The sequence below is a fragment of the Streptomyces sp. NPDC043685 genome (genome assembly GCF_056436585.1).
Genome location: NZ_JBWKCH010000002.1, coordinates 740383 through 795893, shown reverse-complemented (window position 1 = coordinate 795893; position 55511 = coordinate 740383). Strand labels below are relative to the sequence as shown.

The window sequence follows — 55511 nt, the reverse complement described above, 5'->3', positions numbered from 1 at the left end:
CCGGCGCAGGGCCAGCACGGCGACGGCCGCGCCGAGCACCAGGAAGAGGGCGACCTCCGGGGGGCCGTTCAGGCCGAGCCGGAGCAGGGCGCCGTGCAGGGACTGGTTGGCGAGGGCGTCGGCGGGGCCGCCGAGGCCGACGCCCGCCATGTGGTGGACCCAGTAGCGGGAGGAGTCGTGCGGCATCACCGCCCCGGCCAGGCCGGTGCAGACGGTGAAGGTGACGCCGGTGCTGAGCGCGGCCCGCCTGCGGCCGGTGCACCACAGCAGGGGCGTGAACAGCAGCAGGGTGGGCTGGAGCGCCGCCGCGAGGCCGATGAGCAGGCCGCCGGCGCGCTGGCCGTGCGCGACGAAGCAGCCGAGCAGGACGAGCAGGACCGGGATGACGCTGGTCTGCCCGAGCCACAGGGTGGTGCGGACGGGCAGGGACAGCATGAGCAGGCTGATGGCGACGGGGGCGGCCAGCAGGGCGGTGCGGCGGCTGACCGGCCGGGGCAGGGCGCGGGCGGCGATCAGGCCGAGGGCGACGACGAGCAGCAGGGTGCCGAACGTCCAGCCCCAGCCGAGGGCCTGTTCGGCCGAACGGGTGAGGGGCTTGAGGACGAGGCCGCCGAAGGGGGTGCCCGTGAAGCGGGTGGAGTCGTAGAGCGAGCCGTTGACGTGCAGCACGCCGTCCGGGCCGACCCAGGTCTCCAGGTCCGTCAGCCGCTCACCGCGCGGGGTGGCGAGGACGAGGGCCGGCTGCCGGGCGGCGAGGAGGGCGGCGATCAGCCACAGGCCCAGGCGGATGACGCGCAGGCGCGTGCGGGCATCCCCGGCGGCCGTCGCTCCGAGGGCCTTCGCCGGTCGTCCGCTGTGATCCGCATTCGCCACGCCTTGTCGGCCTCCCACACCAGTTCATCCCATATATCTCGAATGTGGGAATTCTCCTGCGCACCCTATGGGGAGTGCGCGCCCTCGGGGAAGAAGGCGCGGCAACGGCGGATTCACCGCACCGTCACCTCGTGCGGAAGCGAGAAGGATCACATGAAGATCGGCGGGAACCGCCGTGTCCGGGGCAGAAGAACCAGCACAGCCACGGTTTACGTGCAGCGTGCAACGAACGGCATACCGCACGTGAGCGGAGCAAATCCGCCTATCGTCGCTTTTTCGGCCCGTACGACAGCGCCGCCGCGCGGGACCGCGTCCCTGTCCCCGTCGAAAGGTAGGCGAGCGAGTCTTGTCGACTGCCTCAGTCGTCGCCCCCGCGTCCCTCGGCAAGAGCCGCACCGCGAAGACCCCCGACCCCACCGTCACCGACCCCGCGCTGGTCAAGCGCGCCGTGAAGGCGGCCGCGCTCGGCAACGCGATGGAATGGTTCGACTTCGGCGTCTACAGCTACATCGCGGTCACCCTGGGCAAGGTCTTCTTCCCCTCCGGCAACCCCACCGCCCAGCTGCTGTCCACCTTCGGCGCCTTCGCCGCGGCCTTCCTGGTCCGCCCCCTCGGCGGCATGGTCTTCGGCCCGCTCGGCGACCGCGTCGGCCGCCAGAAGGTCCTCGCCCTCACCATGATCATGATGGCGGCGGGCACCTTCGCGATCGGCCTGATCCCGTCGTACGCGACGATCGGGGTCGGCGCGCCGATCCTGCTGCTGGTGGCCCGGCTCGTGCAGGGCTTCTCCACCGGCGGCGAGTACGCGGGCGCCTCCACGTTCATCGCCGAGTACTCCCCCGACAAGCGGCGCGGCTTCCTCGGCAGCTGGCTGGAGTTCGGCACGCTCGCCGGTTACATCGGCGGCGCGGGCCTGGTCACGATCATGACCACCCTGCTCTCCGCCGACGACCTGACCTCCTGGGGCTGGCGCATCCCGTTCCTGATCGCGGGCCCGATGGGCCTCATCGGCCTCTACCTGCGGCTGCGCCTGGAGGAGACCCCGGCGTTCGCGGCGGAGGCGGAGAAGGCCGAGAACAACCGTCCGAAGACGCCGCTGCGCGAGATGGTCACCGGCCAGTGGCGCGCGCTGCTGCTCTGCGTCGGCCTGGTGCTGGTCTTCAACGTCACCGACTACATGCTGCTGTCGTACATGCCGAGCTACCTGACCGGTCAGCTCCACTACGACGAGACGCACGGTCTGCTGGTGGTGCTCGGCGTGATGGCCGTGATGATGGTCGTCCAGCCGTTCGCCGGTGCGCTGACCGACCGCGTCGGCCGCCGCCCGGTGATCGCCGCCGGCTGCGCGGGCTTCCTGCTGCTGTCCGTCCCGGCCCTGCTGCTGATCCGCCAGGGCAGCCTGCTCGCCGTCGCGCTCGGCATGGGCGCTCTCGGAATGCTGCTGGTCTGCTTCACCTCGGCGATGCCCTCCGCGCTGCCGGCGCTGTTCCCGACGAAGGTCCGCTACGGCTCGCTGTCGATCGGCTTCAACGTCTCCGTGTCCCTGTTCGGCGGCACGACCCCGCTGGTGGTCACGGCCCTGATCGGCGCGACCGGGAACATGATGATGCCCGCGTACTACATGATGGGCGCGGCCGTGATCGGCGGTTTCGCGGTGTGGCGCATGGCGGAGTCGGCGGGGCGTCCGCTGCCCGGCTCGGCGCCCTCGGTAGCCGGCCGACACGCCGAGTGAAATCCCGCTGACAGCGACCCGCGCACCAACTATGTTCGTCAGCGCCAGTAGTTAGGGATGCTAACTATGCTGACGAAAGGTAGAGGCGCATGAGCGAGTCGCACGTCTGGGACGAGGTCGACGCCTACTTCACCGCCCACCTCGCCCCGGACGACGAAGCCCTGGCGGCCGCCCTGCGGGACAGCGACGCCGCCGGGCTTCCGCACATCAACGTCGCCGGGAACCAGGGCAAGCTGCTCCAGCTCCTCGCCCAGATCCAGGGCGCCCGGCACATCCTGGAGATCGGCACGCTCGGCGGCTACAGCACCATCTGGCTGGGCCGCGCCCTGCCCGCCGACGGGCGCCTGGTCTCCCTGGAGTACGACCCCCGGCACGCCGAGGTCGCCGTGCGCAACATCGCCCGCGCGGGCCTGGACAAGCTCGTCGAGGTCCGGGTGGGCCCGGCCCTGGAGTCGCTGCCCAAGCTGGCCGACGAGAACCCGCCGCCGTTCGACCTGGTCTTCATCGACGCCGACAAGGCCAACAACCCGCACTACGTGGAGTGGGCGGTCCGCCTCACCCGGACGGGCAGCCTGATCGTCCTCGACAACGTCGTACGCGGCGGCCGGGTCGTCGACGCGGACAGCACCGCGCCGGACGTGACGGGCACCCGCGGCGCGATCGAGCTGATCGCCGGCCATCCGAGGCTGAGCGGCACCGCGATCCAGACGGTCGGCATGAAGGGCTACGACGGATTCGCCCTGGCACGCGTGCTGGCGTGAGGCCCTGCCGTCACACGGTGCCAGGCCCCTCCGTCACAGGGGGTGAGGCCCTGCCGTCACGCCGTGTGCGGGCCCGTCCTCACGCCTCGTGGTAGAAGCCCACGTTGACGCTGCGCGGGGCCGTGCGGTCCTGGACGATGATCTCGCCGCTGCCGCCCCTGGGCAGCGGGACGGTGCCGCCGTAGGCCAGGGGCTGGACGTACTCCCCCATCGTCAGCCGCACCTCGGAGGACGGGTCGGGCTGGGAGCCGCGCAGCCAGGTGACCTGCCAGGTCCCCTCCGGCCCGCACAGGAACTCCAGGTGGACGCGGGAGACGAACAGCCAGTCGTCCGGCGTGCTCAGGCGGCACACCGATCTGTCGCGGCCCACCCGCAGCACCGCGCCCGGCTCGCTGGGCGCTTCGGCCATGAGCATCCCGGCCGTGGCGCCCGCCTCCGCCTCCGCGACGGTGGCCATGGTGAGTTCGAGCACGTGCGCTCCTTCTGAGACGTCCTGGGCGGGGCTGCCAGGCACTTGGCCCGCCGAATGATAGAACGCCAGGCCGCGCGGTGTCCGGCACAATGGCCTCATGACCGAGCGAAAGCCACCAGGCGTCGACTTCGAGTCGTGGGTCGACCGGCAGATCCGTGACGCGGAGGCGCGCGGGGAGTTCGACCGGCTGCCCGGAGCGGGCGAACCGCTCCCCCGCGACGTCGAGAGCACCTACGACGAACTGTGGTGGGTGAAGCGGAAGATGGCCCGCGAGGGCTTCTCCGTCCTCCCGCCGACGCTGGCGCTGCGCAAGGAGGCGGAGGACGCGCTCGAGGCCGCGCTCGCGGCCCCCTCGGAGCGGATCGTGCGGAAGATCATCGGCGAGATCAACGACAAGGTCCGCGAGATGATGTTCAAGCCGCCGCCCGGCCCCCCGCTGGGAAAGAAGCCGTACGACGTCGAGGACGTCGTACGGCAGTGGCGGGAGCGCCGGGCGGAGAGGTGACCGGAGCGGTCACCCCGGCTCACACGTGCAGCAGCCGTTCGGCCAGCTCGCGATAGTCCTTCAGGGCCAGCCGGAGCTGCTCGGTGTCGGCGGACGACGCGGAGCCGCCTTGGCCGCCCTCGACGGACTGCCAGGAGTGGCGCAGTGTGCGCCGGCGCTCGGTCACGGCCTCGGTGAAGCGGGCCGCTATCTCCTCCAGCACGTGGTCGGCCTCCTCGACGGCGGCCCGGGGCCCGTCGACGAACCCGGCGACGGCGTGCTGCAACCGCGAGCCCAGCTTGTCCGAATCGTCGGCTGCGAGGAGGTGGGCCCGGTTCTTGGCGGCGCCCACCTTGTCGGGGCCGGTGCCGTAGGAGTCACCACCGGGTGTGCCGGAGCCGTGCCGGCCCGTGCCGGGCACATCGGTGCCGTGCGTCACGGCGCGGTCGGCGTCGGTGCCGTGCGTCACGGCGCGGTCGGCGTCGGTGCCGTGCGTGGTTCCGCGGCCGGCGCCGGTGTCGTGTGTGACACCGCGATCCGTCGCGCCGCCGTGCGTCGTGACGTCGCGGTCCGTCTCCGGGCCTCGGGAGATGCCGGGTGCGGCCGGGCCGCGGCCGGTGCCCGGCGTGCTCTCGCCACGGGCGTCCGGGCCGGTCGGCGTGTGGTCGCCGGGCGGGCGGGTCATGTCGGTCATCTGCCTCAACTCTCCTTCGCCTGACGTCGGTTCATCGCCCACGGCATGTGTCCGCCGCGGGCCGGGGCCTTGCGTCCGCCGTTCAGCCCGGCACGCTCGTGCCCGTCGTGCCGGGTCTCCTCGTGACGTCCGGCGGTGTGGCCGCCGTCGTGGCGGGCCGGCTTCACCAGTTCCTCGAACAGGGCGCGGGCCGCCACCATGGCCTCCCGCATGTCTTCCGTACCCTGGCCGCCGTCACGGGCGTCCTCGGCGCGCAGATGCGCGGCGCGGTGCACGCGCCGGTAGCCGTCGACGTGGTGGGCGTGGTGCACGGACAGCGCGGCCAGCTGTTCCTCGTACTGCCCGCCGCCCGGGAAGCCCCGGACACCGGCGACTTCGGCGAGCAGCCGGTCCGCCTCGGCGACAGCATCGCGCGGCGAGTCGACGAACCGCTCCTGGGCGGCCGTCCAGCGCGCCTCGTACTGCTCGCGCTGCGCCGGCTCGAGCGACCGCAGGCTCAGGTCGCCGTGGCGCTGCACGCGCTCGGTCAGCTCGCGCTCGGCCGCTTTGGTGTCCCCGTCGTGCCGGGCGACGGCGCGGTCGTACTCGGGTCCGAAGCGCCGCTTCAGGTTCGGGCCACGCCGGGGCCCGCGGGCGCGCAGGGTCATGACGGCCGCGATGATGACGACGACCGCCGCGATCACGATCAGAGCAATGATCAGGCCAGTGGACATGGATGCCTTCCGGGTTCTCGGCCCAACCGGCTCTCCTCGCGAGCCGGTTCGTCCGTCGGGTTGCCCCAAAGCCCGCCCCCAAACGGCGCCCGGGCGCAACCGGGGCGCGCACCTGTGGCCGGAACTATTCCGTTGCGTGTCCGCCGGGGCGCCTGTGCACCATGCGGTTCATGACCTGGACCGTGACCCCGGAACCGTACGACTCCCCCGTCGCCGCCGCTCTCTGGCGGGCCTACTACACCGAGGTCAGCGACCGCTGGTACCTGCTGCACGAGGGGCGCCGGACCGACCCGGCCGAGCTGGAGCGGGAGATCGCCGCCCAGCCGGGTGCCGAACTCACGCCGCCACGGGGACGGTTGCTGATCGCCCGGTACGGCGGTGAGCCGGCCGGAAGCGCGGGCGTACGGCTCCTGGACGGCGCGGCCGCCGAGCTCACCCGGGTGTTCCTGCACGCGTCGATGCGCGGCCGCGGCGGCGCCCCGCTCCTGGTCGGGGCCGCCGAGGACGCCGCCCGCGCCCTGGGGGCCACCCGGATGATCCTCGACACCCGCCGCGATCTCGTCGAGGCCCGCGGCCTCTACGCCCGCCTCGGCTACCGGGAGACCGCGCCGCACAACGACGACCCCTACGCCGACCACTGGTTCAGCAAGGACCTGGCCTGACCTCAGAAGCCTTCCGCATTTCGAACGTGATCCGGCACACCAATCTGGCGCGTCGCCCCGGACGGCTCCGTCGTCGAGCTCGGGCCGACCTCACCGACGTACACCTGCCGGATCAGCCACCTCTCTGTCCGCCCGGGACGCGGCGCCCGAGCCGGGCCCGAACCCCCTGACGATCAGCCACCCGGCCAGCCCCAGCTCCCAGGCGAACACCGGGAGCGCGGCGGCCGACCCCGCCACGGAGAGCTGCGCGTAGGCCCCGAACATCACGGCGACGGCCGAGGCGCAGATCAGCGGTCCGCCGACCAGCCCGAGCACGGCGAGGAAGCGCGGCACGAGCCGTGCGCGGTACGCCAGGTAGGCAAGCAGGACGGTGTTCAGGCCGAGGGCGATGTTGGGCCCGAGCAGGAACGTCCAGTCGTGCACGGCCACCAGCGCGACGTCGGCGCCTTCCGCAGCCCCCGCGTCCCGCCGCAGGGTGACGAGCGCCAGGACGGAGACGATCCCGAGGGCGATGACGGCCGCCTCCAGCAGCCGCCCGAAGGCGTACCCGAGCGCGAGCCCCTCGCCGTGGCGCCGCAGAACGGGGAACAGCACCGCCCCGGTACCGGCCACCGCCACCACCAGCACCACCTCGCAGAGCACCCCGAGCAGCGCCCGCGTGTCGGCGCCCTGCGCGAGCCGGCCGTCCGCCGCTCCCAGCAGGGGGCGGTACAGAACGGCCCCGGCTATCGCGGCGGCCTCGGTCAGCAGGAACAGCGACCCGGCGGCCACCGCGGTTCTCCGGTCCGGACTCATCTTCTCGGTACTCCTCACTCGGGTGGTGTACGCCGTACACCTCGCGGCCAACATAGGTGTACGACGTACACTCGTCAAGGAGAGGGCACTGTCAGGAGGGAAAGGGCCGAACCGCAATGACCCGGCAAGAAGCCATACACACGCATCGGATTCCCCTGAACAGGGACCGTGTCCTGCGCGCCGCCGTCGCGCTCGCCGACGCCATCGGCATCGAGGCGCTCAGCATGCGCAGGCTCGCGCAGGAGCTGGACGTCGTGCCGATGGCCCTCTACAAACACGTGGCCAACAAGGAGGAGCTGCTCGACGGCATGGTCGACGCCGTGGTCGGCGAGATCGACCCGCCGGCCGCGGGCCCCGACTGGCAGAGCGTGGTCCGCGGGCGGATCCTCTCGGCCCGGCGGGTCCTGCTGCGCCACCCCTGGGCGGCCCGGGTCATCGAGTCGCGGACCGGCCCCACCCCGGCCGTGCTGTCGTACCTGGACTCGATGGCCGGGAGCTTCCGGGACGGCGGCCTCTCCGCCGACCTTACGCACCACGTCATGCACGCGATGGGCAGCCGCCTGCTCGGCTTCAGCCAGGAACTGTTCGACACCTCGGGCCCCCCCGGGCCGCCGGAGCCCGGGCTGGCGGCGCGCTACCCGCACATCGCGGAGCTGGCCGCGACGGCCGCACACGACGGGAGTGCCACGGTCGGTGGCTGCGACGACCAGTTCGAGTTCGAATTCGCCCTGGACCTCCTCCTGGACGGCTTCGAAAGCCTCCGCCGCGAAGGCTGGACGTCCGCGCGAAAGGCGTAGCGGCTGCGGGGGGAGGGGGGCTGATCTCGCGTCGAGGGGGAGGGAAGCCCAGCCGAGCCAAGGGTTCGGAAAGCGGATGGCGTCTCAGTCCAACTCCTGGCCTCAGGTCGGCTGCTCCGTGGAACGCGCGCTGTACGGCCGCTCGCGCCGCGATCCGCACAGTTCGCCGTTCATCTCCCGCACCAGGTCGGCCAGATCGGCCGGCCGGTCCGGTCCCCACCAGTCGCCGAGCAATTCGGCGAGCGACTCCTCGCGGGCCGCGGCCAGCCGGCCGGCGACCTCGCGTCCCTGCTCGGTCAGGACCATGTCGACGCCCCGGCGCACGGCGAGGCGGCGCTCCTCGGCCTGCCGCGCGGCCTCCATGACGACCGTCAGGGGCACGGGCATGGTGTCGGCGAGCACGGCCGGCTCCACCGAGCCGAAGCGCCGCATCCGCAGCAGCAGCCAGCTCGTCGCGGGCAGCAGGTCGTAGCCCGCCCGGGCGGTGATCCTCCGGTAGATCTCGCGGCGCCCCGCTCGGGTGCCCAGCACCGACAGCGCGCGGCACACCTCGTCGTGGGAGGACCGCTCGACGGGGTTGCTGGCCAGGGTCTCGGTGACGTCGGGCGCGGTGACCGAGGCGCGCAGCCGGTCCTCCTTGAGGAACCAGGCCAGCACGAACCCGAGGAGCGCGACCGGGGCGGCGTACAGGAAGACGTCCGTGATGGAGACGGCGTAGGCGTGCAGGGCCGGCGGGCGCAGGCCGGGTGGCAGGGCGGCGATGCCGCGCGGGTCGGCCTCCAGTGTGTCCACGGAGACACCGGCCGGCAGACGCGTGCCCGTGAAGGCGTCCGTGAGCCGGTCGCCGAGCCGCCCCGCGAAGACCGTGCCGAAGACGGCGACTCCGAACGAGGCGCCGATCGAGCGGAAGAACGTCGCACCGGAGGTGGCCACGCCCAGGTCCTCGTAGCCGACGGCGTTCTGCACGATGAGCACGAGGACCTGCATGACCAGGCCGAGCCCCAGCCCGAAGACGAAGAAGCAGCCGCTCAACTCGGCGGTGGAGCTGTGCTCGTCGAGCCGGTGCAGCAGGAGCAGCCCGAGCGTGGTGATGCCGGTGCCGGCGATCGGGAACACCTTCCAGCGCCCGGTGCGGCTGACGATCTGGCCGGAGGCGGTCGAGGCCAGCAGCAGCCCCAGCACCATCGGCAGCATGTGCACACCGGACATGGTCGGGCTGACGCCCTGCACGACCTGGAGGAAGGTCGGCAGGTAGGTCATGGCGCCGAACATCGCGAACCCGACGACGAAGCTGATCACGGCCGACAGGGTGAAGGTGCGCACCCGGAACAGCTTCAGCGGCAGCACGGGCTCGGCGGCCCGCCGTTCGACGGCCACGAAGGCGACGGCGAGGGCCACGCCCAGGACCGCCAGGCCGGCGATCCGCCAGGAACCCCACGGCCAGGTCGTCCCGCCGAGCGAGGCGACCAGCACCAGGCAGGTGGCGACGGCGGCGATGAGGAAGGTGCCGAGGTAGTCGATGACGTGCCGGCGTGCCGTGCGCGGGATGTGCAGGACGGTCGCGATCACGGCGAGCGCGACGACGCCGACCGGCAGGTTGACGTAGAACACCCAGCGCCAGCTCAGATGCTGGGTGAACAGCCCGCCCAGCAGCGGTCCGAGGACACTGGTCGCGCCGAAGACGGCACCGAACAGCCCCTGGTAGCGGCCGCGTTCACGCGGAGGCACCAGGTCGCCGACGATCGCCATCGACAGCACGATCAGCCCGCCGCCGCCGAGTCCCTGAAGGGCCCGGAACGCGATCAGCTGCCCCATGTCCTGGGCCGTGCCGCACAGCGCGGACCCGATCAGGAAGATCACGATCGCGGTCTGGAACAGCCTCTTGCGCCCGTACTGGTCGCCGAGCTTGCCCCACAGGGGGGTGGCGGCGGTGGCGGCCAGCAGATACGCGGTGACCACCCAGGACAGGTGATCGAGACCGCCGAGATCGCTGACGATGGTGGGCAGCGCGGTCGACACGATGGTCTGGTCCAGGGCGGCCAGCAGCATGCCGAGGAGCAGGGCACCGATGGAGACCATGACGTTCCCCGGCACCCGCTCCCGAGCCGCGGCGTTCTGGGGCGACAGTGTGGCGGCGTTCGCGTCCCCGGCCATATGACCTCCCGAGCTCCTGTGACATTTTCCATCGTGACCGCTGTGACCTGTTATGGCCCGCCGGGCCCTTTTGGAAGCCGTGGTTCCGGGGGCTCGTCGACCGCGCTGTGGAGAAGATCTGGATAATCTCTGGAGTTCGCGAGGGGAGGGAGGAACGCGTGGAACCGCTGAACGGCCACCCGTGCCCGGAGTGCGGCGCACCCGGACAGCGGGACAACACCCCCGCCTGCGCCTGCACCCACCGCGCCGCGGAGGCCCTGCGCGACGCCCGTACGGCCCAGGCAGCGGCGGCGGAGGACTTCGACCCCCTGCGGATCCGCCCGTACGTGGAGATCGACGGCGGCGCTCCCGGGGGCACGCCGGAGAACGGCCCGTCCCCGGCCCCCGGCTCGGCACAGGCATCCGCGCGGGACACAGGCCCGGCGGACGCGGCGCGCGCTCAGGGCGCCGGGCCCGCAGCGCAGGGCAGTGCGGCGGCGGCGCACGACAACGCCTCTCCGCCGCGCCGGGGCACTTCACAGACCCCCGCGGACGCCCCCGGTGAGCCGGGCGCCGTCACCGCCTCCCCGCACACCGGCGCTCCCGGGCGCGCCGCCCTTCCAGGTCTCCCCGCCGACGCCACCACGCCCCTGCCGCCGGTGGGCCCGGTGGACCCGGACGCGACCGCCGTGCTGCCCGCCGCCGCACCGGCCACCGCGGCGCTTCCGACGCCCCTGCCCCCTGCCGCGACCGAGCCGAGCGTCACGGACCTGCGGGTGTTCGACGGCGCCGGGGGCGCGGCCTCGGGTCCCGCGGAGGGCGGACGGTCCGGCAGACGCCGGCCGCGTCGGCGCGGCACCCTCCTGGTCGCCGCCGCCGGGGCGTGTGCCGCCGTCGTCGCCGCCGCCGGTTACGCGAGCGGGCTGTTCTCCTACGAGAGCCCGTCCCGGGACACCGCCCTGCCGGACGACATCCGGGCGAGTGTGCCGGACGCCCCGTCGAGCAGCGCGGCGTCCGCACCGGCGCGGGGCAGCGCGTCGGCGGCTCCGCCGGGACCGGCCGCCCCGGCCCCGTCGCCCTCCCGCAGCACGAGCCCGTCCGCCTCCCCGTCGCCGTCCGCGCCGAGCGCCTCGGCGAGTCCGTCCGGGTCGCCCTCCCCGTCGGCGCCGCGGACGTCCGCCCCCGCGACCGGCTCCGGTCAGACGCCCCCCGACAGCAGCCGCCAGAAGACCGGCCCCACCGTCCTGCGCCTGGGCGACCGCGGCCCGGAGGTCACCGAACTCCAGCTCCGGCTGCGCCAGTTGTACCTGTACGACGACGACACCGACGGCACCTTCGACGACCGGCTCGAGGAGGCGGTCCGCACCTACCAGTGGTCGCGCGGCATCCAGGTGGACGACCTCGGCGTCTACGACCGGGAGACCAGGGCGAAGCTGGAGTCGGAAACCCGGGAGCCGTGACCGGCCCGGTCGTGGGACGGTGACGCCGCGGTCCCTCAGGTGATCGTGCCCAACGGCGGCTCGAGTTCGGGCAGGTCAAGGATCGTCCGGCGCCTGCGAGAGGTCCCGCCCGGCCCGTGGCGCTGACGTCGTCCTCTGTGGCCCGGCGTCCCGGCAGCGGTGGGCGAAGTCCTGTCCGGGCTCGCCGTGCCGTGGGGCGGCGTCCGGTGCGACGGCGATATCGCCGCGGCACGCGAGATCGCCCGGGGCGGCCGGGTGCGCGGCACGGCCGCGTCCCGGGCCCGGATCGTGCACGAGGGCCTGAGCTACGACGTCGGGGTGGACACGACACACACCGATCCCCGGACTGCGCACGCACGCGCCATCGTCACCCACGTCACGCGGCCGCCGCCCGGGTGCGCCGGGAACGGACCGGGTCAGCCGTGGTTCACCCGATGTGCAGGCGGATCGTCCCGTCCGCCGCGGCCTCCACGCGCACCGCCGTCAGGTCCTCCACCACGACGTCCGGCTCGTGGAACGCGGCCCGGGGCCCGACTCCGACGACCGTCATCCCGGCGGCGCGCCCCGCCGCGATCCCCGCGCCGGAGTCCTCGAACACCACACACCGCGCGGGATCCACCCCGAGCTCGGCGGCGCCCTTGAGGAAGCCCTCGGGGTCGGGCTTGCTCGCCCCGACGGACTCGGCGGTCACCCGGACCTCGGGCGACTCCAGACCGGCCGCGGCCATCCGCGCCGTCGACAGCGGCACGTCCGCGGAGGTCACCAGCGCGTGCGGCAGCCCCCGCAGCGAGGCCAGGAACTCCGGCGCGCCGGGGATCGCGACGACACCGTCCGTGTCGGCCGTCTCCTCGGCGAGCATGCGCGCGTTGTCGGCGTGGTTCTGCTCCATCGGCCGGTCGGGCAGCAGCAGCGCCATGGAGGCGTAGCCCTGCCGGCCGTGGACGACCTTCATGACCTCGTCCCCGTCGAGTCCGTGGCGCTCGGCCCAGCGCCGCCAGACGCGTTCGACCGAGGCGTCGGAGTTGACGAGGGTGCCGTCCATGTCCAGCAGGAGGGCGCGGGCGGTGAGCACGGCGGTGGCCGTCATCGGCAGCTCCAAGGCTCGTGGCGCGTTCCAGCGCGGGAGAGGGCGGACGACGGATCGCGCCCGTCACGCCCCCGGGAGGGACAAGGCGGCCCCGCCCGCCGGTCAGGGAAAACGGGCGGAGGCCACTTTGTTCCCCCACGGTACAAAACAAGGCCGCCCTCGCGCCAGGGGACCCCCGCGAACGTTCACCCACTGTTCGCCTCGCCCGGCTCAGCCGGTCACGGCCTCCCAGAGGCTCCAGATCCCGAGCCCCAACATCACCAGCGCCGCGATCTGGGTGATCAGCCGCAGCGGCACCTTCTTCATCAGGGCCTTTCCGCCGACGATGCCGAGCCCGGCCACGGCCCACAGCGCGAGCACCGCGCCCAGGCCGACGGAGAGCGGGTCGTCGTAGCGGGCGGCCAGGTTCGCCGTCATGATCTGCGTGAGATCGCCGAACTCGGCGACGAGGATGAGCATGAAACCGGCGCCCGAGACCTTCCAGAACGACTGGTTCTCCGGCTTGCGGACCTCTTCCTCGTCCTCACCCTTCTTCAGCAGCAGCACCGCGGCACCGCCCAGGAAGAGCACGCCCGTGAGGGCCTGCACGATCTGCTGCGGCAGCAGCGTCAGCACACTGCCGGCCGCGACGGCGAGCGCGACGTGCAGGGCGAACGCGGCGGCGACCCCGGCGAAGACGTAGGAGGCGCGGTAGCGGGTGCCGAGGACGAGACCGGCGAGGGCGGTCTTGTCCGGCAGTTCTGCGAGGAAGACGACGCCGAAGACGACGGCCGTCACGGTCAGGCTGATCAAGGGTTCCTCAATCGGTCGGGGCCGCCCCACCGAGAGTGCTGCGCCTTCACACACGACACCTCGGCACGGCAGCACACTCGGCGCCCGCGCCTGAGGGCACGGGCGTGCACTGCTTTGCCGAAGGTCTCGCTGGCAGGTCCCTGGAAGAACCAGGACACCGGCCTCCGGGCGCCGGCTCAGACGAGCTGAGCAGTATGTCGACGGTCCGGCGAAGAGCTACTCCCCTTCTGCGCCGTCCATGGTACGCGACGCCTCCGGCGTGAGAACTTTCCGCCGAAGCCTTGTCATGTCATGGACGCGTCACTAACTTCTCACCGGGCGCACACCTGTGCGCAACACGGCACCGCGAGCATTCCCCTCGCTCGCAAGCCAACACCCCCCTCTCCTCAGGGAGTTCGCATGCCCAGGTTCTACGCGCGTCGACGGCTCAGCCTGGCCGCGGCCGCCACCGCGCTCATATCGGCCGCCACCCTGTTCAACGCCCCCACGGCCTCCGCCGCCCTGCCCACCCCCGTGAGCGGCGCCACCGCACGGTCCTACCTCGCCACGCTCACCGTGGCGGCCGAGAACCGCACCGGCTACAACCGCGACCTCTTCCCGCACTGGATCACCCAGTCCGGCACCTGCAACACCCGCGAGGTCGTCCTCAAGCGCGACGGCACCGACGTCCAGCAGGACTCCTCCTGCGCCGCGACCAGCGGCAGCTGGTACTCCCCCTACGACGGCGCCACCTGGACGGCCGCCTCCGACCTCGACATCGACCACCTGGTCCCGCTGGCCGAGGCCTGGGACTCGGGCGCCGGCTCCTGGACGACCTCCCGCCGCCAGTCGTTCGCCAACGACCTCACCCGCCCTCAGCTGATCGCGGTCACCGACAACGTCAACCAGGCCAAGGGCGACCAGGACCCGGCCACCTGGATGCCCTCCCGGACGGCGTACCGCTGCACCTACGTCCGCGCCTGGGTGCAGGTGAAGTACTACTACGGCCTCTCGGTCGACCCGGCCGAGAAGTCCGCGCTGACGAACCACCTCGCGAGCTGCTGACACGCTGATACGTGCCGGGACCTCCCCGCCGACCTCCGTCGTTCCGTACCGTACGGGGCGACGGAGAGGGGAACGACATGAGCACACTGCGCCTCGGACCGCTGCTGAGGTACACCGACGGCTCGTCCGCGACCGTGTGGGTCGAGACGAGTCGTCCGTGCTCCGCCGAGGTGCGCTGCGCCGACGGCGCCGGCGGCACCGCCCGCAGCTTCCAGATCGCGGGCCACCACTACGCGCTGGTCCCGGTGACCGGCCTCACCGCCGGTACGACCACCACCTACGAGGTGTTCCTCGACGGCACCCGGGTGTGGCCGCTGCCCGGCTCCCCCTTCCCGCCCTCGGCCATCCACGCGCCGGCTCCGGACGCCGACCTCCGCGTCGCCTTCGGCTCCTGCCGCTGGGCCTCTCCCCCGGCCGGCGGGGACGACCCCGTCGGCCCGGACGCCCTGGACGGCCTCGCCACCCGCCTCGCGGCCGACCCGGAGGGCGCGCGACCGCACGTCCTGCTGCTGCTCGGCGACCAGGTGTACGCCGACGAGACCTCCGACGCCACGCAACGCTGGCTGGCGGGCCGCCGCGACCTGAAGGAGGAACCGGGCAGCGGGGTCGCCAACTACGAGGAGTACACGCACCTCTACTACGAATCCTGGCTCGACCCGCGCATCCGCTGGCTGCTGTCCACCGTGCCCAGCTTCATGATCTTCGACGACCACGACGTCATCGACGACTGGAACACCTCCGCCGCCTGGCTCGCCGACATGCGCTCCACCGGCTGGTGGCAGGAGCGGCTGCTGAGCGGCCTGATGTCGTACTGGGTCCACCAGCACCTCGGGAACCTCTCCCTGGAGGAACTCGCGGCCGACCCGGTGTACGCGGCGGTCCGCGAGGCCGCCGACGGCACCGACGTGCTGCGCACCTTCGCGGCCCGGGCCGACGCCGACGCGGCCACGGTCCGCTGGAGTTACCGGCGTGACTTCGGGCGCGTCCGCCTGGTGATGGTCGACAGCCGGGCCGCCCGGGTCCTCGCCGAGGACGAGCGCGCGATGCTCGACCCGGGCGAGGAGGCCTGGCTGCGCGAGCAGGTGCGGGACACCCCGGAGTCCTACGACCACCTCCTCATCGGCACCTCGCTGCCCTGGCTGCTGCCGCATCTGGTGCATGACGCCGAGGGGTGGAACGCGGCGCTGTGCGGCGGTGAACGGGGCGCGCGCTGGGCCCGGTTCGGGGAGAAGGTGCGGCGCGCCGCCGACCTGGAGCACTGGTCGGCGTTCCCGGAGTCCTTCGCGGGGCTGGCGGAGCTGATCGCCGAGGCCGGCTCGGGGCGGCACGCGCCGGCGACGGTGTGCGTGCTGTCCGGGGACGTGCATCACGCCTACATCGCGGAGCCCTCGTGGCCGGGCCGGGACCCGGACGCCCGGGTGGTGCAGCTCGTCTGCTCCCCGGTCCACAACTCGGTCCCCCTGTCGATGCGCCTGGCATTCCGCATCGGCTGGAGTTCGATGGCCCGGGGCATCGGCCGCGGCCTGGCCCGGCACGGCCGCCTGCCGAAGCCGCCGGTCAGCTGGCGCAAGACCGGCGGCCCCTGGTTCGGCAACCAGCTCATGACGCTGACCATGCGCGGCCGTTCGGCCCGGCTGCGTCTGGAGCAGGCCGAGGCCCGGCGGGGAACGGGTCCCGGCCTGACGACGGTCCTGGACCGCGAACTCGCCCCATGAACCCGTCCGTTGCGCCATGATCTCCGCCGCTGCGCTCCGTGACGGCCGGTGATGCCGGTGGGGCGTCTCTTCGCGCCCTGTCGGCTGATGATTCGTCAAGAAGTTGGACACACAGGGCGGTTGCCCATGCGAAGTGCCGACAGAAGGCGTGCGCTCGGCGAGCGCCTCCGGAGCCCGGCCAGGGGTGAATTCGGTCACGCTTTCGGACGGGGATACGGCCGTGAAAGCGCTTCCACGTGCGGCTGAAGCGGAAAACACCCGGCCGTCAAGGGCAAAGCAGTGGCCAAATGTTGAACTTGCAAGCATCAATTAGGCGCACCTAACGTGGGTTACTCCGCGGTATCCGTCCCCGACCGGCCTCCCCAAGGCCGGCCAACCGAAGGAGAGACCCCCCACATGACCGCTCGCCTCAACGGCGCCCAGCCGTACGCGCTCGGACTGTTCCGGATCGTCATCGGCCTGCTCTTCGCCTGCCACGGCGCCGTCGCGCTCTTCGGCGTCCTCGGCGGCGTGGACGGCAAGGGCGGCACCGCCGCGACCGGCGCCTGGCCGAACTGGTACGCGGCCGTCATCGAGCTCGTCGGCGGCATCCTGGTGCTGCTGGGTCTCGGCACCCGCATCGCGGCGTTCATCTCCTCCGGCGCGATGGCCTACGCCTACTTCAAGGTCCACCAGCCCGAGGGCCTGTGGCCGATCGAGAACAACGGCGAGGGCGCGGCCATGTACTGCTGGGCCATGTTCCTGCTGATCTTCACCGGCTCCGGCGCGTTCGGCGTGGACCGGCTGCTGGCCAAGCGCACCTCGGCGCAGGAGCGGCACTCCACCGGCCAGACCCCGGTGGCGGCCTGAACCACCCGGCCGGACACACCGACGGCGGCGCTTTCCCCACGGGGGAGGCGCCGTTCCCGTCCGTAGCGGTATGAAGTGTCCGTAGCGGCGTGAGGGGTCTGGAGCGGCGTGAGGGATCGAGGAGCGGCGCGAAGTGCCCGAAACGGCATGAAGGAGAGCACCATGGGGCGAGTCGCGACGAGGTGAACACTCCGCACCGAACGTATGAGCCCCCCGTGAACCGCCCGTCACCTCCCAGGGCGTACGCTCTATGGCTGTCATGGCCACTCCTGCCGCTCCCCCCGCGCCATCGCGGCACGGTCTGGCCCACGGGGGATACACGGGGAGTCGCGGTGCTGGAGCAAGTGGGGCTGCTGGTCGCCGGCCCATGGATCTACGCGGCGGTGTCCCTGTCCGTCCTGCTCGACGTGTTCCTGCCCGTGCTGCCCAGCGGCGTTCTGGTGATCACGGCGGCCACGGCGGCGGCAGCGGGCACCGCGACCGATGTGCCCGACATCCTCGCCCTGACCCTCTGCGCGGCCACCGCCTCCGTCCTGGGCGACCTGGCGGCCTACCGCCTCGCCTGGCGCGGCGGCGCCCGGCTGGACCGGGCGATCTCCCGTTCCCGCCGTCTGACCGCGGCGCAGGAAAGCCTCGGAGCGGCCCTGGCTCGCGGCGGAGGCGCCCTGGTCGTCCTCGCCCGTTTCGCCCCCGCCGGCCGCTCGGTGGTCTCCCTCGGCGCGGGCGCCGCCCGCCGCCGCGCCCGCGACTTCCTGCCCTGGTCGGCCCTGGCCGGTCTCACCTGGGCCACGTACAGCGTCGCCCTCGGCTACTTCGGCGCGCACTGGCTGGGCGCGAGCTGGCTGGCGGCGGCGGTGTCGGTGGGGGCACTGTTCGGCGCGGGGGCGGGAGCGGCGTACGTGATGCGGCGCGAGCCGCGGACGTCGTAGCCCGAACCCTCCGACCCACCACCACGACCACTCCGAGACCGGGAAGCGGCTGAGACCTTGACCACCACAGCGCCGCGAGAAGCCTCGCGAACCCGACGGATCCTGCTCGCCGCGCGACGGAGCCCCCGGGCGACGCTGTGGATCACGGCGGGCGTGATCACTCTCGGGTTCCTCGTCGCGCTCCAGATCGTCGCGCACCGCCTCGGCGTACCGGGGCCGATCACCGCGCAGGTCCGCGAGGTGATCCACGCCCCCAAGTCCGGGTTCCTGCTGTACGCCAGCCTGGCGCTGACGATGGTGGTGCTCACCTGGCGGCAGCGGCTCATCGCCCTGGGTGCCGCCCTCGGCATCGACGTCGTGTTCCTGCTGGCGCGGTGGGCGACCGGCACCTACCCCGACGAGGGGCACCCGTTCGGCAACGGCGCGCTGTGGGTGATCCTGGGCTGTGCGGTGGTCGCCCTCACCCGCCGCACCGGTCCGGAACGCATTCTGATGCTGAAGGGCGTGGGGCTCGGACTGCTGCTGGTGACCGGCCGCAAGACCGGTGACACCTGGCTGCTGATCACGTCGAAGACCCGCCCGGTCACGCTCGACCCGTACGTCGCCATGGCCGATCACGCGCTGGGCAACCCGTCCTGGCTGGCGGGCCGGCTGCTCAGGGCGAGCGGCCCGGTCGGCGAGCACGCCCTCGACTACGTTTACGCCCAGCTCGCGGTGGCCGCGGTCTGCGTGGCGCTGTACCAGCTGCGCAACGTGGCGGCCGAACAGCGCTTCCCGCGCCACCACCTGGTGCGCACCTTCCTGCTGATCGGCCTGCTCGGACCGGCCTTCTACATGATCTACCCCGTGGTCGGGCCGATGTTCGCCTACGGCCCCGAGGGCGGGCACTGGGCGGCGGCGAACCTGTGGCCGGACACCCTGCCGCCGATCACCACCCCCTACGATCTGCCGTTCGACGAGATCACCCCGCGCAACTGCATGCCCAGCCTGCACACGGCGTGGGCCACCACGATCTTCATCCACTCCCGCAAGGGGCCGCGCGCACTGCGCCTGGCCGGCACGTTCTGGCTGATCGCCACCCTCGCCGCGACCCTGGGCTTCGGCTGGCACTACGGCGTGGACCTGATCGCGGGCGTGGTGTTCGCGTACACCGTCGAGGCGGGGCTGCGCACCTACGACCGCGGCTGGGACCGCGCGGGGACACAGCTGATCGCCTACGGGACAGTCGTCTTCGCGGCGCTGCTGGCGTCCTACCGCTTCCTGCCGCTGGAGATGGCCGCCCGTCCGTGGCTGTCCGGCCCCCTCCTGCTGCTGGCGATGGCCTCGGTCGTCTACGCCTACCGGCGGACCACCGGGCTGTGGGAGGCGAAGGCCGCGCCCGCGCCGCAGCCGGAACCGCAGCCCGAACCGGCAATCTGAGCCCCGGGCCCGGCCGGAAGGGCTTCAGCCGGCCTTGCGGGCCGCGGCCCCGCGGACCTCCAGCCCGTCCAGCAACTCGGCCGTGGCCTGCGCGACGGCCTCCACGGCGCGGTCGAACACCTCCTGGTTGTGGGCGGCGGGGGCGCGGAATCCCGACACCTTCCGCACGTACTGCAGGGCGGCAGCGCGCACGTCCTCCTCGGTGGCCTCTTCGGGCAGGGCGGGCGGACGCAGCGTCTTGATACTCCGGCACATGCCCCCAGTCTCACCCGTGCGGCCCCCGTACGGCAGCGGTTCCTGCCATGATCGCTGCCAGGCGGCCACCGACCCGGGGCCGACCGACGAGAGGAACACCTCGTGACGAACGCACTCAGCGTGGCCGTCCTGGGCCCCGGCGGTGTGGGCGGCCTGCTCGCCGCCCTGCTCGCCCGGGCCGGCCACCGCGTGATCTGCCTGTCCGGCGAACGGACCGCCGAAGCCCTGCGCACCGACGGCATCCAGGTCCGCAGCACCCTCTTCGGTGACTTCACGGCACGCGTCGAGGCCGGCACCGCCCTCCGGAAGCCGGTCGACGCCTGCCTGATCACCGTCAAGCACACCGCCCTGGACGCCGCTCTGGCGCGGGTCCCCGCCGCGGTGGCGGCCGACGGCCTGCTCGTGCCGTTCCTGAACGGTGTCGAACACCCGGCGGCCCTGCGCGCCCGCTACCGGTCCGACCGCGTGGCCCCGGCCGTCATCCGCGTCGAGTCGACCCGACTCGCGCCGGGCGTCATCGACCACGGCAGCCCCTTCGCGGAGATCGACCTGACCGGTACCGGCGTGCCCCGCCCGCGCCTCGACGCCCTCGCCGAGACCTTCGCCGCGGCCGGTCCGGCCACGCGCGTGCTGGAGGACGAGACGGCGGCCCTGTGGGCGAAGATGTCGTTCCTGGCACCCTTCGCCCTGCTGACCACCCGCTACCGTCTGCCTCTCGGTGACGTCCGCACCCGCCACCGCGAGGAGCTGGCGGCCCTGGTCGAGGAGACCGCCGCGATCAGCCGCGCGTGCGGCGGACCGGCCGACCCGGCCCAGGCGCTGGCCCGCTACGACGCCTTCCCGCCGTCGGCGAAGTCCTCGATGCAGCGTGACGCCGAGGCCGGCCGGCCCCTCGAACTGGACGCCATCGGCGGCGCGTTGCTGCGGGCGGCCGAGCGGCACGGGGTTCCGGCTCCGACGGTGGAGCGGGTGGTGAGCGAGCTACGCCCGTTCGCATGAACCACAGGAAGGAACTCGCCTGCTAAATTCGAACAGGCGTATCATTGGGTCGTGGCTACGACCTATGACTTTCCGAGTGACCTCCTGGCCGGTCAGGAGGAACTCCATCAGGTCCGGGCCGAGCTCTCGGCCCTGCTGAAGCGGCTTCCCTGGTCGGTGGAGCCGCTGGACGGGTTCAGTGACGACAACGGCTGGCGCAAGGTGGAGCGCCCGGCCTCCCCCGGCTGGAGCTCCGACGAACAGGCCGAGGTGGAAAAGCTCCGGCGGCGCGAGCACGAACTCGCGGTGTTCGTCAGCACCCACCGCTACTGGTCCGAACTCACCGGCCCCGAGCGGGTGGCGGCCCGCTCGGAGCTGAAGCACGCGCACGCGGTTCCGCCGCAGGGCAGCGGCGGAACCGCGTGACGCCTCACCCTCGGATCAGCTCTTGTCCCGGCTTCCGCCGTCGCCGAGGAGCCTGTTCATCTCGCCGATCTCGGCGCTCTGGCCGGTGATGATGTCACCGGCCATGGCCTTGGCGGGGGCGTAGCGGCCCTCGGCCCGCTCGGTGCGGGCCATCTGCACGGCGCCCTCGTGGTGCTCGACCATCAGGGTCAGGAACCGGACGTCGAAGGCCTTGCCCGTCAGCCGCTCCAGCGCGGCCATGTCCTGCTCGCCCATCATGCCGGGCATCCCGGAGTGTCCCGGGCCGGAGTGGTCCATGCCGCCTCCCGTGGACGCGGGGACTTTTTCGCCCCAGGTCTTCAGCCAGCCGGTCATGGTCCGGATCTCCGGGTCCTGCGCCTTCTCGATGCGGCCGGCGAGGTCCTTGACCGTCCCGGACGAGGCCCGGTCGCCGGCCAGCCGGGCCATCTCCAGGGCCTGCCGGTGGTGCGGGATCATGCCCTGCGCGAAGGTGACGTCCTGGGCGTTGTGGGCGCCGGTGGGGCTGTGGCTCGCGGCGTCGCCGTGGTGGGCACCCCCGGCGGCACGGTCGGCGCCGTCACCGCCGCAGGCGACGAGGACGACGGCCGAAACACCCACGGCCGCCACCAGGGCGGCGCGGCGCGCCAGGGTACGCATGCTGCTGCTCATGTGTGGACTCCTGCTTCTGCACTGTTGCGAGGAACGGTCGATCTACACGCGGCACCACGACGCGACCGGTCGGTGCCGGCCGGCGTGGTGCGTGGTGTCTAGATCCGCAGAAGTTGGAGTTCGGCGAGGGTAGGCGGGGCGCGGGCACCCTCCGTATCCGCGACCGCGTTCACCCGTACGGCGGTCTCCCGCGCACCCCCGGGCACCGGGTCGGCGACCGGCGGGGAGAGCACGGGCCCACCGCTCACGGCGCCCGAGGCACAGGTCGCGTCCGCGTGCTGCGCGTGCCCGTCGCCATGGTCTCCGCAGGGCATGACATGGGCCCGGTGCGGGTGGGCCGCGTCCGACTGCGGCGCGGGCGGGTGGTCCTGGAGGGCGTCCGCGTGCCGCACGGGCGGGTGAGCCGGGAGGGCGTCCGCATGCCGTGCGTGCGCCTGCCCGGGCAGGCCGCCACCGGGAGCCAGCCCGTGCATGCCCAGCAGACCCGCCAACAGCCCCAGGACGCACAGCACATGCCAACGCCGCACGGCGGGTCGCGGGCGGCGCTGCTCGGGGCTGTTCACGCGACCATCGTAGAGCCCGGCGCCGGTCGCGCCGCTGCCGGTCCGGGCTTCAAGGCGGTCCTGTTGCTCGCACCGAGCACGCTGAACGGCTTTGAGATCAGGGTGAACGGATGGCTGGGGTTGGCAGGGGCAGCGGTCACGGTGCGGGGTGTGATCGCGACCGGCTGCTTCACCTGCCGCGGGGGTCAGGCGGCGGCGTCGATCCAGACGGAACCGCTGACGGCGCAGATGCGGGAAGCCGAGCTGAGCCCCCCTCGGGGGGAGGGCCGGGGCGTTTCGTCATGCCCGGCCTACTTCACTCGGCGCCGCACCCCGGCCATCGCCTTGTCCCACGGGTATGCCTTCGGGTCGCCCTGCTTCGGCGGATGCGACTGGTACCCCTCCGGCCCGTCAAGCACGACAACGCCCTGCTCCCGCAATGCCGCCACCGACCGGGCAACAGCCGGCTGCGCGCCCTGCGCCTGGTTGAAGTAGGGCATCGCCACCACCGGCACGCCCATGTGGACCGCCTCCGACGGGATACCGATCGCGACCGTGTCGGAGATGCCGGCGCCCCACTTGTTCAGCGTCGTGCACGACATCGGCGCGACCAGCATGGCGTCGGCCTTCGGCAGCTGATCCCTTTCCCACGGCAGCTTGTACCGCGACCGCACCGGATGGCCGGTCAGCTCGACGAGCTCGTGCAGGCGCGGCTCCCACCACGTCGCCGCGGACGGGGTGAGGATCAGGCACACGTCCCACCCGTCGGCCTGGGCGGCGCGCACGCCTTCGTCGACGTACTGGGTAGGGCCCGCGGCGCAGGCGATCAGGTACAGCACCGGCTTCGTCATGCCCTCTCGTGTACCAGGAGCGGCCGGAGACCGCGGTCACCTTGGAGCATGCCGAGGGTGGGCAAACCGAGCGGCCTCCACGGCCGGTGAGGTGGGCGGACAGGCGGCGGGCCGCGGTCGTTGCACGACCTACCCGACGCTCGTCACCGGCGACGGTCTCCTCGGTCACGGCGCGGTCGCCCCCGTCGGGGCTCACCCAAGGTGATGAAGCACATGATCGTCGAGGTCGTGGATTCTCTGTGGACCTCGACCACAGGAGAGGCCCCCCAGGAACATCCCAGGAGGCCTCTGACCTGCTACTCGTACCGTGGGCGCGGACGGTTTCGAACCGCCGACATCCTGCTTGTAAGGCAGGCGCTCTACCCCTGAGCTACGCACCCGGCTCCCGGACGACACGCCCAGGACGAGTCGACAGCCTACATGGCCGGGGGCACGGTCGGGCAAACCCGTGGCGCGGGAACGCGGCGCCCGTACCTGGGGATAACCCCACCCCTGATCCGGGAGCGGCCCGGATCCCCCGGCGGGCCCGGAGTGCCTACGGTCGTAGAGCGCCCCAGAGCGCCCGTCGTCCGTCCAGGGGGAGATCGTCATGGCCAGCACCGCACCGCGCACCACCGGCACCACACGCACCGTCTCCGTCCGCGCCGCCGCCCTCACCGGTGCCGCCGTGGTGCTCGTCGCCGGTCTCAGCGCCTGCGGGGCGTCGGCCGCGGACGACACCGACCCCGACCACCGCTCCTTCGCCCTCGAGGGCCGCACGCTCACCGTCGACTCCGACGACTCCGCCCTGGAGATCGTCGCCGCCCGGAAGAACCCGTCGGGCAGGATCGGCGTCACCCGCTGGTTCGAGGGGTCGGTCGCCGTCGGTGACGACCCCGAGGTCACCTGGGACATGCGGGGCGACCGCCTGGTGCTGCGGATGAAGTGCTCCGGCATCGTCGCCGACTGCTCGGCCAAGCACCGCATCGAGGTGCCCCGCGGCATCACCGTCACGGTGCGGGACGGCGACGGCAGCGTGCGCGCCCGGGGCTTCAGGGACCCCCTGAGCATCCGCACCGGCGACGGCTCCGTCCGCGTCACCGACACCACCGGCCCCCTGGAACTGCGCACCGGCGACGGTTCCATCCGGGCCGACGTCTCCTCCCGCGACGTCCGCACCCACACCGGCGACGGCTCGGTCCGCCTCGACCTCGGCGTCGTGCCGGACCGCGTGGAGTCCCGCAGCGGCGACGGCTCCGTGACCATCGCGGTGCCCCGGGCCGCCTACCGCGTGACCACCCGGACCGGCGACGGCGGTGTCGATGTGTCGGTGCCCCGCGACGATGCCAGCTCCCACGTGGTGTCCGCCCACACCGGCGACGGCAAAGTGACGGTGCGAACGGCGAACTGACCGGGCCGTGTGTTCGTCCTTCACCGGTGGGAGAATGACACCGGGCAGGGTGGACCACAGCACGGGAGAGGGATGTGACGGCGACACCAACGCAGCCGTACTCGCCGTCGGAGCCGCGCGCCCCTCGTCCGCGCCGCCGCGTCCCCCGCGCCCGCGGAGCGCTCCGGGACACCCTCGCCCTCGCCGCACTGCCGCTGCTGGCCGCGCTGGTGCTGCCCGCCGCCTTCGCGGGCGGGGGCACCCGGCGCTGGTTCGGCGGAAGGGCCGAGAACCAGCGGGCCGAGGCCCAGGCCGCGAAGGACGCCGCCGCGGCCGCCTTCTACGAGCTGGACACCGCCCAGCGCGACCTGCGCATCTCGATCGAGACGATCACCGCGGTCGACGACTCCCCCGCCGCCCGGCGCGCGGTCGCCGACTTCGACGCCCTCGGCCGGCGCATCGACGAGGCCAGTCACCGCTACATCGAGGCCGTCGACGCCCACGACCTCGACCGCGACGACCTGGAGGCCTCCGCCGCCTCCCGTGCCCGCGGCGAGCTGACCGCCGCCAAGGAGGAACTGGACCGGGTCAAGCAGGAGCTCGACCGTTTCACCGACGGCCTCGGTCCCCTCCTCGGCAAGGCCGAGACGCAGCTGGCCCGCCTCGCCCCCGCGGTCGAACGCGCCCGCCAGGCGCTGCTCGCCGCCTCCAACGCCCTCGACGCCGTCCGCGCGTCGGGTCTGAAGGCGGACGACCTGGCCGCGCGGCTCGCCGCCCTGTCGCCGGAGCTCACCAAGCTGAACCAGGGCGCCGGACAGCACGGCGTGCCGCAGACCCTGGAGCGGGCCGAGCGGGTCACCCGTGAGGGCGAGGCGGTGCGGGTGGAGGCCGAGCGGCTGCCGGACCGCGCCGCCGAGATCGACCACCGGCTCGTCTCCCTGCGCACCCGCGCCCAGGCCCTCACCACCCGCTCCGAACAGGTCGAACCGACCCTGAGCGAACTGCGCCGCCGCTTCACCGCGGCCTGCTGGCAGGACCTCCAGCACGTCCCCGACGCCGCCGCCGAGAGCGTCAGGCAGGCCGAGACCCGGCTGGCCGAGGCCCGCGCCGCCCGAGCGGAGCAGCGCTGGGCCGACGCGTCGGCCCTGCTGTCGACCGTGCGGGCCCTGCTGAACAGCACCGACGAGGCCGTCTCGGCGGCCGGCGACCGGCTGCACCGGCTGAACGCCGTGCAGAAGGACCCGCAGCAGGAGATCGAACGCACCCGCTTCGCCATCCGCGACGCCCAGCGCCTGGCCATGGCCGGCCGCAACACCCCCGACCCGCGCCACGCCCGCCCCCTGGACGACGCCGTGGCCCGCCTGGACCGCGCCGTCGCCACCCTGGAGGGCCGCCACCCCGACTACTGGCACTTCCTCACGGAGGCGGAAGCGGTCCGCCGGGCCGTGGCCCACGTGGTCGGCGAGATCCGCGAGGAGCGAGGGGCCGGACACTGAGCCCGGCCCCCGCCCGTGCTCAGGTGCGGTAGGCGTAGTAGTACGCGTTCGGATACGACGCGACGAGGCTCGCCACCGACCTGCGGAGGGTGTTGTTGGAGTGGTAGGTCACGTACGGCACACCGCCGCTCTTGTACGTGACGATCATCGTGTGGTCCTTGGACCCGTCCCGGTCGAAGTCCATCTGGAGGACGTCACCGACCTCGAGCTGGAAGACGTTGGCGAGCGGCGTGGTCCGCTTGGAGTTCTGGGCGAACCAGGACCACTCGTTGACGCCGACGAAGGAGTCCGACTGGATGTCGGCGTTGCCGAACCACTTGGTGTAGTCGTACACGTAGCCGGGGGCGTGCTTCCAGCCGCCCGCCTTCAGCGACTGGCTGACGAAGTTGGTGCAGTCGCCGCCGGCGCCGTGACCGCTGAAGTCCGGGTAGTCCTTGTTGTAGACGTTCCAGTACTTCTCGGCATAGGCCGCCATGGCCTTGTAGTCGTACGTCGTGCCGGCCTTCGGGGCGGGGGCCGGGTTGCGGGTGGTCGCCGCGCGCGGGGCGTCCGGCGTGGTGTTGTCGGCGGCGGTGGTCGCCTTGACGGGGGCCGGCTTGGAGAGCGTGTTCACCGCGAGGCCGCCCTGGTCGGTGTCGCGGATGCCGGTGAGCCGCCAGTCGCCCTGCCGGTCGGCCTTGAAGGTCAGCTCGTGGCGGGCCTGGAATCCTGTGGTCTTCGGGGCGTTCCCACGGGCTCCGGCGTAGGTGAGGGTCGTGGTCTCGGTGACCTCCGCCTTGGCCGTGCGGCCCGTCACCCGCGTCGCGTCCAGCGTGACGGTGGTGCTGGCCTTGCCGTACGTCTCGCCGGCCTTCGCCAGCTTCTGCCGCCGCTGCCCCAGCTCGGACAGGGCGGCGTCCTCGGCGCGGGCCGTGCCGGAGGACAGGGCGACATCGCCGGAGAAGCCGTCGGTCAGCGGCTTGTCGGCGTCGGCCCGTCCGCCGTCGACCAGGGCGTTGGTGCGGTCGGTGAAGACGGCGTCCGCCAGCCGCTGGAAGGTGGCCTTGGTCCGCGCGTCCACCGTCGGGTCGTCGACGACGGCCGCGCCCGCGCTCCAGTTGGGCAGCAGGGCGACTCCGGCGACGACCGAGGCAGCCGCGGCCCCGACTATCGTGACGCGGCGGCGCGTTCCGCTCAATTTCCGTGATTTCACTGGTGTTTCCCCTCTTGCCCCGGCCAAAGGGTTGCCGGGGTACGAGATCTTCGCATGGAGTGTGTGGCTGCTGTGAAGGGTGTTGCGGCCGTTACTTTGGCGTGATCACTTCACGACCGTCGACCAGTCGGGCGACTGCGCCGGGTCCAGGCCGCGCAGCCGTTGCAGGGTCGCGGGCTTCTGCACGTCGAGCCAGTCGGCCAGTTCGCGGAAGGACACGCACTTGACGCCCTTCTTGGTGCAGATGTCCTTGACGACCCGGTCGACGGCCCGCATGTAGATGCCGCCGTTCCAGTCCTCGAAGTGGTTGCCGATGAACAGCGGAGCCCGGCTGCCGTAGTACACGCGGTTGAAGCCGGACATGTAGGAGGCGACGGTCTGCTCTTCCCACTCGGGGTAGTTCGCCGGGTCGCCCTCGGTCTCGCCGTCGGACTGGTTGTAGAGGAAGTTGAAGTCCATCGAGAGGCCCTGGTACTTGCCGCCCTCGTAGGGGAGCATCTGCAACGGGAAGTCCCAGATGCCGTTCTTCTTGGCGGGCCATATCTGGAAGTCGCCCGCGGAGCTGGCGTCGTAGCGCCACTTGTAGTCCTTCGCGGCCCTCAACAGGTTCTTCTGGCCCTCCAGGCAGGGCGCGCGGCCGCCCGTGACCTCTTTCCTGATGTCGAACGGCAGCGGGGCGACGTCCTGGAAGCCGGTGTTGGTCTTCCACTTCTCGGTGAAGGCGTAGAACTGGTCGATCTCGCTCTTCCACTCCGCGACGCTCCAGTCACCGCCGCCCTTCTTGCCGCAGAAGTGGCCGTTGAAGTGGGTGCCGATCTCGTTCCCGTCCCGCCACGCCTTGCCGAGCTGCTCCAGCGTGGTGCGGATGTGCTCGTCGGTGGCGAAACTGATCGCCGCCGACCCCTTGGCGTGCTGGGGCGGGGCGTAGAGGTGCTTCTTGCTCTTGGGCAGGAGGTAGATGCCCGTGAGGAAGAAGGTCATGTGGGCGTCGTACTCCTCGGCCAGTTCCCGGTAGTGCGAGAAGAGCCCGTCGTCGCCCTGCAGTGCGCCGTCCCAGGAGAAGACCACGAACTGGGGCGGCTTCTCGCCCGGTTTGAGCGGCACCGGCTTCAACTGCCCCCGTGGCGGGCCGGTGTAGGAGGTGGAGCCGTCCCCGAGGACCTTCGTCCTGCCGTCCCACCGGGGCTCCTGGTCCGGCTTCGCGGAGGCCTTCTTGTGAGCCCCCGAGGAGGCGGTCGGGGTGCTGGTGTCCGAACGGGTCAGCACCACGTAGCCGGCCACCAGGGACGCGACGACGAGGAGGGCCGCCAGGGCCAGCACCCCCGGCGGCACGGCGCGGCGGGGTGCGCGGGGTCGGCGGCGGCGGCCGGACGGCGATTTCATGCGCGGCTCATTCTGCGAGGGGGGAGGTGGCGGTGGTGGGGGGACGGCGCGGGGCCGGGCACGGGGATCAGCCGATACCGCGGGCACCGGACCAGATGCGGTACGGGACGCTGTCGTCGGGAGAGCCCGCGATCCCGTCCAGCGGCAGGGGTTCGAGGCTCTTGGTGAGGTCGATGCGGTAGGCCACCACGGCCGTCGACACGGAATTGGCCGTGCCGACGTACCAGGCGGCGGTGTCGTTCTGCGTGGTGCCGGCCTTCCCGGCCACCGCGGTGGCCGTGACCGCCCCCGGGCGGGCGGTGCGGAAGGCGTCCGTGAGGGCGGACTGGACGGCCTCGGCCACGCTCGCCTTCACCGCACGGCGGGCCGCGGGCTTCGTCAGCGCCACCTCGGAGCCATTGCGGGTGATGCGGGCCACCGAGTACGGCTCGACGTGCTTGCCGGCGGCGGCGAACGTGGCGTATCCGCTCGCCATGCGGATCGCGCTGGGGGTGGCACTGCCCAGGGACATCGCGGGCACCTGCGGGCCGAAGCTGGAGGAGAGCAGGCCCGCCCGCTGGGCGGTGTCCCGCACCCTGTCCAGGCCGGTGTCCATGCCGAGCTGCATGAACGGCGTGTTCACCGACAGGGCGAGCGCCCGGCCCAGAGCGATCCGCCCGTAGGACTTCCCGCCGTCGTTGCGGGAGGTGACCTGCTTGCCGGCACGGTCCCAGTAGGGGCCCTCGGGCGTCCGCACGGCGATGCCGTCGTCCCCGTCGTACAGCGTCTGCGGGGTGACCTCGGTCGCGGCGCCGTCACGGGTGCGGTGCACGCCGTGTTCCAGGGCCGCGGCGTAGACGAACGGCAGGAAGGCCGAACCGGCGGGCACGGTGGTCGCGTTCGACTCGTTGTAGCCCTGTTCACGGTGGTCAGGGCCGCCGTGGACGGCGAGGATGCGCCCGTCGGCGGCCACCGAGGAGGCGCCGAAGTGCAGGGCCTTCGCCTTCGCCGGGTCGTCCTTGCGCGCCCGCTTGCGGGCCTTGTCCACGGCGTCGGTGAGGGCGGTCTCCTGCTTGCGGTCGAAGGTCGTGTAGATCTGGTAGCCGCCCAGGTCGAACTCCCTGGCCGTCAGGTGCGCCGCCTTCTTGCCGTACTGGGCGGCCAGTTCCACGAGGTAGTCGCTCTGCTTGCCGGTGTCGTAACCGGGCGTCCGCTTCAACGGCTCGGGGAACTCCTTGTACCGGGCGCGCTCGGACTTCGACAGCGAGCCGGTGTCGACCATGCGGTCGAGGATCCAGGACCAGCGCTCCACCGCCCGGGCGTGGTTGGCCCGGCTCAGGGACGGGTCGTAGAGCCCGGCGCCCTTGAGGAGGGAGGCGAGGAAAGCGGCCTCGCCGGCGTCGAGTTCGCCGACGTCCTTGCCGTAGTAGGCCTGGGCGGCGCGCTGGATGCCGTAGGTGCCGCGGCCGAACCAGCTCGTGTTGAGGTAGCCCTCGAGGATGTCGTCCTTGCTCATCTCGTTGTCGAGCTTGAGGGCGAGCATCGCCTCGGTGAACTTGCGGCCGACGGACCGGTCCTGGTTGAGGTAGACGTTCTTGACGTACTGCTGGGTGATGGTGGAGCCGCCCTGGGTGTCGCCCTGGCCGACGGTGCGCCACAAGGCGCGGGTGAGGCCGCTGAAGGATATGCCGGGGTCGCTGTAGAAGCTCGCGTTCTCCGCCGCCAGCACCGCGCCGCGGACGTCCTCGGGTATGTCCTTCAGCGGCATCGCCTGCCGCCGCACCCAGCCGGTGCGGGCCATGGGCGTCCCGTCGGACCAGAAGTAGACGTTGTCCTGCTGGGTGGCGTAGGAGTTGAGGTTGTCCGGGATGTCGGTGGCGGCGTAGGCGGAACCCAGCAGGACGATGCTCATGCCGGTGAACGTCAGTACGGCACCGAGCCATTGCCGCCAGGAGGGCGCCCAGCGACGCCAGCCGGTGCGGTCGGGGTGCGGGTAACGGGGCCGCAGGCGGCGGGCCTCGGAGGCGACGCGCGCGGCGAGTCGCGCGGGCCCCGGGGCCGCGGCGGACAGCCGGGACAGGGGGGAGGGCCGAGGAGCCCTGCGCCGACGGCGCGACCGGCCGGGACCGCTTCCGTCCGCGGCCGCGCCGGAGGACGCGTTCGCCTTGTCGGTCGCGCCCGCCTCGACGATGCGCAACAGCACGGTCTCGTCCGCGTTCATGGCATCGGGGACCTTCAACTGCATGGTCTCGTCCGATTCCCGCTCAGCCTTGGACACGGCTGTCTCCCTCCCGCTCACCATGGTGCTCGCGCGGAAGGACATGGCTGCCGTGGTCGACGGCAGCGCGCCCTTTCGTCCCCCGCCTTCACGGCTTCTCGCGACGTTCGAAAGTTACCAGCGGCCTTTACAGGTCCTCCACACCGGTACGGCGACAGTGATCAAAGCGATTCCAGAAGGACGTCGCTTCCGCCGGCGCGGATTAACCTGTCCCCATGCCTCGCTACGAGTACCGCTGCCGGACCTGCGGCGACACGTTCGAACTCAGCCGTCCCATGGCCGAGTCCTCCGACCCCGCGGCCTGCCCATCGGGCCACGACGACACGGTGAAGCTCCTCTCCACGGTCGCGGTCGGCGGCTCCGCCTCCGCCCCGGCACCGGCGCCCCGCGCGGGCGGCGGTGGGGGCGGCTGCTGCGGAGGCGGTTGCTGCGGCTGACGCGGCTGCCGGGTTTCCTCAGGAACCCTTCAGCTTCGGTTTCCTAGCGTGGTGGCATGACAGCCATCGCAGCGGACGCCGGACCGCAGTGGGTCAACGACCTGATGGACGCGCTGGGCGCGCCGGGCGCCGGGCTCGCCATCGCCCTGGAGAACCTGTTCCCGCCGCTGCCCAGCGAGGTGATCCTGCCGCTGGCCGGGTTCGCCGCGAGCAGCGGCCGGATGGGGCTGCTCGCCGTCCTGCTGTGGACGACGGCCGGATCGGTCGTCGGCGCGCTCGCGCTCTACGGCGTCGGCGCGCTGCTCGGTCGTGACCGCACGGTGGCGATCGCGGCCCGGCTGCCGCTGGTGAAGGTCTCGGACATCGAGAAGACCGAGGCCTGGTTCCTGAGGCACGGCACCAAGGCCGTGTTCTTCGGCCGGATGATCCCGATCTTCCGCAGCCTGATCTCCGTGCCGGCCGGCGTCGAGCGCATGCGCCTGCCGGTGTTCCTGGGGCTGACCACCCTGGGCAGCGCGATCTGGAACACGGCGTTCGTGCTCGCGGGCTACTTCCTCGGAGCGAACTGGCACACCGTGTCCGACATCGTCTCCGCCTACTCGAAGGTGGTCCTGGCCGTGGTGGCGGTGGCGGTGGCGGCGTTCATCGCGGTACGGCTGCGGCGGCGCCCTGAAGGGGCACGGGACGGTGTCGATGTGCGGCTCCGCCGCGGGGCGCGAACGGCCACGACGGCGCCGTACCCGCACGACGACCAGGACACCCGAGTCCTCAGGCGCCCCGCACCGCCCCGAGAAACTCCCGCAGGATCCGCTCCCCTGCCAGAACGCCCCGCTCGGGAAGCGCCCTGATCGCGGGGGCCGTGAAGCCCGCGTCGGCCAGTTCCCCGTGGCCCGGGCGCCAGCCCCGGTCCGCCGCGAGCAGCAGATCGGCGTCGAGCAGGGAGTCACCGGCGGCAAGGGTGAGATCGGCCCCGGTCCGCCGCGCGACCTCCCGCATCGCCGCGCTCTTGGTGAGCGGCTTGGGAACGGCGTAGATCTTGCGGCCCTGGAGGGACACGGTCCAGCCGCGGTTCTCCGCCCACACCGCGAGTTCCTTCACCCAGTCCTCGTCGAGCAGTTCGCGTTCGACGACGAGGTAGGCGAACAGGTCGTCGGCGACGCGGTGCTTGCGCACCCACACCGGGTCCGCCGCCCTCAGCAGGTGCTCCTGCACCTCGGCCAGGGGCGCGCACTCGTCGGCCAGCCGAGCCGTCACCCGTGCGTGCCAGTCGGGGTCGGAGACCCCGTCCACCAGGAGGTGACCGCCGTTGGCGCAGATCGCGTACGTGGGCTCGGGCCCGGGCAGGTTGATGCGCTGGTACTGCTTGCGCGTCCGGGTCGTCGTCGGCACGAACACGGCCGCGTCGCCCAGGTCGGTCAGGAGCCCGGCCGCGGTCTCGGTCATGTACGACAGCGGCTTGCTCTCGTGCACCTCCACGCACAGCAGCCGGGGCGCCCGGGCGTCCGGCATGGTCAGGGCCAGGGCCGCCGAGGAGTAGATCAGCGTCCGGTCGAGGTCGCTGGCGACGATCACGCGCGTCACAGGGTCACCGCCTTGCCGTCGGCGCCGGTCGCGCCCCGGGTGTACTTGGGGTGGATCAGGCCGACGCAGGTGTAGGGCAGGGCGTCGACCTCCTCGACGGGCACGCCGCGCTGCTCGGCGAGCAGGCGGACGTGGTCGAGGTCGCTGCCCGCCCCGGCCCGCGCCAGGACCTTCCAGGGCACGCGGCGCAGCATCACCCGGGTCGTCTCGCCGACGCCAGGCTTGACGAGGTTGACGTCGTGGATGCCGTACTCCTCACTGATGCGCTCGACGGCGGCCCAGCCCTCCCAGGTGGGCGAGCGGTCGGCCGCGAGCAGTTCCTTGGCCTGGGCGCAGGCCGCCTCCGTGACCTCGGGGAAGCGGGCGGAGACGGCGTCCAGGAAGGCGACCGAGACGTCGGTCGCGGCGAGGTCGCGGTAGAACTTCGCGCCGTGGAAGTCGTCCGGGCCGACCAGGTCGGCGCGCAGCACGGTCCGTGAGATCAGCCCGGAGACGGTGGAGTTGAGGCAGGCCGAGGGGATGAGGAAGTCCTCGCGGGTGCCGTAGGTGCGCACGCAGGAGCCCGGGTCGGCCAGCACGGCGATCTCGGGGCTGAAGCCGCTGACGCCGTCGGTCTTCTCGAACTCCTCCAGGGCCTGGGCGAGTTCGCGGGTGATGGCGCCCTTGCCGGTCCAGCCGTCGACGAAGACGACGTCCCGGGGGTCGTGATGCCGGGCGAGCCAGCGCAGCGCGTTGGCGTCGATGCCCCGGCCGCGGACGATCGACACGGCGTAGTGCGGCAGGTCGAGGCCGTGGCGGTACCGGGCCCAGCGGCGCATGAGGATGCCGACGGGCGTGCCGGCGCGGGCCAGCGAGACCAGGACCGGCCGCGGCGACCGCTCGGCGAGGACCGTCTCGGTGACCACGCCGACCGCCTGGGCGATACGGGCCGACGAGGTCTTCAGGGCGGCGTGGAACAGCTCCTGGTACTGCTCGCTCGGCTGGTACTCCACGGGCAGCGACTCGGCGTAGTGGGCGCCGCCGCTCTGGATGGCCTCCTCGCGCTCCTCGGTCGGCGCCTCCAGCGTCACGTCCGAGAGGTCCTGGAGCAGCCAGCCGACCTCCTCGGGCGCGTACGAGGAGAAGGCGGGGCCGCGGAGGGGCTCGGGCAGCATGGAGGGCCTTTCGGGGGCAGGCGGGGCCTCGGGGGCGTACGACGGTATGACGGCGAGGAGGACGCGCGGCGTGTGCGCGGCGAGGCGGGCCAGCAGACCGTCGGGCGCGTGCAGTGCGGGGGTGTCACCGGCCGAGTCGACCACCGCGACGACGGCGTCGAAGCCGGCGCCGGCGACGTTGTAGACGTACCGCTCGCCGGGGCCGTCGGCGGGGTCGTCGTGGGCGGGGAAGGCGAGGCGGGTGCGTATCGCGTAGCCGGGGTCGTCGACGGCGAGGACGGGTGAGCGGGTGGTGGTGGAGAAGCGGACCTCGACGCCGGTGGTCCGCTCCAGCTCCCGGGCCAGCCTCAGCGGCGCGTACATCAGCTCCTCGAAGCCGAGGACGTGCACGCGGCGGGCGTGGTGAGGGAGAGCCTCGGCGATCCGGACCGCCATCGCGGGCAGGGCGGCTTCCAGCCGGGCGCGGTGGGCGGGGGTGAACCCGTGGCGTCCGCCGTCGGGCAGGCCGGCGGGCCAGTGCAGGTCCACGCGGGTGGCGTGGGCCTCGGTGCGGTCCTCGTCCGGCTGCGGGCCGGTGGGGGCTGTTCGCGCAGTTCCCCGCGCCCCTGCAAGGGGCGCGGGGAACTGCGCGAGCGACCACGACGGCGCCGCACTCTCCGCCTCGTGCCGGGCCACCAGCTCCTGCCCCTTCTCCAGCACCCCCTCCGGCAGCCGCACACGCCCCGAAGCCGCCGCCACGAGATCCACCCGCGCACCGATCTCCCGCGCGAACGCCTCCAGCCGCCCCGCGTCAGCGGGTGAGCGCATGTCGACCAGTGCCACCACGACGTACCTCCGCCGCGGATACCGCTGATGGAGATCGCGCACGGTGTTCAGCACCGTGTTCCCCGTGGAGAACTCGTCGTCGACCAGGACCAGCGGCCCGTCGCCGGCCAGCAGCGCGGGGTCCTCCGGCAGCAGCAGGTGGGAGGTCGCGTGGGAGTGGGACTCCTCGAAACCGCCGGCCGGGGTGAGCCCGGCGACCGGGCGGCGCGTGGAGTGCAGGCAGGGGGCGAGGCCCAGCCCGTCGGCGACACAGTGGCCGAGGCCGGTCGCGGTCTCGGCGTAGCCGAGGACGACGGCCCTGCGGGCCTCGTCATCGCCCAGCAGCTGCCGCACCCGGCGGCCGAGCTCCCAGCCGTGGCCGTACACGACGGACGGCGACTGCGGCACGTGCTTGCCCAGGACGTTCGACACGAGCAGGTGGGCCCGCTTGGGGTTGCGGCGCAGCGCCAGCCCCAGCAGGCCGGTCAGCCGGTCGTCGCCGACGAGCTCGACGCCGAGCCGCTCGGCGACCCAGTCGCCGGACCAGACGCCGTCGCCCGCGTCGCGCCCCTCGGGGTGCGTCCCCTCGTTCACTGCCTTCTCCATGAACCCTTCGAATCCTCAAAAGCCGTACGGTTCAGCCTGGCAGACCGGCGGCCAGCAGTTCGACGAAGCCGATGTCCTGGTTCGCCACCCCGAAGACCTCGGCACGCAGCAGGGTCCGCTCGGCCCAGGCCCGATGCGGTTTCACCTCGTTCATCTTGTTCGTGTAGGCCGACCTCAGCACGCCCCCGCCGCCGCGCTCGGGGCGCAGGATGTCCTCGGCGTCCGAGAACTCCTCGTGGCTGACGACCGACAGGGCGTGCACCGGCAGGACGTGCGAGGGATGGATGCAGGTCTTGCCCAGCAGACCGTTGGCCTGGTCCAGGGAGATCTCCCGCAGCAGGCCGTCCATGGCGTGCTCGATCAGCTTCTCGCGCAGCTCCGCGGCCTGCACCTCCAGGAAGGGGCTCTGCCGCAGCAGGGGCTTGAACATGCGCGCCTGGACCCGGAAGTACTCCCACACCGGCCCGGTCACGGTGAAGCCGGTCCCGTCGGCACGGCCCAGCATGTTCACCACGTCGGCGATGACGGAGGCGACGATCTGCACGTCGTAGGCCGTCATGTCGGGGCCCCTGCGCAGTCCGTAGGAGGAGCAGAAGTCCGTGACGCCCAGGCGCAGGGCGAGGACGCGGTCGCGGTACTTGTCGACCGCCCGGAAGATGCCCTCCAGGGTCTCCACGCGCGACTCGCGGTAAAGCAGCTCCGGGGACTCCAGCACGGGCATGGCGAAAAGACGACGGCCGCTTTCGGCCTCGGAGGTGGCCACGGCCTCGAGGAAGGGGATGCCGCGTTCCTCGGTGAACTTGGGCAGGACGAATCCGGACAGCAGCCGGACGGCGGGGCCGAGGCGGCGTACGAGGTCGGGTATCTGCTCGGGGGTGCGGACCCGGATGAAGAGCAGCGGCGGGTCGGCGTCCGGGAGGCCGTGCAGGGCCGTGAACTGCCGGACGAGGTTCTCCTCGCCCGGGCCGACGTCCGCGTCGTCGATGGAGTCCTCCAGGCACAGCACCATCGAGACCACACCCCGCCCGGCCTGCTTGAGGACGTCGTCGGCCAGGCGCGGCCGGGTGGCCGGGCTGTAGAGCGTGGCGCCCAGGGCCGCGGAGAGCAGGCGGGCCGGGGAGTCGGGGGTGAACGTGCACGGCTCGCGGTAGAAGAGACGCTTCCGCACCTCAGGGGCGATGTGCCCGAAATGACGCATGGAGCTCCCCCGTGGTGGTTTTACGGCCTGCGAATCGATGAAAGCTGGCCGGTAATAGTACGTAGAAGTCCATGTCGGAGGTTCCCGTCAGGCATGAATATCAGGTAACGCGGGCAAGCACAGCCAGGCCCGGCCATGACGACGGTAGTCCTCGACGGCCGTCGGCGCCGCTCGTGACCGTGGCCCCCCGCGTTGTCGTGAGCAGGACCGAGCAGGCAGGATGACCGCATGACGCACGCGATGCTGAAGGGGTCGAACGTCCCGCTGGAAGCCACCACGGTGCGCGCCGTGCTGCGCTGGACGCCTGGCCAGGGGGTTCCGGACGTCGACGCCTCCGCGCTGCTCCTGGGCCCCGACGGCCGTGTGCGCTCCGACGAGGACTTCGTCTTCTACAACCAGCCCCGGCACCCGGCCGGGAAGGTGTGGCGGCTCGGCAAGAAGCGGGACGCCGAGGGCCTGACCGACACGATCCAGACGGAGCTCACCGGTGTCGAGCCGGAAGTCAGCCGGATTCTGCTGGTCGCATCGGCGGACGGCGTGACGTTCGACCGCGTACAGGCGCTGCGCATCGCGCTGTACGACGCGGCGGGCAGCGACAGCGAGGCGCTGGCGTACTTCGACGTGAAGCCGGAGACGGGCCAGGAGACGGCCCTGATCTGCGGGGAGCTGTACCGGCGCGGGGATGCCTGGAAGTTCCGGGCGCTGGGCGAGGGCTACTCGAACGGGCTGAAGGGGCTCGCGACCGACTTCGGCATCTCGGTGGACGAGTCGGAGGCGGCCGAGGAGGGCGAGGAGGCGGCGACCATGACGGTGCCCGCGCCCGCCACCACCAACACGCCCGCGCAGCAGACGACCGCCGGTCCCGGGCAGCAGTCCTCCGAGGTCTCGGGGCCGCTGCCTCCGGAGCAGCCGGCCGGGGTGCCCTCGCAGCCCGCGTACGGGTATCCGCAGCAGCCGCCGTCGACGCCGCCCGCCTATGGCTATCCGCAGCCCACGGGCCGGCCCGTCGCCGGTTATCCGCAGGCACCGGCCACCGCGGGTGCCGCGGGGGCGCAGCCGGGCTACGGCTACCCGCCGCCGGTCACGACGGCCCAGGACCCGGACTTCCAGCTGCCTCCGCAGGGTCCGCAGTTCGTCGGACGGTAGGCGGACGGCGGCCCCGGCGCGCGTCGGGGCTCCGGGGTCAGCGGTCGACCTTGGTCTTGTAGCCCCGCCCCCACTGCAGTCCCCATCCGTAGAGCCGGTCGAGTTCGGCCTGGAAGCCGTAGACGAACTTCGCCTCGCGGCGGACGACGATCTCGTTCTTCACCTTCTCGATCATGACGACGGCGCAGGAGCGGGCCTGCGGCTGGCGTTCGTCGAGGTGGATCTCGACGCGGGGGCCGTTGCTCGGGTAGAGCGTGACGATGGCGTGGGCGCGGTCGAAGGCCGGTGTCTGGTCGTAGATGTAGACGAAGACCAGCAGCCGCTTGATGCTGTCGTGGTGGTCGAGGTTGATGTACATCGTCTCGCCGGACGCCGAGCCGAAGCGGTCGTCGCCGCTGAGCTTGACGTACGGCGGGGCGTTGACGTCACCGAAGTAGCCGCCGAGGGGCTGGACGACGCCCTTGCTGCCGTCCTGGAGCTCATAGAGGCAGCCGAGGTCGAGGTCGACGTTGACCATGCTCTGGCTGTGCCCGACGACCTCGGGGGGCTTGAGCGCCCGCAAGGGGTGGCGCAGCAGGCTCTCGCGCTGGGAGCCGCCGAAGTCGGAGGTGCGCATCCGCCAGCTGAGGTTGACGCGCAGATGGCCGGTGGCCGCCCCCTGCTTGGTGAGTGATATCTGTGACCGCCGCTTGGTCAGTTCGATCGCGTTGGTCGACGCGTCGCCCGAGTCGAACTGCGCGTCACCGCGCCTGAGTCCGTCGAACAGGCCCATTCCGCCCCCCACGTTCCCTTGGGGGCCGCGGGTCGTCACCGTACCCGCGGCCCTTGACGACCGACGGGGCGGCCGCCGAGGAGTCGCCTCGGTGGCCGCCCCGTCGAGAGCGTTCCTCACCCGGAGGGGTGTCACACCCCGGACGAGACCTCAGTCTTCTCGTCCGAGCCGGCTTTTCCCTCGGCCGCCGCGAGCGCCTTGTTGCGGCGGACGGAGGACCAGAAGGACGCGGCGATCAGGACGACGCCGATGAGGCCGGTGATGATCTCGTTGATCTGGTACTGGATGGTGATCAGCAGGAGCGCGGCGAGGGCGCCGATGGCGTAGTGCGCTCCGTGCTCCAGGTAGACGTAGTCGTCGAGGGTGCCCTGGCGGACCAGGTAGACCGTCAGCGACCGGACGTACATGGCGCCGATGCCGAGGCCGAGGGCCATCAGGACGATGTCGTTGGTGATGGCGAAGGCGCCGATCACGCCGTCGAACGAGAACGACGCGTCCAGGACCTCGAGGTAGAGGAACATGAAGAAGGCGGCCTTGCCGGCCAGCTGGACCGCGGAGCGGGGCTTGCCGCTGCGCTCGGCCTCTTCCTCCGCCTCGTGCTCGCGCTCCTCCTCCTCTTCGAGCTTGTCCTCGAAGTAGCCGGAGAGCCCGCCGACGATCATGTAGGTGATCAGACCGGCGATGCCGGCGAGCAGGACCGTCTCCGCCTTGTCGACGTGGGTGCCGCCGTGCTGGTGGGCGTGGGTGGCGACGGTCATCGCCGAGATCAGCAGGACGATCAGCGCGATGCAGACCGACAGCATGTCGACCTTGCCGAGCTTGGCCAGCGGGCGCTCCAGCCAGCCGAGCCACTTGATGTCCCGGTCCTCGAAGATGAAGTCCAGGAAGATCATCAGCAGGAACATGCCACCGAAGGCGGCGATCGACGGGTGGGCGTCGGTCACCAGCTGCTGGTAGCGGTCCTTGTCGTTCAGGGCGAGTTCGACGGCCTTGATCGGACCCAGCTGGGCGCTGATCGCGACGATCACGACAGGGAAGACCAGCCGCATGCCGAAGACGGCGATCAGGATGCCGACCGTGAGGAAGATCTTCTGCCAGAAGGCATTCATCTTCTTCAGGATTCCGGCGTTGACCACCGCGTTGTCGAAGGACAGCGAGATCTCGAGGACGGAGAGGATCGCGACGATGCCGAGCGCGGTCCACCCGCCGAACAAGACCGCCGCGACCAGGCCGAGCGCGGTGACCGCGAACGACCACCCGAAGGTTTTCAGAACCACTGGCTACCCAATCGTGTGTGTACGGGGCTCCCCCGCGCCGTACCCGGCTTTACGAACTTTTGAAGCCGAAGTCTAGTCGGGCCCCCTGCGCACCCCACTGGCCCCTGGATTTTGCTCATAACGCGTTATGAGACGTGGACCCCGAAGTCCAGCGCGATGCCCCGCAGTCCCGACGCGTACCCCTGTCCCACGGCCCTGAACTTCCACTCGCCCTGGTAGCGGTAGAGCTCCCCGAAGATCATCGCGGTCTCGGTGGAGGCGTCCTCGCTCAGGTCGTAGCGGGCGAGCTCCTGGCCGTCGGCCTGGTTCACCACCCGGATGAAGGCGTTGCTGACCTGGCCGAACGTCTGACCTCGCTCGTCGGCCATATGGATGGAGACGGGGAACACGATCTTGTCGCACTGCGGCGGCACCTTGGCGAGGTCGATCAGGAGCGACTCGTCGTCGCCGTCGCCCTCACCGGTGAGGTTGTCGCCGGTGTGCTCGACCGAGCCGTCCGGGCTCTTGAGCTGGTTGTAGAAGACGAACCACTCGTCCCCGAGCACGCGGCCGCCGCTGCACATCAGGGCGCTGGCGTCGAGGTCGAAGGGCGCTCCGGTGGTGGAGCGCGCGTCCCAGCCGAGCCCGACCATCACCTGAGTGAGGTTGGGTGCGGCCTTGGACAGGGAGACGTTGCCCCCCTTGGCGAGCGTGACGCCCATGATGCTGTCCCTCCCCTTGGGCCACAGGCCCGGTGATGTCACTGAGGTGGTCCTGCGCGTCCGGCGCCGCACGTAAACCGTGCGGCGCCGGACGAAAAGACCTCGGGGCCCTGTTCTCAGGGCCCCTCAGACCGGTTCAGACATTCACGCCGAAGTCCTGCGCGATGCCGCGCAGGCCCGAGGCGTAGCCCTGGCCGATGGCCCGGAACTTCCACTCCGCGCCGTGCCGGTACAGCTCGCCGAAGACCATGGCGGTCTCGGTGGAGGCGTCCTCGCTCAGGTCGTAGCGGGCGATCTCGGCCTCGCCGGCCTGGTTCACGACACGGATGAACGCGTTGCGCACCTGGCCGAAGGACTGCTGGCGGGTCTCGGCGTCGTAGATGGAGACCGGGAAGACGATCTTCTCGACGTCGGCCGGGACGGCGGCGAGGTTGACCTTGATCTGCTCGTCGTCGCCCTCGCCCTCACCGGTGATGTTGTCACCGGTGTGCTCGACGGAGCCGTCCGGGCTCTTGAGGTTGTTGAAGAAGATGAAGTGCTGGTCACTGGCGACCTTGCCGGAGCTGTTCAGCAGCAGCGCGCTGGCGTCCAGGTCGAAGTCCGTGCCGGTCGTGGTGCGGACGTCCCACCCCAGACCGACGATGACCGCGGTCAGGCCCGGCGCCTCCTTGCTCAGCGATACGTTGCCGCCCTTGCTGAGGCTGACTCCCACGAGTCCTCCATTGGTGTCCAGGGGCGGGATGCCCCGTTGTGCTCGGATGTCGGATCAACGAGTCGATCCTAGTGACGGGTTCCCGCCCCTCGCAGGCCCTGAAGCCGACAATTCAGCGGGTGTCGAGCACAGGCCGCCCGACCGGCGTCACAGGGAGTCGAGCGCCTTCACGTAGTCGTTCAGGTCGCGCGCGTCCGGCAGGCCGTTGACGACGGTCCACCGCACGACGCCCTCCTTGTCGATGACGAAGGTGCCGCGCACGGCGCAGCCCTTGTCCTCGTCGAAGACGCCGTAGGCCCGCGAGACGTTGCCGTGCGGCCAGAAGTCCGACAGCAGCGGGTACTCCAGGCCCTCCTGCTCGCCGAAGACGCGCAGGGTGTGGATGGAGTCGTTGGAGACGGCGAGCAGCTCGGTGTCGCGGTCGGAGAACTGCGGCAGGTTGTCGCGCAGCGCGCACAGCTCACCGGTGCATACGCCGGTGAAGGCGAAGGGGTAGAAGAGCAGCACCACGTTCTTGCGGCCCCGGAAGTCGGACAGCCGCACGGCCCGGCCGTGGTTGTCCTTGAGCTCGAAGTCGGGGGCCTTCTCGCCGACCTGGATCGCCATCGCGTGGGTGTCCCTTCTCGGTCTTCTCCGGTGGGGCCACCCTACGCAGGCGCGGGGGCAGGCCGAAGGGCGGGCCGGCAACGCCGGCCCGCCCGCCGTACGACTACCGCTTGGACTTGGCGGCCTTGGGTGTGGCCAGCCGGCTGCCGCTCCAGTCCTTGCCGACGCTGACGCTCTTGGAGGCCGTCAGTCCGGCGGTGGTGGCGGCTTCCGAGATGTCACTCGGCTCCACGTAGCCCGAACGGCCGGTCTTGGGGGTGAGGAGCAGGATGGCACCGCCCTCTTCGATGTACGTGGTGGCATCGACCAGCGCATCCGTCAGGTCGCCGTCGTCGTCACGGAACCACAGCACAACGGCGTCGGCCACGTCGTCGTAGTCCTCGTCCACCAGGTCGCTCTCGACGATGCCCTCGATGGCCTTGCGGAGCTCCTGGTCCACGTCGTCGTCGTAGCCGATCTCCTGGACCACCTGCCCGGGCTGGAACCCCAGCCTGGCGGCAGGGTTCGTCCGCTCCTCCGCGTGGTCCGCGGTCGCGCTCACGGGTTGCCTCCTGATCTTGTTTTGGGAATAACTCAGCCACGCGCGTGCGCGAAGCATTGGCCGTAGTCCACACGGGCGGGACGGATCGCGCAAGTACCCGGCCGTTCGGACCGCCGAAACGGTGACGATCCTGGCTGTGTCACCGCAACTTCAGGCACACCATCATGGCCCGAGGTGACGCACACCACACCTTTCTGCCCCGTTTGGGCGTTTGGGAATCGTCTGTGGGTACGAGACTCGAAGGTATTCGCCCCATACGTCACGGACTCGGGACGGAGTCGATCTTACGCTCGGGTTACCGCTCGGTAGAGATGACGATTCACGGCCCCGAGGTGGACCATGGGGAGCGGCGCAGCCCCCCAGCGACGACGCCCAGCGACGACAGCGAAACAGCGGCCTTCGCACGGCCCTCTGACAGGTAAGGAACAGCGTGGCTTCCGCATCCGATCGCAACCCGATCATCATTGGCGGCCTTCCGAGTCAGGTTCCTGACTTCGATCCCGAAGAGACACAGGAGTGGCTCGACTCCCTCGACGCCGCCGTCGACGAGCGCGGCCGGGAGCGCGCCCGTTACCTGATGCTGCGGCTGATCGAGCGGGCCCGCGAGAAGCGCGTGGCCGTGCCGGAGATGCGCAGCACGGACTACGTCAACACCATCCCCACCAAGAGCGAGCCGTTCTTCCCGGGCAACGAGGAGATCGAGCGCAGGATCCTCAACGCCACGCGCTGGAACGCGGCCGTGATGGTCTCCCGGGCCCAGCGCCCGGGCATCGGCGTCGGCGGCCACATCGCCACGTTCGCCTCCTCCGCCTCCCTCTACGACGTCGGCTTCAACCACTTCTTCCGCGGCAAGGACGAGGGCGACGGCGGCGACCAGGTCTTCTTCCAGGGCCACGCCTCCCCCGGCATCTACGCCCGCGCCTTCCTGCTGGACCGGCTCAGCGAGCAGCACCTGGACGGCTTCCGCCAGGAGAAGTCCAAGGCGCCCTACGCGCTGTCGTCGTACCCGCACCCGCGGTCCATGCCGGACTTCTGGGAGTTCCCGACGGTCTCGATGGGCCTCGGCCCGATCGGCGCGATCTACCAGGCGCGCATGAACCGCTACATGGAGGCGCGCGGGATCGCCGACACCTCCAAGTCGCAGGTCTGGGCGTTCCTCGGCGACGGCGAGATGGACGAGCCGGAGTCGCTGGGCCAGCTGTCCATCGCCGCCCGCGAGGGCCTGGACAACCTCACCTTCGTCGTCAACTGCAACCTCCAGCGCCTCGACGGCCCGGTGCGCGGCAACGGCAAGATCATCCAGGAGCTGGAGTCGATCTTCCGCGGTGCCGGCTGGAACGTGATCAAGCTGGTCTGGGACCGCAGCTGGGACCCGCTGCTCGCCCAGGACCGCGACGGCGTGCTGGTCAACCGGATGAACACCACGCCCGACGGGCAGTTCCAGACGTACGCCACGGAGACCGGCGCGTACATCCGCGACCACTTCTTCGGTGACGACCACCGGCTGCGCGCGATGGTCGAGGGCATGACCGACGACCAGATCCTGCACCTGGGGCGCGGCGGTCACGACCACCGCAAGATCTTCGCGGCCTACAAGGCGGCCGTGGAGCACAAGGGCCAGCCGACGGTGATCCTCGCCAAGACGATCAAGGGCTGGACGCTGGGCCCGAACTTCGAGGGCCGCAACGCCACGCACCAGATGAAGAAGCTGACGGTCGACGACCTCAAGCGCTTCCGCGACCGTCTGCACCTGCCGATCCCGGACAAGGAGCTGGAGTCCGGCGTGCCGCCGTACTACCACCCGGGCCGGGACTCGGAGGAGATCCAGTACATGCACGACCGCCGCAAGGGTCTGGGCGGTTACGTCCCCACCCGCGTGGTCCGCTCCAAGCCGCTGGCGCTGCCCGAGGACAAGACGTACGCGACGGTGAAGAAGGGCTCGGGCCAGCAGTCCATCGCGACCACGATGGCGTTCGTCCGGCTCCTCAAGGACCTCATGCGGGACAAGGAGATCGGCAAGCGGTTCGTGCTGATCGCGCCGGACGAGTACCGCACGTTCGGCATGGACTCGTTCTTCCCGAGCGCGAAGATCTACAACCCGCTGGGCCAGCAGTACGAGTCGGTCGACCGCGAGCTGCTGCTCGCCTACAAGGAGGCGCCGAACGGCCAGATGCTGCACGACGGCATCTCCGAGGCCGGCTGCACGGCGTCGCTGATCGCCGCGGGCTCGGCCTACGCCACGCACGGCGAGCCGCTCATCCCGGTCTACGTCTTCTACTCGATGTTCGGTTTCCAGCGCACCGGCGACCAGTTCTGGCAGATGGCCGACCAGCTGGCGCGCGGTTTCGTCCTGGGTGCGACCGCCGGCCGTACGACCCTGACCGGTGAGGGTCTCCAGCACGCGGACGGCCACTCGCAGCTGCTGGCCTCGACGAACCCGGGCTGTGTCGCCTACGACCCGGCGTTCGGCTTCGAGATCGCGCACATCGTGCAGGACGGCCTGCGCCGGATGTACGGCTCCTCCGAGGAGCACCCGCACGGCGAGGACGTCTTCTACTACCTGACCGTCTACAACGAGCCGATCCAGCACCCGGCCGAGCCCGCGAGCGTGGACGTCGACGGCATCCTCAAGGGCCTGTACCGGTTCAGCGAGGGCACCTCCGGCTCGATCCCGGCGCAGATCCTGGCCTCCGGTGTGGCGGTGCCCTGGGCGGTCGAGGCGCAGAAGCTCCTGGCCGAGGAGTGGAACGTCAAGGCGGACGTCTGGTCGGCGACCTCCTGGAACGAGCTGCGGCGCGACGCCGTGGACTGCGAGGAGCACAACCTGCTGCACCCCGAGGAGGAGCAGCGGGTGCCCTACGTGACGCGCAAGCTGGCGGACGCGCAGGGCCCGGTCGTGGCGGTGTCGGACTGGATGCGCTCGGTCCCGGACCAGATCGCGCGCTGGGTGCCGCAGACGTACCAGTCGCTCGGCGCGGACGGGTTCGGCTTCGCCGACACCCGGGGCGCGGCCCGCCGCTTCTTCCACATCGACGCCCAGTCGATCGTGGTGGCGGTGCTGACCGAGCTGGCCCGTGAGGGCAAGGTGGACCGCTCGGTGCTCAAGCAGGCCATCGACCGATACCAGCTGCTCGACGTGTCGGCGGCGGACCCGGGGGCCGCGGGCGGCGACGCATAACACGTCGAGCCCTGTCAAGGGGTGGTGCGCCTCACGGACACACCGTGGGCACACCACCCCTTCACGTTTCCTACGATGCGCCCATGCAGCAGCAGTCGGCCCAGCTCCGCTGGGAACATCGCACCCAGCGGCCCCTCTTCGGCCTGGCCCTGGCCTTCGCCGTCGCCTACGCCGTGCCGATCGTCCGGCCGGACGCGGGCCCGGACATCGTCCGGGTGTGCACGGCGATCGAGTGGGTGGTGTGGGGGGCCTTCGCCCTCGACTACGGCGTACGGCTGGCGCTCGCGCCGCACCGGCGGGCCTTCGTGCGGACGCACTGGCTCGACCTGGGCGCGGTGCTGCTGCCGATGCTCCAGCCGATGCGGCTGCTGCGGCTGGTGTCCACGCTGCTGCTCGTCGGGCAGCGGGCGCGGATGGCCTCGCAGATAAGGCTGACGACGTATGTCGTGGGTGCGGTGGTCGGGTTGCTGATGTTCGGCTCGCTGGCCGTGCTGTCGGTCGAACGGGACTCCCCCGACGGGAACATCAGGACGCTGGGCGACGCGGTGTGGTGGTCCTTCACGACGATGACGACCGTGGGGTACGGGGACCACGCGCCGACCACCGGGCTGGGACGGATGCTGGCGGTCGGGCTGATGCTGTCCGGGATCGCGCTGCTCGGTGTGGTGACGGCGAACATCGCCGCCTGGTTCATCGCGCGGTTCGAGAAGGACGACGTCGAGGAGAGGCGCCAGACCGAGGCGATACGGGAGCTGACGGAGGAAGTACGGGCGCTGCGCGGGGAGTTGGCTGAGCTCAAGGGGGACCGGGTGGAGTGACGAGAGGGCCCCCGGCCGAGCGGCCGGGGGCCCTTCTCATACTTCTCATCCGGGTCAGAACAGACCCGTGCCCATACCCGGTGTGGCCGCTCCGGACAGCCAGATGACGGCCAGGAGCGTGTCGATGGCGCCCAGGACCAGGGCGATCACGGCCGCGGTGGGGCGGGAGCCCGACCACGCGCGGCCCATGGCGAGCCAGCCGCAGACCATCGCGACGGGACCGAGGACGATCCCCAGCACGAAGAAGCCTGCAACGGCGCAGATGACTCCGATGAGTCCGAGCGTCGCGCGATCCGTCCCGGTCCGTGACCACGTCCGGCCACGTGAGCGGGGGTGCCTGCGCGTGCCGTGTCCGAAGCTCGCCATCATCAACTCCCGTAAACCCTCGGTCGGTTGGGGCTCGGTTCGGGTATGACATGGCGAGTACCCCGTCAGTGGGGTTCAATCCCGCTGCCTGCGCGCTGCCCCCCTCCGGCAGCGCGCCGCAGCGTCCGTCCTCCATGCCCTGCGGAGGACTTGACCCACTGTGACCTGCGGCGGGTGCCGGAGGGGAGGGTTCGACGGTGTGGTTCACCCTGATAGGCGAACGGGCCGTCGGGGAGCGTCAGATGTGCGCCGCGCCGGCGCCGGCCTCCGCGTTCTCACCGCGCTTGGTGAGGAACGCGACCAGTACGGCCACCACGGCGACCCCGGCCGCCACGAGCGAGGCCGCGCTCATGCCCGAGATGAACGTGTCGTGCGCGACGCCCGTGATCTTCGCGGCGATCGCGTCCGGCGTGCCCGGCGCCACCGGCGGGACGCCGACCTGGACCGCCTCGGAGGCCTGGTGCTCCTGCTCCGGGGTGAGCGGCGGCAGGCCCGCCTTCACCCAGTTGCCGGCCAGGTCGCTGTTGACCTTGGAGGCCATGACGGCACCCAGCACGGCCGTGCCGAGGCTGCCGCCGATCTGCATGGCGGCCTGCTGGAGACCGCCCGCGACGCCCGAGAGCTCCATCGGAGCGTTGCCGACGATGACCTCGGTCGCACCGACCATGACCGGCGCCAGGCCGAGGCCCAGCAGGGCGAACCAGAGCGACATGACGGCGCTGCCGGTGTCCGTCTCCAGCGTGGACATCCCGTACATGGCGATCGCGGTGAACGCCATGCCGCCCGCGAGCGGCACACGCGGGCCGAGCTTGGTGATCAGCGCGCCGGCCAGCGGCGAGCCGACGATCATCATGCCGGTGAGCGGCAGCAGGTGCAGACCCGCGTCGATCGGGCTCATGCCGTGCACGTTCTGGAGGTAGAACGTCACGAAGAACAGGCCGCCCATGAACGCGATGGCCATCAGGACCATCAGCACGACACCGGCGGACAGCGCCACGGAGCGGAACAGCGCGAGCGGGATCAGCGGCTCCCTCACCTTCGTCTCCCAGAAGGCGAAGAGCGCGAAGCACAGCACCGAGGCCCCGAGGAAGCCGAGCGTCTTCGGGTCGCCCCAGCCCCACTCGGACGGCGGGGCCTTGATGAGCGCCCACACCAGGCAGAACACGGCCGTCGACAGCAGGGCGATGCCCAGGAGGTCGAAGGAGCGCGGGGCGTTCTCCGCCCGGTGGTCGAGCAGGATCAGCACGCCGAGGACGACGGCGAGGACACCGACCGGCACGTTGATGAAGAACACCGACTGCCAGTTGACGTGCTCGACGAGCACACCGCCGAGGATCGGGCCGCCCGCGGTGGACGCGCCGATGACCATGCCCCAGATGCCGATGGCCATGTTCAGCTTCTCGGCCGGGAAGGTGGCGCGCAGCAGGCCGAGCGCGGCCGGCATCAGCAGCGCGCCGAACAGGCCCTGAAGGACGCGGAAGACGACGACGAACGCGATGCTGTCGGACAGGCCGATCGCGCCCGAGGCGGCGGCGAAGCCGACGACGCCGATGAGGAAGGTCTGCCGGTGACCGAAGCGGTCGCCGAGCTTGCCCGCGGTGATCAGGGAGACCGCGAGGGCGAGGAAGTAACCGTTGGTGATCCACTGGACCTCGGCGAACGTGGCGCCGAGGTCCTTCTGTATGGCCGGGTTGGCAATGGCCACGATGGTGCCGTCGAGGGCCACCATCATGACCCCCACAGCGACGGTGATGAGGGTGAGCCAGGGGTGCCCGCGCAGCCCCTTGGCCGGCGCCGCCCCCGACGGCGACGCCGGTTCCTTGCCCCCCGACCCCGTCGTGTCGATGGTGGTCTGACTAGTCATGCCGCGAGGCTAATGACAGCCACTGACAATTGACAAACCAATTCACTAGTCGGTCACTGACACGCCATCCCCGTATAGCCTGAACTGGGCAAACACTTCAGACGAGACGTGAGGCACCTCTTGAACCTGCGCGAACGCAAGAAGCGGCGCACCCGGGACGCCCTGCTGCGGGCCGCGCTGGAACTCTTCGCCACGCGCGGGTACGAGGAGACGACCGTCGACGACATCGCCGCCGCCGTGGACGTCTCGCAGCGCACCTTCTTCCGCTACTTCGCCGGGAAGGAGGAGACGGCGTTCTTCGTGCCGCGCCTCGCGGAGACGCTGGTCGTCGAGGCGCTGCGCAGGCGCCCGCCGGCCGAGGCGCCGCTGGAGGCGCTGCGCCGGGCCGTGCTGGAGAGCTGGGACGCGATCAACGAGGCCGTCGAGGAGCTCGTCCCGATCGACCTCCACATGCGGGTCTACCGGGTGATCGAGTCGACGCCCGCGCTGCTCGCCGCCCATCTGCGGCGCTCGGCGGAACTGGAGGAGCAGCTCGCGGGCATCATCGCCGAGCGCGAGGGTCTCGACGTGGACGCGGACCCCCGGCCCAGGATCGTGGTGGCGCTCTTCGGCGGGGTGATTCGTGTCACCGAGCGCCTGTGGTCCGCGGGGGACGACCTCAGCCTCGACGGCATGCGCGAACTCACCACGACATACCTGGATCAGGTGGGTCCCGCACTGGCGGGGAACTGGCGTGCGGAGCCGTCCCCCTGACTCTGTCACCGAAACGTGATCCCGGTCACTTGGTTAACGCGAGACCCTCTCGTTCTCCTAGTGTGTCCTTTCAGTGACTTCCTTCGACACCTCCCCGCAACTGAACGTCTGGCGCGCACTGCTCGCTCTGGCCGTCGTGTTCGTCATGCTGGCGACCACCGGCTGGACGGCCCTGCGCAACCAGCGGGGCGCCAGGCCGCTCCAGGCCTCGCTCTCCGCATGGGAGCACGGCCGGATCGGCGGGCACCGGCTGCCGGACCCGCGGTCCGAGCCGGCCGCGCTGAGCCGCTTCTTCACCTCGCTGACCGAGCAGGACCGTTCGACCCTGGTCCGCAAGTACTCGCTCGCGGTGGGCAACATGAACGGCGCTCCGGTGGAGCTGCGCTACCGCGCCAACCACCACGCGCTCGCCAAGGCGTTCAAGGTCGAGCGCGCCCGCATGCACGACAAGCGCCTCACCCCGGCCGGGCAGCAGGAGGCGGGCCGCCGGATGCACCGCTTCGAGGACCTCATGGAGAAGGGCCGCCACATCCTGGCCTTCGACCCGGAGGGCTCGGGCCGGGTGGCGGAGGTCTTCGGCGACCTGCGCCGGGCGGAGCGGGTCTCGGTCGTCGTCCCCGGCGTCGACACCGACCTGCTCACCTTCCAGCGCACCCAGCGGAAGTACTCGGCGCCCGTCGGCATGGCCAGGTCCCTGTACGCGGCCGAGCGGACGGTCAGCCCCTCGACGCGTACGGCCGTCATCGCCTGGGCCGACTACACCGCGCCCAGCGGAATCGGCATCGACTCGGCCACCGCGATGCGCGCCGAGGAGGGTGCCGTGCGGCTGAACGCGCTCGTGCGGGCGCTGCCGGGCCGCGCGCCGGTCTCGTTGTTCTGCCACAGCTACGGCTCCGTGGTGTGCGGGGTCGCGGCGCACGCGCTGCCGGGCCGGGTGTCCGACATCGCGGTGGCCGGCAGCCCGGGCATGCGCGTCGAGAAGGCCGCCCAACTGGGCACGGCCGCCCGGGTGTGGGCGATGCGGGACGCCGACGACTGGATCCAGGACGTGCCCTACCTGGAGGTCGGCGGTCTGGGCCACGGCGCCGACCCGGTGTCCTCCGGGTTCGGGGCGCGGGTGCTGTCCGCCGCGGGCGCGAAGGGTCACGCGGGCTACTTCGTGCCGGGCACGGCAAGCCTGTTCAATTTCGCAGAGATCGGTGTCGGCGCATACCGCTCGGTGCACTGCGCGCACGAAGAGGGCGTCTGCCGTACCGGTTTGTCCGGTACGGCCGCGGCCTGACGCGCGTAGAGGCGCAGGAATTGCGGTCTGCTCGGGAGGGGGACGGAGGAGCGCGTGCCGCATACGATGAGCCGCATGGGTGACGTACTGGCCGGATTTCATGCCGCCTGGGAGTTCGAGTCCGACTCCGTGCTCATCCGCTACGAACGGGGGATTCGAACACCCAAGCTCTTCCAGGCCCTCGGGGAACGCCGCGTGCCCCTGGAGGCGATCGCCGGAGTGACGCTGACACGCGGGAAACGCGGCACGGCCGTGCTGCGCCTCGAGCCGCGCCCCGGTGCCGACCCGTTGATGGAGGTGGCCGCCGGACAGCTGAAGGAGAGCGGCGACCCCTACCGGCTGGTGCTGCCCGCCGACCGGGAGGTCCTCGCGGAGTACTACGCCGACGAGCTGCGGAGCCTGCTGACGCGGTCCGGGCCGTCCGAGCGGTTCCTCGTGCCGCCCCCCGAGGGGCCGTTGTCGTTCAAGGCGTACGACGGCAAGGCGTCCTTCGACGGACGGACCGTGAACTTCCGGTGGTTCTGGACCGGGGCGTCGTCGGCGAAGTGGAAGTCCGGCGACCAGAGCTTCTCCGTCGGGGAGCTGAACGGGGTGGAGTGGCGGTCGCCGGAGGTGTTCGAAGGGCATCTGCGGCTCTTGCGGCGGGACGCGGAGACGCCCGGGGTGCAGGCCGACCAGGACCCCGCGGCGGTGGTGTTCGGGCTGGGGTACGGGCCGGTGCACGAGTCGCTGCCGTTCGCCGCGGCGGTACTGGCCGCGGTGCGGACGTCCGGCCCGGTGGCCGCCGTTCCCGCGCCGCGGCGTGATCCCGCGGACATCGCCGAGCGGATCCGGCATCTCGGGGAGCTGCATCAGGCCGGGCTGGTGACGGACGAGGAGTTCTCGGTCAAGAAGGCCGAGTTGCTGGCGGAGCTTTAGCGTCGGCGGGGTGCTGCGCGCCGGCGGGTGCGGGTCGAGGGTGGCCGGTCGCGCAGTTCCCCGCGCCCCTGAAGGGGCGCTTCGCTACTCCCGGCCCGCCGACGTGAAGGCCATGTCCGCGTAGCGGTCGCCCGCCACCTGGGCCGCGATGCCGTCCAGCAGGTCCAGCTGCTCGTCGGTCAGGACGATCCTGGTCGCCGCCGTGTTCTCCTCCACCCTGGCCGGCTTGCGGGTGCCGGGGATCGGGATGACCGGGAGGTCGTGGATCGTCGCCTGCTGCTGCACCCAGGCCAGGGCGATCTGACCGACGGTCGCGTCGTGGGCCTCGGCGACCGAGCGGATCAGCTCCAGCAGGGTCGCGTTCGCCATCGCGTTGTCGCCCGTGAAGCGGGGCTGCTGGCGGCGGAAGTCGCCCTCGCTCAGGTCCTGGTGGGCGTCGGTGAAGGAGCCGGTGAGGAAGCCCCGGCCCAGGGGCGAGTACGCGACGAGCGCCACGCCCAGCTCACGGGCCGCGGGGACGACGTGCGTCTCGATGTCGCGGCTGAACAGCGACCACTCCGACTGCACCGCGGCGATGGGGTGGACGGCGTGGGCGGCGCGCAGTTCACCGGCCGTGACCTCGCTCAGGCCGAGGTGCTTGACCTTGCCCTCGCGGACCAGCTCGGCCATCGTGCCGACGCTCTCCTCGATCGGCACGTTCACATCGCGCCGATGCATGTAGTAGAGGTCGATGGCGTCGACGTCCAGGCGCTTCAGGCTCGCCTCGACGGCCTGGCGGATGTAGGGCGGGTCGTTGCGCACGATCCGGCGCGTGGGGTCGTCCGGGGGGATCGAGAGGGCGAACTTGGTGGCGATGACGACCTCGTCGCGGTGGGCCTTGAAGAACGGCGACAGGAATCGCTCGTTCTCACCGGCGCCGTACGCGTCGGCCGTGTCGTAGAGGGTGACGCCGAGTTCGAGCGCCCGCTCCAGGGTGGCCCGGGACGCGTCCGCGTCCGCCGGGCCGTAGCCGAAGCTCATGCCCATGCAGCCCAGGCCCTGGACACTCACCTCCGGTCCCAGGTCGCCGAGCTTCGCCGTCGTGATCCTGCCGTCCGTCATCGGGACCTCTCCGACGCCAGGGCACGCCCGGCGTCCGCGTAGAAACTGATCTTCCGGTCGAGCACGGCGAGTGTGCCCCGGAGTTCGTCGATCCTGGCCAGGACGTCCTCGCGGGTCGTCTTCAGCAGCTCGAAGCGCTCGACATAGGTGTGGTCGCCCTCGCGCACCAGTTCCGCGTACCGGACCATGTCCGCGACCGGCATGCCCGTCAGGCGGAGCTTGCCGACGAGGTCGAGCCAGTCGAGGTCGCGGTTGGTGTACCGGCGCTGACCGGTGTGGGACCGGTCGATGTGCGGCATCAGACCGATGCGCTCGTACCAGCGCAGGGTGTGTGCCGTCAGGCCCGTGAAGGCGACGACCTCGCTGATCGTGTACTGGTCGTCGCCGTCCGGGCGCCGGTTCTGGTGTCGCGTCGGGCCGGCGCAGGTGTCGGTCCTGGTCGCCGTGGTCTCCATCACCGTCATGGCTCCCACGCTAGAACCTTGGAGTGCACTCCAAGCAAGCGCCGACGGTAAGAAATCGGCAGGACGATTCCTGCGCCACGTCATGATCGACGCGGTGTTCGTCTCCGACCCCTCCGTCGTCTGGCACGAGGGTTCCCTCCCCGCCCTCAGGGCCAAACTGGCGACCCCGAAGGGGACTTCGTGGCGTTCGTCGTCGACCACCCCGAGCGGCGGGGGCCCTGGCGCCCCTGGTCGCCGGGACGATCGACTACCGCATCGGCAAGCCGGGCGACCCGCACGGCAGGGTGGGCTTCGTCTTCAGCGTCGCCACCGACCCGGGCGCGCGGCGATGGGGGTACCCCCTGGGGTTCCGGCCCGGGCCCGACCCCTTGCCGGAGCTCACGCTCTGAGCGCATAGGCTCGACGGCATGTCGCTGAAGAGCCTCGCGCTGATCGAGAACTGGCCGGTTCCCACCGCTGCGGCGGGAGTCGTACGAGCGGACGGCACGGTCCTGGGCACCCACGGCCCGGCCGGGCAGCGCTTCCCGCTCGCGTCGGTGACCAAGCCGCTCGCGGCCTACGCGGTGCTCGTCGCGTACGAGGAGGGGGCCGTCGAGTTCGACGAGCCCGCGGGTCCCCCCGGTTCGACGGTCCGGCACCTGCTCGCGCACACCTCGGGCCTCGCCTTCGACGAGCACAGGGTCACGGCGCCGCCCGGGGAGCGCCGGCTGTACTCCAACGCCGGCTTCGAGCAGCTGGGCGACCATGTCGAGAAGGTCACCGACATCCCGTTCGGGGAGTACCTGCGGCAGGCCGTGCTGGAACCGCTCGGCATGACCTCGACGACGCTGGAGGGCTCTCCGGCCAAGGACGGGGTGTCGACGGTGGAGGACCTGCTGCGGTTCGCCGCCGAGGTGCAGGCGCCGCGGCTGCTGGACCCGCGTACGGTCGCCGAGGCCATGAGCGTGCACTTCCCGGGCACCAAGGGCGTCCTGCCGGGGTACGGCCACCAGAACCCCAACGACTGGGGGCTCGGGTTCGAGATCCGCGACTCCAAGTCGCCGCACTGGACGGGCTCCTCGTCCTCGCCCCGCACGTTCGGGCACTTCGGGCAGTCCGGTACGTTCCTGTGGATCGACCCGGACGCGGGCGCGGCCTGTGTCGCGCTGACGGACCGGGCGTTCGGGCCGTGGGCGAGCGAGGTGTGGCCGGCGTTCACGGACGCGGTACTGGCCGAGATCTAGGCCGTGTTCATCTCCCAGACCAGCAGCTCCGCCTCGGTCACACCCTCGGCCTCCAGGCCCTTGGCGCCGGTGATCCGGGCCGCGTCGCCCGGGTGCAGTTCCGCGCCGTCGAGGCGGACGTCCCCGCGGACGACGTGCACGTACGTGGACGCCCCGTCGGGCACCGCCGTCCGCTCCCCGGGCCCGAGACGCCGCGCGTGCAGCATCGCGCCGGCCTCCGGGAGCGCGTAGGGCGTGGAGTCGGCGATGCCGCGGACGACCTCGTAGAACGGGTCGCCGCCGGGCTCGAGCGGGGCCAGCCACATCTGGACGAAGGTCAGGGGCCCGGGGCCGCCGTTGCGCTCCACATGACGCACCCCGCCCGCCGAGCTGAGCCGCTGCACGTCGCCGTGCCGGACGACCGACTCGTGCCCGGTGGAGTCCCGGTGGGTCAGCTCGCCCTCCACCACCCACGTCACGATCTCGGTGTGGCTGTGCGGATGTTCGTCGAACCCGGCGCCGGGCGCCAGCCGCTCCTCGTTGCACGCGAGCACCGCGCCGAAGCGGAGGTTGTCCGGGTCGTAGTACGGCCCGAAGGAGAAGGCGTGCCACGACTCGATTCCGGCCGAGGGGTCGCCGCCCCGGTAGCGCTCACCCGCGCGCCGAATGTCCATCACGCGGTCCACCGTAGACCCGGCAGCCCACCTTCCCGTCCGGATAAGGCAGTCTTGTCCCCGTGCCCGAACCCGAAACCGCCAAGAACGACGCCGCAGCCCACCCCGTCCATCCGCACTCCGCGACGCTGAAGCGGCTGGAGAAGTCGTCCGGATCGCTCGCCGCGCAGGCCATCGCGCGGATGGACGAGACGCTGCCCTGGTACCGGGCCATGCCCCCGGAGAACCGTTCCTGGATCGGTCTGGTCGCGCAGGCGGGCATCGCCGCGTTCACCGAGTGGTTCCGGCGTCCCGACGCCCCGCAGGCCATCTCCACCGACGTGTTCGGCACCGCGCCGCGCGAGCTGACCCGGGCGATCACCCTGCGCCAGACCGTGGAGATGGTGCGCACCACCATCGAGGTCATGGAGAGCGCGATCGACGAGGTCGCGGCCCCCGGCGACGAGCGGGTGCTGCGCGAGGCACTGCTCGTCTACGCCCGGGAGATCGCCTTCGCCACGGCCCAGGTGTACGCGCAGGCCGCCGAG

55 protein-coding genes, 1 tRNA gene and 2 pseudogenes (2 of these 58 only partly in view) are annotated in these 55511 nt (G+C 71.6%); 28 read left to right on the top strand and 30 right to left on the bottom strand.

The features are described from left to right. On the bottom strand, positions 1 to 873 hold the beginning of the coding sequence (locus tag AC0665_RS08330) for a bifunctional glycosyltransferase 87/phosphatase PAP2 family protein (RefSeq protein WP_478704635.1). Its footprint begins 1179 nt before the window's first position; 873 of the gene's 2052 nt are visible here — the first part of the coding sequence; the start codon lies at positions 871 to 873; its stop codon lies beyond the left edge, outside the window. 346 nt (positions 874 to 1219) lie between these two features. Between AC0665_RS08330 and proP the strand changes: the two genes are divergently transcribed. Together proP and AC0665_RS08320 are read left to right on the top strand one after the other, a co-directional pair. Continuing rightward, positions 1220 to 2605 carry a glycine betaine/L-proline transporter ProP gene (proP, locus tag AC0665_RS08325; protein ID WP_478507672.1) on the top strand — a complete coding sequence of 462 codons (1386 nt, stop codon included), beginning with the start codon at positions 1220 to 1222 and terminating at the stop codon, positions 2603 to 2605. 89 nt (positions 2606 to 2694) lie between these two features. Continuing rightward, on the top strand, positions 2695 to 3366 hold the full coding sequence (locus AC0665_RS08320) for an O-methyltransferase (protein ID WP_468413399.1): 672 nt from the start codon (positions 2695 to 2697) through the stop codon (positions 3364 to 3366). A gap of 79 nt (positions 3367 to 3445) precedes the next feature. Here the strand turns inward: AC0665_RS08320 and AC0665_RS08315 are convergent, their stop codons facing one another. Continuing rightward, the gene (locus tag AC0665_RS08315; protein WP_366053042.1) at positions 3446 to 3838 is read right to left on the bottom strand and encodes a hypothetical protein; all 393 of its coding nucleotides are present in this window, start codon (positions 3836 to 3838) and stop codon (positions 3446 to 3448) included. Positions 3839 to 3935: 97 nt separating this feature from the next. On the opposite strand from AC0665_RS08315, the gene AC0665_RS08310 reads away from it, so the two are divergent. Beyond that, on the top strand, positions 3936 to 4343 hold the full coding sequence (locus AC0665_RS08310) for a DnaJ family domain-containing protein (protein WP_468413397.1): 408 nt from the start codon (positions 3936 to 3938) through the stop codon (positions 4341 to 4343). Positions 4344 to 4362: 19 nt separating this feature from the next. On the opposite strand, the gene AC0665_RS08305 is transcribed toward AC0665_RS08310, so the two are convergent. Both AC0665_RS08305 and AC0665_RS08300 read right to left on the bottom strand, forming a co-directional pair. Further along, entirely contained in the window at positions 4363 to 5016 is a 654-nt protein-coding gene (locus tag AC0665_RS08305; RefSeq protein ID WP_478704634.1) for a hypothetical protein, read from the bottom strand. A gap of 5 nt (positions 5017 to 5021) precedes the next feature. Continuing rightward, entirely contained in the window at positions 5022 to 5729 is a 708-nt protein-coding gene (locus tag AC0665_RS08300; protein ID WP_468638108.1) for a hypothetical protein, read from the bottom strand. Between the two features lie 170 nt (positions 5730 to 5899). On the opposite strand from AC0665_RS08300, the gene AC0665_RS08295 reads away from it, so the two are divergent. Beyond that, positions 5900 to 6391, top strand: coding sequence for a GNAT family N-acetyltransferase (locus AC0665_RS08295; protein ID WP_478602542.1), 492 nt, complete (start codon positions 5900 to 5902; stop codon positions 6389 to 6391). Positions 6392 to 6481: 90 nt separating this feature from the next. Here AC0665_RS08295 and AC0665_RS08290 read toward each other — a convergent pair whose 3' ends face one another. Next, positions 6482 to 7186 (bottom strand): DUF4386 domain-containing protein, encoded by a 705-nt coding sequence (locus AC0665_RS08290; RefSeq protein ID WP_478602540.1) that lies wholly within the window; start codon positions 7184 to 7186, stop codon positions 6482 to 6484. Between the two features lie 116 nt (positions 7187 to 7302). On the opposite strand from AC0665_RS08290, the gene AC0665_RS08285 reads away from it, so the two are divergent. After that, positions 7303 to 7983 carry a TetR/AcrR family transcriptional regulator C-terminal domain-containing protein gene (locus tag AC0665_RS08285; RefSeq protein WP_468638111.1) on the top strand — a complete coding sequence of 227 codons (681 nt, stop codon included), beginning with the start codon at positions 7303 to 7305 and terminating at the stop codon, positions 7981 to 7983. Between the two features lie 102 nt (positions 7984 to 8085). Here AC0665_RS08285 and AC0665_RS08280 read toward each other — a convergent pair whose 3' ends face one another. Next, on the bottom strand, positions 8086 to 10137 hold the full coding sequence (locus AC0665_RS08280) for an MDR family MFS transporter (protein ID WP_478602538.1): 2052 nt from the start codon (positions 10135 to 10137) through the stop codon (positions 8086 to 8088). A 158-nt stretch (positions 10138 to 10295) separates the two neighbouring features. Here AC0665_RS08280 and AC0665_RS08275 point away from each other — a divergent pair, with 158 nt between their 5' ends. The 3 genes and pseudogenes from AC0665_RS08275 to AC0665_RS08265 form a co-directional block, all read left to right on the top strand. Then, entirely contained in the window at positions 10296 to 11576 is a 1281-nt protein-coding gene (locus tag AC0665_RS08275) for a peptidoglycan-binding protein (protein WP_478602536.1), read from the top strand. 39 nt (positions 11577 to 11615) lie between these two features. After that, a complete protein-coding gene (locus tag AC0665_RS08270; protein ID WP_478602814.1) occupies positions 11616 to 11702 on the top strand; it encodes a phosphotransferase-like protein in 87 nt (28 codons plus the stop codon). A gap of 33 nt (positions 11703 to 11735) precedes the next feature. Beyond that, positions 11736 to 11894, top strand: a pseudogene (locus AC0665_RS08265) (phosphotransferase-like protein); the annotation flags it as partial. 109 nt (positions 11895 to 12003) lie between these two features. Here the strand turns inward: AC0665_RS08265 and AC0665_RS08260 are convergent. Together AC0665_RS08260 and AC0665_RS08255 are read right to left on the bottom strand one after the other, a co-directional pair. Next, entirely contained in the window at positions 12004 to 12663 is a 660-nt protein-coding gene (locus AC0665_RS08260) for an HAD-IA family hydrolase (RefSeq protein WP_366053036.1), read from the bottom strand. A 210-nt stretch (positions 12664 to 12873) separates the two neighbouring features. Next, positions 12874 to 13455 (bottom strand): TMEM165/GDT1 family protein, encoded by a 582-nt coding sequence (locus tag AC0665_RS08255; protein WP_363120692.1) that lies wholly within the window; start codon positions 13453 to 13455, stop codon positions 12874 to 12876. A gap of 399 nt (positions 13456 to 13854) precedes the next feature. On the opposite strand from AC0665_RS08255, the gene AC0665_RS08250 reads away from it, so the two are divergent. From AC0665_RS08250 to AC0665_RS08230, 5 genes are all read left to right on the top strand, one after another. Further along, the gene (locus AC0665_RS08250) at positions 13855 to 14499 is read left to right on the top strand and encodes an HNH endonuclease family protein (RefSeq protein WP_468638114.1); all 645 of its coding nucleotides are present in this window, start codon (positions 13855 to 13857) and stop codon (positions 14497 to 14499) included. A 77-nt stretch (positions 14500 to 14576) separates the two neighbouring features. Further along, on the top strand, positions 14577 to 16214 hold the full coding sequence (locus AC0665_RS08245; RefSeq protein WP_478602532.1) for an alkaline phosphatase D family protein: 1638 nt from the start codon (positions 14577 to 14579) through the stop codon (positions 16212 to 16214). A gap of 396 nt (positions 16215 to 16610) precedes the next feature. Then, a complete protein-coding gene (locus tag AC0665_RS08240; RefSeq protein ID WP_468413376.1) occupies positions 16611 to 17063 on the top strand; it encodes a DoxX family protein in 453 nt (150 codons plus the stop codon). A gap of 335 nt (positions 17064 to 17398) precedes the next feature. Then, positions 17399 to 17992, top strand: a complete 594-nt coding sequence (locus AC0665_RS08235) for a DedA family protein (RefSeq protein WP_468413701.1) — start codon at positions 17399 to 17401, stop codon at positions 17990 to 17992. Between the two features lie 153 nt (positions 17993 to 18145). Then, entirely contained in the window at positions 18146 to 19411 is a 1266-nt protein-coding gene (locus tag AC0665_RS08230) for a phosphatase PAP2 family protein (RefSeq protein ID WP_478704633.1), read from the top strand. Positions 19412 to 19435: 24 nt separating this feature from the next. Here AC0665_RS08230 and AC0665_RS08225 read toward each other — a convergent pair whose 3' ends face one another. After that, on the bottom strand, positions 19436 to 19666 hold the full coding sequence (locus tag AC0665_RS08225) for a DUF2277 domain-containing protein (RefSeq protein ID WP_363120687.1): 231 nt from the start codon (positions 19664 to 19666) through the stop codon (positions 19436 to 19438). A 102-nt stretch (positions 19667 to 19768) separates the two neighbouring features. Here AC0665_RS08225 and AC0665_RS08220 point away from each other — a divergent pair, with 102 nt between their 5' ends. Both AC0665_RS08220 and AC0665_RS08215 read left to right on the top strand, forming a co-directional pair. Then, a complete protein-coding gene (locus AC0665_RS08220; RefSeq protein WP_478704632.1) occupies positions 19769 to 20665 on the top strand; it encodes a ketopantoate reductase family protein in 897 nt (298 codons plus the stop codon). A gap of 51 nt (positions 20666 to 20716) precedes the next feature. Beyond that, positions 20717 to 21070, top strand: a complete 354-nt coding sequence (locus tag AC0665_RS08215; RefSeq protein ID WP_468638117.1) for a hypothetical protein — start codon at positions 20717 to 20719, stop codon at positions 21068 to 21070. A gap of 15 nt (positions 21071 to 21085) precedes the next feature. On the opposite strand, the gene AC0665_RS08210 is transcribed toward AC0665_RS08215, so the two are convergent. From AC0665_RS08210 to AC0665_RS08195, 4 genes are all read right to left on the bottom strand, one after another. Beyond that, entirely contained in the window at positions 21086 to 21739 is a 654-nt protein-coding gene (locus AC0665_RS08210) for a DUF305 domain-containing protein (protein ID WP_478602526.1), read from the bottom strand. 98 nt (positions 21740 to 21837) lie between these two features. After that, positions 21838 to 22302, bottom strand: a complete 465-nt coding sequence (locus AC0665_RS08205; RefSeq protein ID WP_478704631.1) for a DUF6153 family protein — start codon at positions 22300 to 22302, stop codon at positions 21838 to 21840. A 290-nt stretch (positions 22303 to 22592) separates the two neighbouring features. After that, positions 22593 to 23132 carry a flavoprotein gene (locus AC0665_RS08200; protein ID WP_478704630.1) on the bottom strand — a complete coding sequence of 180 codons (540 nt, stop codon included), beginning with the start codon at positions 23130 to 23132 and terminating at the stop codon, positions 22593 to 22595. Positions 23133 to 23440: 308 nt separating this feature from the next. Then, positions 23441 to 23512, bottom strand: a tRNA-Val gene (locus AC0665_RS08195). Between the two features lie 209 nt (positions 23513 to 23721). Here AC0665_RS08195 and AC0665_RS08190 point away from each other — a divergent pair. Continuing rightward, the gene (locus AC0665_RS08190) at positions 23722 to 24522 is read left to right on the top strand and encodes a DUF4097 family beta strand repeat-containing protein (protein WP_468638125.1); all 801 of its coding nucleotides are present in this window, start codon (positions 23722 to 23724) and stop codon (positions 24520 to 24522) included. Positions 24523 to 24596: 74 nt separating this feature from the next. Beyond that, positions 24597 to 25997: a hypothetical protein gene (locus tag AC0665_RS08185; protein WP_478704629.1), complete on the top strand. Its 1401-nt coding sequence runs from the start codon at positions 24597 to 24599 to the stop codon at positions 25995 to 25997. Between the two features lie 19 nt (positions 25998 to 26016). On the opposite strand, the gene AC0665_RS08180 is transcribed toward AC0665_RS08185, so the two are convergent. The 3 genes from AC0665_RS08180 to AC0665_RS08170 form a co-directional block, all read right to left on the bottom strand. After that, positions 26017 to 27174 carry an amidase domain-containing protein gene (locus AC0665_RS08180; RefSeq protein WP_478602521.1) on the bottom strand — a complete coding sequence of 386 codons (1158 nt, stop codon included), beginning with the start codon at positions 27172 to 27174 and terminating at the stop codon, positions 26017 to 26019. A 120-nt stretch (positions 27175 to 27294) separates the two neighbouring features. After that, the gene (locus tag AC0665_RS08175; protein WP_468638128.1) at positions 27295 to 28572 is read right to left on the bottom strand and encodes a polysaccharide deacetylase family protein; all 1278 of its coding nucleotides are present in this window, start codon (positions 28570 to 28572) and stop codon (positions 27295 to 27297) included. A gap of 67 nt (positions 28573 to 28639) precedes the next feature. Continuing rightward, on the bottom strand, positions 28640 to 30796 hold the full coding sequence (locus AC0665_RS08170; protein ID WP_478704719.1) for a transglycosylase domain-containing protein: 2157 nt from the start codon (positions 30794 to 30796) through the stop codon (positions 28640 to 28642). Between the two features lie 248 nt (positions 30797 to 31044). On the opposite strand from AC0665_RS08170, the gene AC0665_RS08165 reads away from it, so the two are divergent. Then, positions 31045 to 31266, top strand: coding sequence for an FmdB family zinc ribbon protein (locus AC0665_RS08165; RefSeq protein ID WP_175432305.1), 222 nt, complete (start codon positions 31045 to 31047; stop codon positions 31264 to 31266). Between the two features lie 56 nt (positions 31267 to 31322). After that, the gene (locus tag AC0665_RS08160; protein WP_478704628.1) at positions 31323 to 32114 is read left to right on the top strand and encodes a DedA family protein; all 792 of its coding nucleotides are present in this window, start codon (positions 31323 to 31325) and stop codon (positions 32112 to 32114) included. Here AC0665_RS08160 and AC0665_RS08155 read toward each other — a convergent pair. The 3 genes from AC0665_RS08155 to AC0665_RS08145 are packed head-to-tail and all read right to left on the bottom strand — an operon-like array spanning position 32035 to position 36609. Then, on the bottom strand, positions 32035 to 32847 hold the full coding sequence (locus tag AC0665_RS08155; RefSeq protein WP_363120674.1) for an HAD family hydrolase: 813 nt from the start codon (positions 32845 to 32847) through the stop codon (positions 32035 to 32037). The genes AC0665_RS08160 and AC0665_RS08155 overlap by 80 nt on opposite strands. Next, positions 32844 to 35411, bottom strand: coding sequence for a phosphoribosyltransferase (locus AC0665_RS08150; protein WP_478704627.1), 2568 nt, complete (start codon positions 35409 to 35411; stop codon positions 32844 to 32846). The genes AC0665_RS08155 and AC0665_RS08150 overlap by 4 nt, the downstream gene beginning before the upstream one ends. 31 nt (positions 35412 to 35442) lie before the next feature. After that, positions 35443 to 36609 (bottom strand): HpcH/HpaI aldolase/citrate lyase family protein, encoded by a 1167-nt coding sequence (locus tag AC0665_RS08145; RefSeq protein ID WP_468413355.1) that lies wholly within the window; start codon positions 36607 to 36609, stop codon positions 35443 to 35445. Positions 36610 to 36837: 228 nt separating this feature from the next. Between AC0665_RS08145 and AC0665_RS08140 the strand changes: the two genes are divergently transcribed. Next, the gene (locus tag AC0665_RS08140; protein WP_468638131.1) at positions 36838 to 37755 is read left to right on the top strand and encodes a TerD family protein; all 918 of its coding nucleotides are present in this window, start codon (positions 36838 to 36840) and stop codon (positions 37753 to 37755) included. A gap of 37 nt (positions 37756 to 37792) precedes the next feature. Here the strand turns inward: AC0665_RS08140 and AC0665_RS08135 are convergent, their stop codons facing one another. From AC0665_RS08135 to AC0665_RS08110, 6 genes are all read right to left on the bottom strand, one after another. Further along, entirely contained in the window at positions 37793 to 38527 is a 735-nt protein-coding gene (locus AC0665_RS08135) for a TerD family protein (RefSeq protein WP_468413352.1), read from the bottom strand. A 131-nt stretch (positions 38528 to 38658) separates the two neighbouring features. Beyond that, positions 38659 to 39804 (bottom strand): DUF475 domain-containing protein, encoded by a 1146-nt coding sequence (locus tag AC0665_RS08130; protein WP_478602513.1) that lies wholly within the window; start codon positions 39802 to 39804, stop codon positions 38659 to 38661. A gap of 125 nt (positions 39805 to 39929) precedes the next feature. Continuing rightward, positions 39930 to 40505 (bottom strand): TerD family protein, encoded by a 576-nt coding sequence (locus AC0665_RS08125; protein WP_468413348.1) that lies wholly within the window; start codon positions 40503 to 40505, stop codon positions 39930 to 39932. A 136-nt stretch (positions 40506 to 40641) separates the two neighbouring features. Beyond that, positions 40642 to 41217, bottom strand: a complete 576-nt coding sequence (locus AC0665_RS08120; RefSeq protein WP_478602511.1) for a calcium homeostasis/redox stress adaptation protein — start codon at positions 41215 to 41217, stop codon at positions 40642 to 40644. Positions 41218 to 41364: 147 nt separating this feature from the next. Further along, entirely contained in the window at positions 41365 to 41823 is a 459-nt protein-coding gene (locus tag AC0665_RS08115) for a peroxiredoxin (RefSeq protein WP_363122306.1), read from the bottom strand. A 103-nt stretch (positions 41824 to 41926) separates the two neighbouring features. Then, complete coding sequence (locus AC0665_RS08110; RefSeq protein ID WP_363122305.1) at positions 41927 to 42364, bottom strand: DUF3052 domain-containing protein; 438 nt, start codon at positions 42362 to 42364, stop codon at positions 41927 to 41929. A gap of 430 nt (positions 42365 to 42794) precedes the next feature. Between AC0665_RS08110 and aceE the strand changes: the two genes are divergently transcribed. Both aceE and AC0665_RS08100 read left to right on the top strand, forming a co-directional pair. Further along, positions 42795 to 45542: a pyruvate dehydrogenase (acetyl-transferring), homodimeric type gene (aceE, locus tag AC0665_RS08105; protein ID WP_478602509.1), complete on the top strand. Its 2748-nt coding sequence runs from the start codon at positions 42795 to 42797 to the stop codon at positions 45540 to 45542. An 83-nt stretch (positions 45543 to 45625) separates the two neighbouring features. Next, the gene (locus AC0665_RS08100) at positions 45626 to 46360 is read left to right on the top strand and encodes a potassium channel family protein (RefSeq protein ID WP_478704626.1); all 735 of its coding nucleotides are present in this window, start codon (positions 45626 to 45628) and stop codon (positions 46358 to 46360) included. A gap of 54 nt (positions 46361 to 46414) precedes the next feature. Here the strand turns inward: AC0665_RS08100 and AC0665_RS08095 are convergent, their stop codons facing one another. Both AC0665_RS08095 and AC0665_RS08090 read right to left on the bottom strand, forming a co-directional pair. Next, positions 46415 to 46729, bottom strand: a complete 315-nt coding sequence (locus AC0665_RS08095) for a small hydrophobic protein (RefSeq protein ID WP_363122302.1) — start codon at positions 46727 to 46729, stop codon at positions 46415 to 46417. A gap of 235 nt (positions 46730 to 46964) precedes the next feature. Then, entirely contained in the window at positions 46965 to 48590 is a 1626-nt protein-coding gene (locus AC0665_RS08090; protein ID WP_468413341.1) for an MFS transporter, read from the bottom strand. Positions 48591 to 48698: 108 nt separating this feature from the next. Between AC0665_RS08090 and AC0665_RS08085 the strand changes: the two genes are divergently transcribed. The 3 genes from AC0665_RS08085 (at position 48699) to AC0665_RS08075 (ending at position 51543) form a co-directional block, all read left to right on the top strand. Beyond that, positions 48699 to 49343, top strand: a complete 645-nt coding sequence (locus AC0665_RS08085; RefSeq protein ID WP_363122299.1) for a TetR family transcriptional regulator — start codon at positions 48699 to 48701, stop codon at positions 49341 to 49343. Between the two features lie 73 nt (positions 49344 to 49416). Beyond that, positions 49417 to 50625 carry an alpha/beta hydrolase gene (locus AC0665_RS08080; RefSeq protein ID WP_478602505.1) on the top strand — a complete coding sequence of 403 codons (1209 nt, stop codon included), beginning with the start codon at positions 49417 to 49419 and terminating at the stop codon, positions 50623 to 50625. Positions 50626 to 50691: 66 nt separating this feature from the next. After that, the gene (locus tag AC0665_RS08075) at positions 50692 to 51543 is read left to right on the top strand and encodes a DUF4429 domain-containing protein (RefSeq protein WP_478704718.1); all 852 of its coding nucleotides are present in this window, start codon (positions 50692 to 50694) and stop codon (positions 51541 to 51543) included. 84 nt (positions 51544 to 51627) lie between these two features. Here the strand turns inward: AC0665_RS08075 and AC0665_RS08070 are convergent, their stop codons facing one another. Then, entirely contained in the window at positions 51628 to 52644 is a 1017-nt protein-coding gene (locus tag AC0665_RS08070) for an aldo/keto reductase (protein WP_468413337.1), read from the bottom strand. Further along, the gene (locus AC0665_RS08065) at positions 52641 to 53108 is read right to left on the bottom strand and encodes a MerR family transcriptional regulator (RefSeq protein ID WP_468413335.1); all 468 of its coding nucleotides are present in this window, start codon (positions 53106 to 53108) and stop codon (positions 52641 to 52643) included. Before AC0665_RS08065 ends, AC0665_RS08070 begins: the two co-directional genes overlap by 4 nt. A gap of 70 nt (positions 53109 to 53178) precedes the next feature. Between AC0665_RS08065 and AC0665_RS08060 the strand changes: the two are divergent. Together AC0665_RS08060 and AC0665_RS08055 are read left to right on the top strand one after the other, a co-directional pair. After that, positions 53179 to 53497: pseudogene (locus AC0665_RS08060) on the top strand (GNAT family N-acetyltransferase). A gap of 18 nt (positions 53498 to 53515) precedes the next feature. Next, positions 53516 to 54331 carry a serine hydrolase domain-containing protein gene (locus AC0665_RS08055; protein ID WP_468413331.1) on the top strand — a complete coding sequence of 272 codons (816 nt, stop codon included), beginning with the start codon at positions 53516 to 53518 and terminating at the stop codon, positions 54329 to 54331. On the opposite strand, the gene AC0665_RS08050 is transcribed toward AC0665_RS08055, so the two are convergent. Then, the gene (locus AC0665_RS08050) at positions 54328 to 54984 is read right to left on the bottom strand and encodes a pirin family protein (protein ID WP_478704717.1); all 657 of its coding nucleotides are present in this window, start codon (positions 54982 to 54984) and stop codon (positions 54328 to 54330) included. The two genes, AC0665_RS08055 and AC0665_RS08050, sit on opposite strands and share 4 nt — an antisense overlap. A gap of 62 nt (positions 54985 to 55046) precedes the next feature. Between AC0665_RS08050 and fasR the strand changes: the two genes are divergently transcribed. Continuing rightward, positions 55047 to 55511 carry the beginning of a fatty acid biosynthesis transcriptional regulator FasR gene (gene fasR, locus AC0665_RS08045; RefSeq protein WP_366053962.1) on the top strand. It continues 741 nt past the right edge of the window, so 465 of the gene's 1206 nt are visible here — the first part of the coding sequence; its start codon is at positions 55047 to 55049; its stop codon lies off the right edge, out of view.

Bases quoted from the DNA above. Each gene is read 5' to 3' on its own strand.
- AC0665_RS08125 (WP_468413348.1), bottom strand. From the start codon at position 40,505: ATGGGCGTCACGCTCGCCAAGGGGGGCAACGTCTCCCTGTCCAAGGCC.
- AC0665_RS08095 (WP_363122302.1), bottom strand. From the start codon at position 46,729: ATGATGGCGAGCTTCGGACACGGCACGCGCAGGCACCCCCGCTCACGT.
- AC0665_RS08145 (WP_468413355.1), bottom strand. From the start codon at position 36,609: ATGCGTCATTTCGGGCACATCGCCCCTGAGGTGCGGAAGCGTCTCTTC.
- AC0665_RS08135 (WP_468413352.1), bottom strand. From the start codon at position 38,527: ATGGGCCTGTTCGACGGACTCAGGCGCGGTGACGCGCAGTTCGACTCG.
- AC0665_RS08285 (WP_468638111.1), top strand. From the start codon at position 7,303: ATGACCCGGCAAGAAGCCATACACACGCATCGGATTCCCCTGAACAGG.
- AC0665_RS08280 (WP_478602538.1), bottom strand. From the start codon at position 10,137: ATGGCCGGGGACGCGAACGCCGCCACACTGTCGCCCCAGAACGCCGCG.
- AC0665_RS08305 (WP_478704634.1), bottom strand. From the start codon at position 5,016: ATGACCGACATGACCCGCCCGCCCGGCGACCACACGCCGACCGGCCCG.
- AC0665_RS08260 (WP_366053036.1), bottom strand. From the start codon at position 12,663: ATGACGGCCACCGCCGTGCTCACCGCCCGCGCCCTCCTGCTGGACATG.
- AC0665_RS08250 (WP_468638114.1), top strand. From the start codon at position 13,855: ATGCCCAGGTTCTACGCGCGTCGACGGCTCAGCCTGGCCGCGGCCGCC.
- AC0665_RS08310 (WP_468413397.1), top strand. From the start codon at position 3,936: ATGACCGAGCGAAAGCCACCAGGCGTCGACTTCGAGTCGTGGGTCGAC.
- AC0665_RS08225 (WP_363120687.1), bottom strand. From the start codon at position 19,666: ATGTGCCGGAGTATCAAGACGCTGCGTCCGCCCGCCCTGCCCGAAGAG.
- AC0665_RS08300 (WP_468638108.1), bottom strand. From the start codon at position 5,729: ATGTCCACTGGCCTGATCATTGCTCTGATCGTGATCGCGGCGGTCGTC.
- AC0665_RS08175 (WP_468638128.1), bottom strand. From the start codon at position 28,572: ATGAAATCGCCGTCCGGCCGCCGCCGCCGACCCCGCGCACCCCGCCGC.
- AC0665_RS08070 (WP_468413337.1), bottom strand. From the start codon at position 52,644: ATGACGGACGGCAGGATCACGACGGCGAAGCTCGGCGACCTGGGACCG.
- AC0665_RS08050 (WP_478704717.1), bottom strand. From the start codon at position 54,984: ATGGACATTCGGCGCGCGGGTGAGCGCTACCGGGGCGGCGACCCCTCG.
- AC0665_RS08090 (WP_468413341.1), bottom strand. From the start codon at position 48,590: ATGACTAGTCAGACCACCATCGACACGACGGGGTCGGGGGGCAAGGAA.
- AC0665_RS08065 (WP_468413335.1), bottom strand. From the start codon at position 53,108: ATGACGGTGATGGAGACCACGGCGACCAGGACCGACACCTGCGCCGGC.
- AC0665_RS08240 (WP_468413376.1), top strand. From the start codon at position 16,611: ATGACCGCTCGCCTCAACGGCGCCCAGCCGTACGCGCTCGGACTGTTC.
- AC0665_RS08055 (WP_468413331.1), top strand. From the start codon at position 53,516: ATGTCGCTGAAGAGCCTCGCGCTGATCGAGAACTGGCCGGTTCCCACC.
- AC0665_RS08075 (WP_478704718.1), top strand. From the start codon at position 50,692: ATGAGCCGCATGGGTGACGTACTGGCCGGATTTCATGCCGCCTGGGAG.
- AC0665_RS08115 (WP_363122306.1), bottom strand. From the start codon at position 41,823: ATGGCGATCCAGGTCGGCGAGAAGGCCCCCGACTTCGAGCTCAAGGAC.
- AC0665_RS08160 (WP_478704628.1), top strand. From the start codon at position 31,323: ATGACAGCCATCGCAGCGGACGCCGGACCGCAGTGGGTCAACGACCTG.
- AC0665_RS08100 (WP_478704626.1), top strand. From the start codon at position 45,626: ATGCAGCAGCAGTCGGCCCAGCTCCGCTGGGAACATCGCACCCAGCGG.
- AC0665_RS08190 (WP_468638125.1), top strand. From the start codon at position 23,722: ATGGCCAGCACCGCACCGCGCACCACCGGCACCACACGCACCGTCTCC.
- AC0665_RS08140 (WP_468638131.1), top strand. From the start codon at position 36,838: ATGACGCACGCGATGCTGAAGGGGTCGAACGTCCCGCTGGAAGCCACC.
- AC0665_RS08150 (WP_478704627.1), bottom strand. From the start codon at position 35,411: ATGGAGAAGGCAGTGAACGAGGGGACGCACCCCGAGGGGCGCGACGCG.
- AC0665_RS08295 (WP_478602542.1), top strand. From the start codon at position 5,900: ATGACCTGGACCGTGACCCCGGAACCGTACGACTCCCCCGTCGCCGCC.
- AC0665_RS08245 (WP_478602532.1), top strand. From the start codon at position 14,577: ATGAGCACACTGCGCCTCGGACCGCTGCTGAGGTACACCGACGGCTCG.
- AC0665_RS08290 (WP_478602540.1), bottom strand. From the start codon at position 7,186: ATGAGTCCGGACCGGAGAACCGCGGTGGCCGCCGGGTCGCTGTTCCTG.
- AC0665_RS08165 (WP_175432305.1), top strand. From the start codon at position 31,045: ATGCCTCGCTACGAGTACCGCTGCCGGACCTGCGGCGACACGTTCGAA.
- AC0665_RS08320 (WP_468413399.1), top strand. From the start codon at position 2,695: ATGAGCGAGTCGCACGTCTGGGACGAGGTCGACGCCTACTTCACCGCC.
- AC0665_RS08200 (WP_478704630.1), bottom strand. From the start codon at position 23,132: ATGACGAAGCCGGTGCTGTACCTGATCGCCTGCGCCGCGGGCCCTACC.
- AC0665_RS08170 (WP_478704719.1), bottom strand. From the start codon at position 30,796: ATGCAGTTGAAGGTCCCCGATGCCATGAACGCGGACGAGACCGTGCTG.
- AC0665_RS08210 (WP_478602526.1), bottom strand. From the start codon at position 21,739: ATGAGCAGCAGCATGCGTACCCTGGCGCGCCGCGCCGCCCTGGTGGCG.